The organism is Janthinobacterium sp. BJB446 (assembly GCF_002735655.1).
GTDB lineage: Bacteria > Pseudomonadota > Gammaproteobacteria > Burkholderiales > Burkholderiaceae_D > Janthinobacterium > Janthinobacterium lividum.
The window spans coordinates 1-55,802 of record NZ_PDZK01000007.1 but is presented as its reverse complement, the minus strand read 5'-3'; the positions used below and the strand labels follow the sequence as shown (position 1 = coordinate 55,802).

The 55,802-nt window shown below is 62.5% G+C and carries 55 protein-coding genes (1 of these 55 running past the window's edge); 43 read left to right on the top strand and 12 right to left on the bottom strand.

Annotated elements, in window-relative coordinates; genetic code table 11:
- Nucleotides 1-1,079: the 3' portion of an enoyl-CoA hydratase/isomerase family protein gene (locus CSQ92_RS26580; RefSeq protein WP_099395879.1), read on the top strand. 7 nt of this gene lie to the left of the window's left edge; 1,079 of the gene's 1,086 nt are visible here — the last part of the coding sequence; the start codon falls outside the window, past its left edge; its stop codon occupies nt 1,077-1,079.
- Here the strand turns inward: CSQ92_RS26580 and rapZ are convergent, their stop codons facing one another.
- From rapZ to ilvA, 5 genes are all read right to left on the bottom strand, one after another.
- Nucleotides 1,080-1,943: an RNase adapter RapZ gene (gene rapZ, locus CSQ92_RS26575; RefSeq protein WP_035824128.1), complete on the bottom strand. Its 864-nt coding sequence runs from the start codon at nt 1,941-1,943 to the stop codon at nt 1,080-1,082.
- A 321-nt stretch (nt 1,944-2,264) separates the two neighbouring features.
- The gene (gene hprK / locus CSQ92_RS26570; protein WP_034753337.1) at nt 2,265-3,200 is read right to left on the bottom strand and encodes an HPr(Ser) kinase/phosphatase; all 936 of its coding nucleotides are present in this window, start codon (nt 3,198-3,200) and stop codon (nt 2,265-2,267) included.
- Between the two features lie 39 nt (nt 3,201-3,239).
- On the bottom strand, nt 3,240-3,722 hold the full coding sequence (locus tag CSQ92_RS26565; RefSeq protein WP_034753339.1) for a PTS sugar transporter subunit IIA: 483 nt from the start codon (nt 3,720-3,722) through the stop codon (nt 3,240-3,242).
- A gap of 343 nt (nt 3,723-4,065) precedes the next feature.
- Nucleotides 4,066-4,908 carry an NADPH-dependent 7-cyano-7-deazaguanine reductase QueF gene (queF, locus tag CSQ92_RS26560; RefSeq protein WP_070278970.1) on the bottom strand — a complete coding sequence of 281 codons (843 nt, stop codon included), beginning with the start codon at nt 4,906-4,908 and terminating at the stop codon, nt 4,066-4,068.
- A gap of 82 nt (nt 4,909-4,990) precedes the next feature.
- Entirely contained in the window at nt 4,991-6,526 is a 1,536-nt protein-coding gene (ilvA, locus tag CSQ92_RS26555; RefSeq protein ID WP_034753344.1) for a threonine ammonia-lyase, biosynthetic, read from the bottom strand.
- 201 nt (nt 6,527-6,727) lie between these two features.
- On the opposite strand from ilvA, the gene CSQ92_RS26550 reads away from it, so the two are divergent.
- The 28 genes from CSQ92_RS26550 to CSQ92_RS26415 all read left to right on the top strand — a co-directional run bounded on the left by CSQ92_RS26550 (nt 6,728) and on the right by CSQ92_RS26415 (nt 35,576).
- Nucleotides 6,728-7,219 carry a YqaA family protein gene (locus CSQ92_RS26550; protein ID WP_034778395.1) on the top strand — a complete coding sequence of 164 codons (492 nt, stop codon included), beginning with the start codon at nt 6,728-6,730 and terminating at the stop codon, nt 7,217-7,219.
- Nucleotides 7,220-7,487: 268 nt separating this feature from the next.
- Nucleotides 7,488-11,528: a DUF3683 domain-containing protein gene (locus tag CSQ92_RS26545; protein WP_099395835.1), complete on the top strand. Its 4,041-nt coding sequence runs from the start codon at nt 7,488-7,490 to the stop codon at nt 11,526-11,528.
- A complete protein-coding gene (locus tag CSQ92_RS26540; RefSeq protein WP_070278972.1) occupies nt 11,525-11,968 on the top strand; it encodes an HIT family protein in 444 nt (147 codons plus the stop codon). The genes CSQ92_RS26545 and CSQ92_RS26540 overlap by 4 nt, the downstream gene beginning before the upstream one ends.
- A 9-nt stretch (nt 11,969-11,977) precedes the next feature.
- Complete coding sequence (locus CSQ92_RS26535) at nt 11,978-12,427, top strand: gamma-butyrobetaine hydroxylase-like domain-containing protein (RefSeq protein ID WP_034778401.1); 450 nt, start codon at nt 11,978-11,980, stop codon at nt 12,425-12,427.
- 98 nt (nt 12,428-12,525) lie between these two features.
- Nucleotides 12,526-12,870, top strand: a complete 345-nt coding sequence (locus CSQ92_RS26530; RefSeq protein WP_034778403.1) for a YciI family protein — start codon at nt 12,526-12,528, stop codon at nt 12,868-12,870.
- 2 nt (nt 12,871-12,872) lie between these two features.
- Nucleotides 12,873-14,114, top strand: a complete 1,242-nt coding sequence (locus CSQ92_RS26525) for an RNA polymerase sigma factor (RefSeq protein WP_099395834.1) — start codon at nt 12,873-12,875, stop codon at nt 14,112-14,114.
- 29 nt (nt 14,115-14,143) lie between these two features.
- Nucleotides 14,144-14,878, top strand: a complete 735-nt coding sequence (ubiE, locus tag CSQ92_RS26520; RefSeq protein WP_034778407.1) for a bifunctional demethylmenaquinone methyltransferase/2-methoxy-6-polyprenyl-1,4-benzoquinol methylase UbiE — start codon at nt 14,144-14,146, stop codon at nt 14,876-14,878.
- A 42-nt stretch (nt 14,879-14,920) separates the two neighbouring features.
- Nucleotides 14,921-15,883: a Tim44 domain-containing protein gene (locus CSQ92_RS26515; protein ID WP_099395833.1), complete on the top strand. Its 963-nt coding sequence runs from the start codon at nt 14,921-14,923 to the stop codon at nt 15,881-15,883.
- A gap of 152 nt (nt 15,884-16,035) precedes the next feature.
- Nucleotides 16,036-16,674: a ubiquinone biosynthesis accessory factor UbiJ gene (locus CSQ92_RS26510; protein ID WP_070257694.1), complete on the top strand. Its 639-nt coding sequence runs from the start codon at nt 16,036-16,038 to the stop codon at nt 16,672-16,674.
- On the top strand, nt 16,671-18,242 hold the full coding sequence (ubiB, locus tag CSQ92_RS26505; RefSeq protein ID WP_034778413.1) for a ubiquinone biosynthesis regulatory protein kinase UbiB: 1,572 nt from the start codon (nt 16,671-16,673) through the stop codon (nt 18,240-18,242). Before CSQ92_RS26510 ends, ubiB begins: the two co-directional genes overlap by 4 nt.
- A 19-nt stretch (nt 18,243-18,261) precedes the next feature.
- Nucleotides 18,262-18,864, top strand: a complete 603-nt coding sequence (locus CSQ92_RS26500) for a methyltransferase (protein ID WP_099395832.1) — start codon at nt 18,262-18,264, stop codon at nt 18,862-18,864.
- Nucleotides 18,865-18,943: 79 nt separating this feature from the next.
- On the top strand, nt 18,944-19,252 hold the full coding sequence (locus CSQ92_RS26495; protein WP_070278979.1) for an FmdB family zinc ribbon protein: 309 nt from the start codon (nt 18,944-18,946) through the stop codon (nt 19,250-19,252).
- A 40-nt stretch (nt 19,253-19,292) separates the two neighbouring features.
- Nucleotides 19,293-19,934, top strand: coding sequence for a DUF502 domain-containing protein (locus CSQ92_RS26490; RefSeq protein ID WP_034778417.1), 642 nt, complete (start codon nt 19,293-19,295; stop codon nt 19,932-19,934).
- A gap of 63 nt (nt 19,935-19,997) precedes the next feature.
- Complete coding sequence (gene aspS, locus CSQ92_RS26485; RefSeq protein ID WP_180277118.1) at nt 19,998-21,800, top strand: aspartate--tRNA ligase; 1,803 nt, start codon at nt 19,998-20,000, stop codon at nt 21,798-21,800.
- Between the two features lie 88 nt (nt 21,801-21,888).
- Entirely contained in the window at nt 21,889-22,353 is a 465-nt protein-coding gene (gene nudB / locus CSQ92_RS26480; protein WP_070257697.1) for a dihydroneopterin triphosphate diphosphatase, read from the top strand.
- Nucleotides 22,354-22,372: 19 nt separating this feature from the next.
- Nucleotides 22,373-22,666 carry a hypothetical protein gene (locus CSQ92_RS26475; protein WP_070257698.1) on the top strand — a complete coding sequence of 98 codons (294 nt, stop codon included), beginning with the start codon at nt 22,373-22,375 and terminating at the stop codon, nt 22,664-22,666.
- 72 nt (nt 22,667-22,738) lie between these two features.
- The gene (locus CSQ92_RS26470; RefSeq protein ID WP_034778424.1) at nt 22,739-23,560 is read left to right on the top strand and encodes an endonuclease/exonuclease/phosphatase family protein; all 822 of its coding nucleotides are present in this window, start codon (nt 22,739-22,741) and stop codon (nt 23,558-23,560) included.
- Nucleotides 23,561-23,569: 9 nt separating this feature from the next.
- Nucleotides 23,570-24,733 carry a cardiolipin synthase ClsB gene (gene clsB, locus CSQ92_RS26465; RefSeq protein ID WP_099395831.1) on the top strand — a complete coding sequence of 388 codons (1,164 nt, stop codon included), beginning with the start codon at nt 23,570-23,572 and terminating at the stop codon, nt 24,731-24,733.
- Nucleotides 24,730-25,119 carry an RNA-binding S4 domain-containing protein gene (locus CSQ92_RS26460; protein ID WP_099395830.1) on the top strand — a complete coding sequence of 130 codons (390 nt, stop codon included), beginning with the start codon at nt 24,730-24,732 and terminating at the stop codon, nt 25,117-25,119. The genes clsB and CSQ92_RS26460 overlap by 4 nt, the downstream gene beginning before the upstream one ends.
- A gap of 256 nt (nt 25,120-25,375) precedes the next feature.
- Nucleotides 25,376-25,978, top strand: a complete 603-nt coding sequence (locus tag CSQ92_RS26455; protein WP_034753385.1) for a TetR/AcrR family transcriptional regulator — start codon at nt 25,376-25,378, stop codon at nt 25,976-25,978.
- A gap of 77 nt (nt 25,979-26,055) precedes the next feature.
- Entirely contained in the window at nt 26,056-27,846 is a 1,791-nt protein-coding gene (locus CSQ92_RS26450) for an acyl-CoA dehydrogenase C-terminal domain-containing protein (protein WP_034753387.1), read from the top strand.
- A 14-nt stretch (nt 27,847-27,860) separates the two neighbouring features.
- Nucleotides 27,861-30,260: a 3-hydroxyacyl-CoA dehydrogenase/enoyl-CoA hydratase family protein gene (locus tag CSQ92_RS26445; RefSeq protein ID WP_099395829.1), complete on the top strand. Its 2,400-nt coding sequence runs from the start codon at nt 27,861-27,863 to the stop codon at nt 30,258-30,260.
- A gap of 62 nt (nt 30,261-30,322) precedes the next feature.
- Nucleotides 30,323-30,769, top strand: coding sequence for a PaaI family thioesterase (locus tag CSQ92_RS26440; RefSeq protein WP_035828560.1), 447 nt, complete (start codon nt 30,323-30,325; stop codon nt 30,767-30,769).
- A gap of 60 nt (nt 30,770-30,829) precedes the next feature.
- On the top strand, nt 30,830-32,026 hold the full coding sequence (locus CSQ92_RS26435; protein ID WP_034778434.1) for an acetyl-CoA C-acyltransferase: 1,197 nt from the start codon (nt 30,830-30,832) through the stop codon (nt 32,024-32,026).
- Between the two features lie 72 nt (nt 32,027-32,098).
- The gene (locus CSQ92_RS26430; protein WP_099395828.1) at nt 32,099-32,878 is read left to right on the top strand and encodes an enoyl-CoA hydratase; all 780 of its coding nucleotides are present in this window, start codon (nt 32,099-32,101) and stop codon (nt 32,876-32,878) included.
- 151 nt (nt 32,879-33,029) lie between these two features.
- The gene (locus tag CSQ92_RS26425) at nt 33,030-33,629 is read left to right on the top strand and encodes a TetR/AcrR family transcriptional regulator (protein ID WP_099395827.1); all 600 of its coding nucleotides are present in this window, start codon (nt 33,030-33,032) and stop codon (nt 33,627-33,629) included.
- An 89-nt stretch (nt 33,630-33,718) separates the two neighbouring features.
- Nucleotides 33,719-34,876: an iron-containing alcohol dehydrogenase gene (locus CSQ92_RS26420; protein WP_099395878.1), complete on the top strand. Its 1,158-nt coding sequence runs from the start codon at nt 33,719-33,721 to the stop codon at nt 34,874-34,876.
- Between the two features lie 22 nt (nt 34,877-34,898).
- Nucleotides 34,899-35,576, top strand: a complete 678-nt coding sequence (locus CSQ92_RS26415; protein WP_070257701.1) for a type 1 glutamine amidotransferase domain-containing protein — start codon at nt 34,899-34,901, stop codon at nt 35,574-35,576.
- Nucleotides 35,577-35,583: 7 nt separating this feature from the next.
- Here CSQ92_RS26415 and CSQ92_RS26410 read toward each other — a convergent pair whose 3' ends face one another.
- Nucleotides 35,584-36,171, bottom strand: coding sequence for a TetR/AcrR family transcriptional regulator (locus CSQ92_RS26410; RefSeq protein ID WP_180277117.1), 588 nt, complete (start codon nt 36,169-36,171; stop codon nt 35,584-35,586).
- Nucleotides 36,172-36,212: 41 nt separating this feature from the next.
- Here CSQ92_RS26410 and CSQ92_RS26405 point away from each other — a divergent pair, with 41 nt between their 5' ends.
- A complete protein-coding gene (locus CSQ92_RS26405) occupies nt 36,213-36,740 on the top strand; it encodes a dihydrofolate reductase family protein (RefSeq protein WP_099395825.1) in 528 nt (175 codons plus the stop codon).
- Here CSQ92_RS26405 and CSQ92_RS26400 read toward each other — a convergent pair.
- A complete protein-coding gene (locus CSQ92_RS26400) occupies nt 36,737-37,594 on the bottom strand; it encodes a metallophosphoesterase family protein (RefSeq protein WP_257219368.1) in 858 nt (285 codons plus the stop codon). The genes CSQ92_RS26405 and CSQ92_RS26400 overlap by 4 nt on opposite strands.
- 85 nt (nt 37,595-37,679) lie before the next feature.
- Between CSQ92_RS26400 and bla the strand changes: the two genes are divergently transcribed.
- Nucleotides 37,680-38,624 (top strand): subclass B3 metallo-beta-lactamase, encoded by a 945-nt coding sequence (gene bla, locus CSQ92_RS26395; RefSeq protein WP_099395823.1) that lies wholly within the window; start codon nt 37,680-37,682, stop codon nt 38,622-38,624.
- 301 nt (nt 38,625-38,925) lie between these two features.
- Nucleotides 38,926-39,099 carry a hypothetical protein gene (locus CSQ92_RS29140; protein WP_257219367.1) on the top strand — a complete coding sequence of 58 codons (174 nt, stop codon included), beginning with the start codon at nt 38,926-38,928 and terminating at the stop codon, nt 39,097-39,099.
- Here the strand turns inward: CSQ92_RS29140 and CSQ92_RS26390 are convergent.
- Together CSQ92_RS26390 and CSQ92_RS26385 are read right to left on the bottom strand one after the other, a co-directional pair.
- Nucleotides 39,096-39,899, bottom strand: a complete 804-nt coding sequence (locus CSQ92_RS26390) for a metallophosphoesterase family protein (protein WP_099395822.1) — start codon at nt 39,897-39,899, stop codon at nt 39,096-39,098. The two genes, CSQ92_RS29140 and CSQ92_RS26390, sit on opposite strands and share 4 nt — an antisense overlap.
- 46 nt (nt 39,900-39,945) lie before the next feature.
- Nucleotides 39,946-40,851, bottom strand: a complete 906-nt coding sequence (locus CSQ92_RS26385) for a LysR family transcriptional regulator (RefSeq protein ID WP_099395821.1) — start codon at nt 40,849-40,851, stop codon at nt 39,946-39,948.
- A 119-nt stretch (nt 40,852-40,970) separates the two neighbouring features.
- Here CSQ92_RS26385 and CSQ92_RS26380 point away from each other — a divergent pair, with 119 nt between their 5' ends.
- Nucleotides 40,971-41,837: a pirin family protein gene (locus CSQ92_RS26380; RefSeq protein WP_070257707.1), complete on the top strand. Its 867-nt coding sequence runs from the start codon at nt 40,971-40,973 to the stop codon at nt 41,835-41,837.
- Between the two features lie 65 nt (nt 41,838-41,902).
- Nucleotides 41,903-42,604, top strand: coding sequence for an isochorismatase family protein (locus tag CSQ92_RS26375; protein ID WP_208672447.1), 702 nt, complete (start codon nt 41,903-41,905; stop codon nt 42,602-42,604).
- 6 nt (nt 42,605-42,610) lie between these two features.
- Here the strand turns inward: CSQ92_RS26375 and CSQ92_RS26370 are convergent, their stop codons facing one another.
- A complete protein-coding gene (locus CSQ92_RS26370) occupies nt 42,611-43,366 on the bottom strand; it encodes a substrate-binding periplasmic protein (RefSeq protein ID WP_257219366.1) in 756 nt (251 codons plus the stop codon).
- Nucleotides 43,367-43,595: 229 nt separating this feature from the next.
- Between CSQ92_RS26370 and pnuC the strand changes: the two genes are divergently transcribed.
- Both pnuC and CSQ92_RS26360 read left to right on the top strand, forming a co-directional pair.
- Complete coding sequence (gene pnuC / locus CSQ92_RS26365) at nt 43,596-44,186, top strand: nicotinamide riboside transporter PnuC (RefSeq protein ID WP_099395819.1); 591 nt, start codon at nt 43,596-43,598, stop codon at nt 44,184-44,186.
- 331 nt (nt 44,187-44,517) lie between these two features.
- A complete protein-coding gene (locus CSQ92_RS26360; RefSeq protein ID WP_180277116.1) occupies nt 44,518-47,076 on the top strand; it encodes a TonB-dependent receptor in 2,559 nt (852 codons plus the stop codon).
- Here the strand turns inward: CSQ92_RS26360 and CSQ92_RS26355 are convergent.
- On the bottom strand, nt 47,073-47,876 hold the full coding sequence (locus CSQ92_RS26355; RefSeq protein WP_092608998.1) for a response regulator transcription factor: 804 nt from the start codon (nt 47,874-47,876) through the stop codon (nt 47,073-47,075). The two genes, CSQ92_RS26360 and CSQ92_RS26355, sit on opposite strands and share 4 nt — an antisense overlap.
- Before the next feature lie 349 nt (nt 47,877-48,225).
- Here CSQ92_RS26355 and CSQ92_RS26350 point away from each other — a divergent pair, with 349 nt between their 5' ends.
- The 4 genes from CSQ92_RS26350 to CSQ92_RS26335 are packed head-to-tail and all read left to right on the top strand — an operon-like array spanning nt 48,226 to nt 52,913.
- Nucleotides 48,226-48,756 (top strand): Csu type fimbrial protein, encoded by a 531-nt coding sequence (locus CSQ92_RS26350; protein ID WP_034778485.1) that lies wholly within the window; start codon nt 48,226-48,228, stop codon nt 48,754-48,756.
- 12 nt (nt 48,757-48,768) lie between these two features.
- Nucleotides 48,769-49,497: a fimbrial biogenesis chaperone gene (locus CSQ92_RS26345; protein ID WP_225317167.1), complete on the top strand. Its 729-nt coding sequence runs from the start codon at nt 48,769-48,771 to the stop codon at nt 49,495-49,497.
- Between the two features lie 57 nt (nt 49,498-49,554).
- Complete coding sequence (locus CSQ92_RS26340; RefSeq protein ID WP_099395876.1) at nt 49,555-51,906, top strand: fimbria/pilus outer membrane usher protein; 2,352 nt, start codon at nt 49,555-49,557, stop codon at nt 51,904-51,906.
- Complete coding sequence (locus CSQ92_RS26335) at nt 51,906-52,913, top strand: Csu type fimbrial protein (protein ID WP_034778489.1); 1,008 nt, start codon at nt 51,906-51,908, stop codon at nt 52,911-52,913. Before CSQ92_RS26340 ends, CSQ92_RS26335 begins: the two co-directional genes overlap by 1 nt.
- On the opposite strand, the gene CSQ92_RS26330 is transcribed toward CSQ92_RS26335, so the two are convergent.
- A complete protein-coding gene (locus CSQ92_RS26330) occupies nt 52,910-53,146 on the bottom strand; it encodes a hypothetical protein (RefSeq protein ID WP_099395818.1) in 237 nt (78 codons plus the stop codon). The two genes, CSQ92_RS26335 and CSQ92_RS26330, sit on opposite strands and share 4 nt — an antisense overlap.
- A gap of 254 nt (nt 53,147-53,400) precedes the next feature.
- On the opposite strand from CSQ92_RS26330, the gene CSQ92_RS26325 reads away from it, so the two are divergent.
- The 3 genes from CSQ92_RS26325 to CSQ92_RS26315 all read left to right on the top strand — a co-directional run bounded on the left by CSQ92_RS26325 (nt 53,401) and on the right by CSQ92_RS26315 (nt 55,616).
- A complete protein-coding gene (locus tag CSQ92_RS26325; RefSeq protein WP_034753667.1) occupies nt 53,401-53,958 on the top strand; it encodes a winged helix-turn-helix transcriptional regulator in 558 nt (185 codons plus the stop codon).
- Nucleotides 53,959-54,124: 166 nt separating this feature from the next.
- Nucleotides 54,125-54,562, top strand: a complete 438-nt coding sequence (locus CSQ92_RS26320) for a CHRD domain-containing protein (protein WP_099395817.1) — start codon at nt 54,125-54,127, stop codon at nt 54,560-54,562.
- 100 nt (nt 54,563-54,662) lie between these two features.
- Nucleotides 54,663-55,616 carry an AEC family transporter gene (locus CSQ92_RS26315; RefSeq protein ID WP_034778494.1) on the top strand — a complete coding sequence of 318 codons (954 nt, stop codon included), beginning with the start codon at nt 54,663-54,665 and terminating at the stop codon, nt 55,614-55,616.
- Nucleotides 55,617-55,802: the final 186 nt, after the last annotated feature.

Sequence of the window (55,802 nt, the reverse complement as noted above, 5' to 3'; positions counted from 1 at the left end):
ACTTCGTCCAGACTTCCATCCGCAACCGCACGGGCCATATCGTGCTCGACCGTCCGAAAGCCTTGAATTCCCTGTCGCTGGAGATGGTGCGCGCCCTGAGTGCGGCCCTGCTGGCCTGGCGCGACGATCCGCAGGTGGACGCCGTGGTGATCCGCTCCAGCAGTGAAAAGGCCCTGTGCGCCGGCGGCGACATCCGTTTCTTTTACGATGCGGGCCTGGCCACGCCGCAAGGCGGCAGTGCCTTGCTGGAGGATTTCTTTACGGAAGAATATGCTTTAAATCATTTAATTCATTTCTACCCAAAACCGTATATTGCCGTGATGGATGGCGTGGTGATGGGCGGCGGCATGGGCGTGGCGCAAGCCGGGCCGGGCAACCGCCTGCGCATCGTGACGGGCCGCACGCGCATGGCCATGCCGGAAGTCAATATCGGCTTGTTTCCGGACGTGGGCGGCAGTTATTTTCTATCCCGCCTGGCCGGCCAGCTGGGCCTGTACCTGGGCTTGACGGGCTTGACGATCAACGCGGCCGATGCCCTGTACACGGGGCTGGCCGATGTCTACGTGCCTGAGGCGCAGATGGGGGCGCTGCTGGACCTGTTCGAATCGACGCGGGGCGAGGCCTTGCCGGTGGCCATCAAGGCGCTGGCGGCGCCTTTCCAGGCCGAGGCGGGGGTGTCTCCCCTGGCCACGGCGCGCGCGGCGCTGGACCGCCATTTCGGCGCCCCTTCCGTGGCCGCCATCATGGCCTCGCTGGCGCAGGATGACAGCGCGTTCGCGGCCAAGGCGCTGGCGGCCATGCGCCAGCGTTCGCCCTTGATGATGTCGGTGACCCTGGAATTGCTGCAGCGGGGCGCCCACCTGGGCGTGGCCGATTGCCTGCGCATGGAGCGCACGGTGGTGCGCCACAATTTTGAACATGGCGAAGTGCTCGAGGGCGTGCGCGCGCTGGTGGTCGACAAGGACAATGCACCGCGCTGGAACCCTGCCAACCTGGACGACGTCGATGCGGCCATGGTGGCGCGCTTCTTTGCCCCCGTCTGGCCAGCCGCGGCGCATCCGCTGCGCCACCTCGACTAATTAGCTGCGTTCGCGGTGGCGCAGGACGACGCGTTCATTCGGGCCGAAATACTGCGCCAGCCGCTCCGCCATGTACACGGAGCGGTGCTGGCCGCCCGTGCAGCCCAGGGCCACCGTCAGGTAGCTGCGGTTGTCGGACTTGAATGACGGCAACCATTTCTCGATGAAGGCGCGGATGTCGGCCAGCAGTTCCAGCGCGCTCGGCTGCGCGTCGAGGAAGGCGATCACGGGCGCATCGCGGCCGTCGAGCGGGCGCAGCGCCAGGTCGTAATAGGGATTCGGCAAGGCCCGCACGTCGAAGACGAAATCGGCGTCCAGCGGCACGCCCAGCTTGAAGGCGAACGATTCGAAGAACAGGGTCAGCGGCGCGCGTTCGGAGGCGACGATATCCTTGATCCAGGCGCGCAGCTTGTTGGCGCTCAGTTCCGACGTGTCGATCACATGGCCCAGCTGTTCGATGGCTGACAGGCGTTCGCGTTCTTCCGAGATGCACTCGATCAGCGTGCGGCGACTGGCCGGATTCTGGTTCGGACGCAATTCGTGCGACAGCGGATGGCTGCGCCGCGTTTCCGAGAAGCGCGCCACCAGCGAATGCGTGGTGGCCGTCAAGAACATGACCTTGACGTCATGCCCCTGGTCGCGCAGCAGGGCCACATTGTGCGGCAGGCTGGTCAGCGACTCGGCGCTGCGCGCATCGACGGCGACGGCCAGTTGCGGTGTACCTTCGTCGAGCAGGGTCTGCACCAGGCTGGGCAGCAAGGCCGGCGGCAGGTTGTCGACACAATAGTAGCCGGTATCTTCCAGCACATTGAGCGCAACGGATTTACCGGAGCCGGATATTCCGGTGATAAGGACGATATGCATACGCCGATCATACAATAAAGATCGGCGCTCTGCTTCCAAGGCAATTATCTTTACAAATTATTGCAATTTGGAATGTGATATTGCCGGGATTGGCAGGGCGCTCTCGTCACGACCGTAGGTCGGCTTAGCGCGTCGCGCGTAAGCCGACACCGCGGCATGGGCCAACAATGTCGTCGGATTACGCACGGCGTTGCCGCGCTAATCCGACCTACTTGCTAATCGCCACTCATGGCGAGTCGTTGGTGCAGCAGGGAATTCACGCAGCACAGCTGCGTGCCTGCGTAACGGTTCGCCCTTGCAAGGGCGAACTCCTTGGCAACATTAATCGCCACTCATGGCGAGTCGTTGCCGCTCCATGAACTCCTGCAAGGTATCGATGCCGCGCAGTTGCAAAATCGTGTTGCGCACGGCCGCTTCCAGCAGTACGGCGATGTTGCGGCCGGCGGCGACGGGGATGACGACCTTGCGCACGGGCAAACCCAGCACGTCTTCCGTGGGGAACAGGAAAGGCAGGCGCTCGACTTCCTCTTCCAGCGCGTTGCGGCGCACCAGATGCACGATCAGTTTCAGGCGCATCTTGCGGCGCACGGCCGTTTCGCCAAAGATGGCCTTGATATCGAGCAAGCCCAGGCCCCGCACTTCCAGCAGGTTTTGCAGCAAAGGCGGGCAGCGGCCTTCGATCATGTTGGGCGCGATGCGCGAGAATTCGACGGCGTCATCGGCCACCAGGCCGTGGCTGCGCGAAATCAGTTCCAGCCCCAGCTCGCTCTTGCCCAGGCCCGAATCGCCCGTGATCAGCACGCCCACGCCCAGCACGTCCATGAACACGCCATGCATGATGATGCGTTGCGCCAGCTTTTTAGACAGGTAGACGCGCAGGAAGTCGATCACTTGCGCGGCCGGCAGCGGGGTGGAGAACAGGGGGATATTTTGCTCGTCGCAGATGGCGAGGATGTCGGGCGGCGTTTCCAGCCCTTGCGCGATGATCAGCGCGGGCGGACCGCCGGCGATCAGCTCGCCGATCACGTGGGTGCGCGTGTTGACCTTCAGGCGCTGGTAGTAATTGATTTCCTGGTGGCCGAAGACCTGGATGCGGCCCGGATGGATCAGGTTCAAGTGGCCCACCTGGTCGGCGGCCGACGAGACATCGCCCGAGATCAGGCGCTCGCCGCCGGGGAAGCCGGCGAACCAGCCCAGTTGCAGACTTTCACGATTGTCGTCGTACAGGCGTTGTATCGTCAGTGGCGTTTGCAACATGGCAGTCTTCTTCTTCAGGAGTGGAGGAATACCTGAAGTTTAACCCGCCGCTTGCAGACTAGGTTGCCAATTGACGATGCGCGAATGTACGGATTTCGGTTCCGGATCCGTGGCCAGTGCCGTGCGGAAGGCGTCATCGGAAAACATTTCAGCGATTTCCGACAGGATTTCCAGATGTTGCTGGGTGACATGATCGGGAATCAGCAGGAAAAACAGCAGATTGACAGGCTTGCCATCGGGCGACTCGAACGGAATCGGCTCGGCCAGGCGGACGAAGGCGCCCAGCGGCGATTTCAAGGTTTTGCTGCCCTTGACCCTGCCATGCGGCACGGCTACGCCATGGCCCAGACCAGTCGAGCCCAGGCGTTCGCGGGCAAACAGATTGTCCGAGACGGTAGAGCGGGCGATGCCGTAATTGTTTTCGAAGATCAGGCCGGCTTGCTCGAAGGCACGTTTTTTACTGGAGACTTCCAGGTCCAGCAGGACGTTTTCGAGGGATAGTATTTTGCTAAGATTAGTCATGACACTCAATGAAATGGTGCAATGCGCAGAGGGCTTGCGAGCCGAATTATAGGCCTGTTTCCGCGGCCTGTAACGCCAATTCTCAACAGTATACGCCCGCTGCGGGCGCAGTGGGCGCTACAGCCCATGTCACCATCATTTTAGCAAAAAAATAACATCGGCGTGTATCGGCTATTTCTTGATTAAAAACACGCGGCGCGCCGGTTTTTCCGCCGCCGAATGCCGATTTTCCGATTTTTCAGCGTCTTTGACATGCTCTGCGGCACTACTGCAACGTTGTTTTAAAACACAGCCAACATTCCTGTTGGCATGGTTTCATGGTGTTGCGCGGTGTTGCCTAATGTTACTGACGGGCGTTGCGCAGATTGCCCGGCATCGCTCCCGTGCTGAAGTTGCTGCGCCAAGGATTGATATCGAGGCCGCCGCGGCGCGTATAGCGTGCATACACGGACAGTTTTTGCGGCTTGCACTGACGCAGGATATCGACAAAGATGCGTTCCACGCATTGTTCGTGGAATTCATTGTGCTCGCGGAAACCGATCAGGTAACGCAACAGGCTTTCCTGGTCGATCTGCGGTCCCGCATACTCGATCTGCACGCTGCCCCAGTCGGGCTGGCCCGTCACCAGGCAATTCGATTTGAGCAAGTGCGAGACGAGTTTTTCTTCCACGGGCGCTTCGTCCAGCGCTGCCTTCAGCAGCAGCGGCGAGGGCGTGTATTGCGTGATTTCCAGGTCCAGGCGGTCCAGCAGTACGCCATCGAATTCGCCCATTTTCAGCTTGCCGAAATCTTCCTGTAAAGTCAGTTCCACTTGCACGGGCGCGCCGAAACCGTTCGATAAATCCTGCTTGAGCAAGGCCACCAGCGCATCCGGGCTGTCCAGTTTGGTCTGGTTGAAGGAGTTCAGGTACAGCTTGAACGATTTCGACTCGATGATGTTCGGCGAATCGGCCGGCGCGCTGACCTTGGCGATGGCCACCTGCGGCTTGCCGCGCTGGTTCAGCCACGACAGTTCATACGCATTCCAGATATCGAGGCCGAAAAACGGCAAGGTGCCGTGCAATTCCAGCTCGTCGCGCTTGCCCTGGCGCGGAATGGGAAACAGCAATTCCGGCGCGTAGTCGGTGCGGTAGGCGGAGCTTTTGCCCAGGGGGGATTGTTCGGCGAGGTCGTTGGTGGTGGTCATGGTCGTGTGGCGTGAATTCAGTCAAGGACGCATGGTAGCCTAATTCTCCCGACGACGAGTAGCCGCCGCCGGGAGGTGATGCTTAACCCAGGAACAGCTTATAGACGGGATTGCTGCTTTCATCCCAGTAACGGTACCCCAGAGTATCGAGGAAGCGGGCGAACTCTCCCATTTCATCGGGAGGTACTTGCAAGCCGATCAGGATGCGGCCCACGTCGCCGCCCTGGCTACGGTAATGGCAAAGTGAAATATTCCAGTTCGGCGCCATGCTGTCGAGGAAGCGCATCAGCGCGCCCGGGCGCTCGGGGAACTCGAAGCGGTACAGCAGCTCGTCCTGCGCCAGCCGGCTCTTGCCGCCCACCAGGTGGCGGATGTGCGACTTGGCCAGCTCGTCGTGGGTCAGGTCCAGCGTCTTGAATTCGTGTTCCTCGAAGGTCTTTGCCAGCACGCTCGATTCATGCCGGTCGGCAATTTGAATGCCGACGAACACGTGCGCGGCTTTTTCATCGCTGATGCGGTAATTAAATTCCGTCACGTTGCGCGCGCCGATGAGCGAGCAGAAACGTTTGAAACTGCCCCGCTGTTCGCGCATGGTGACGGCAAACACGGCTTCGCGGAATTCGCCCAGTTCGGCCCGTTCCGCGACGAAGCGCAAACGGTCGAAATTCATGTTCGCGCCGCTGGCGATGGTGACCAGCGTTTCATTGTTGACGGGATGCTTGGTCAGGCTGGCCCGTTCCACATAGGCCTTGGCACCGGCGATGGCCAGCGCGCCGGACGGTTCCAGAATGCTGCGCGTATCCGTAAACACATCCTTGATGGCGGCGCAGATGGCGTCCGTGTCGACGGTGATGATTTCATCGACATACGCCTGCACCAGGCGGAAAGTTTCCTCGCCGGCCAGGCGCACGGCCGTGCCGTCGGCAAACAGGCCCACATCGTTCAGGGTCACGCGCTCGCCCGCTTTCAGCGAGCGGGCCATGGCGTTCGAATCGACGCTTTGCACGCCGATGATCTTGATGTCGGGACGAATCTGTTTCACGTAGGCGGCAATGCCGGCGATCAAGCCGCCGCCACCGATGGGCGCGAAGATGGCGTGGATGGGGCCGGCGTGCTGGCGCAGGATTTCCATGCCGATCGTGCCCTGGCCGGCGATCACGTCCGGATCGTCGAACGGGTGCACGAAGGTCAGCTTCTGTTCCTTTTCCAGGGTCAGCGCGTGGTTGTAGGCATCCGTGTACGACTCGCCGTGCAGCACCACTTCCACGTTCACGCCGCCGCGGCCCTTGACTGCCTCGACCTTGACCAGCGGCGTGGTGGTCGGCATGACGATGACGGCACGGCAACCCATGCGCGCGGCCGACAGGGCCACGCCCTGGGCATGGTTGCCGGCCGAGGCGCAAATCACGCCGCGCTTGCGTTCCGCTTCGCTCAGCTTGGACATCTTGTTGTAGGCGCCACGAATCTTGAAGCTGAACACGCTTTGCATGTCTTCGCGCTTGAAGTAAATCTGGTTGTTCAGGCGCTGCGACAGGGCAGGGGCCAGTTCCAGTGGCGTTTCGGTAGCGACGTCATAGACGCGGGCGGTCAGGATTTTCTTGAGGTAGTCGATGTTCATAGTCTGCAAGCAAGTGATTCTGGGCCAGAAAGGGTCTGGAACGTGTCGGGCGATAGCGGCGGCGCGGCGGCGGATAGCCTGGCGACAATAATGCTCTATGGAACTGCGGGCGGGTAGGCCTTTGCCGGCCGGCGCGGATTGTGCGGCGCGCAAGCTGCTCTTCATTATAATGGAGAGCCTTACTGCATCGCGAAGTGTTCCATGATCGAATCCGCAATCGCCTGGCTGCTGCAACTGATCGCAGCGCCGGAAGTCGGGCTGACATCGGTCTTTCTGATCAGCTTTATTTCCGCCACCTTGTTGCCGCTCGGCTCGGAACCGGCCGTCTTTGCCGTCATCAAGGCCAATCCCGCGCTGTTCTGGGCCGCCATCGGCGTCGCCACCCTGGGCAATACTTTGGGCGGTATAGTCGACTACTGGATGGGCTACCGGGCCAAGCAGGCGTTTGCCAAGGAGCGCGACACGCGCTGGTTCCGCTGGCTGGCCCGCTATGGGGCCAAGACCATGCTGCTGGCCTGGCTGCCGCTCGTGGGCGACCCCCTGTGCACGCTGGCCGGCTGGCTCAAGCTGCCGTTCTGGCCCAGCGTTGCCTACATGGCCGTCGGCAAGTGTGCGCGCTACCTGACCATGACGGGCTTGCTGCTGTACGTGCCCGATGGCGTATGGCACAGGATTGGACAAATGCTGGCGTAAACGGCAGGCAAACGGGCGTAATGCAACGCCAGTTTGCCCCATTTTTGGGCAGTTCGATAGTTTGCAGTAGAGTCCGATTCTTGGCATTTTTGCGTCAAAAAATCACCAAGACTGATTTTTTATTCATGCAAAAGAAGGCTTTTCCGTATTTGCTATGGTGGCGGATGGGGTGTTTAAACCTTAGGCGGCCTAAGGCTGTTCCGGCATGGTGCGGCGCAATAAGATAAAATGGGCCTTTAGGGTCCAGTCCACATCGTCACCACACTCCATGAACGCTCCCGCACATATCCAAGCTTTACTGGCAGAAACGCCGAATGGTCCCGCAGCAAGCCGCCTGCGCGAAATCCCGTATAACTACACGTCGTTTTCCGATCGCGAGATCGTCATACGCCTGTTGGGGGAGGACTCCTGGCGCCTGCTCGACGAGCTGCGCGGCGCCCGTCAGACAGGCCGTTCGGCCCGCATGCTGTACGAGGTGCTGGGCGATATCTGGGTCGTGCGCCGCAATCCGTATCTGCAAGATGACTTGCTCGACAACCCGAAGCGCCGCCAGGGCTTGATCGATGCCTTGCATCACCGCCTGGCCGAAGTCGACAAGCGCCGCCTGTCCATCGATGCGGCCGGCGGCGACGTGGCCGCCAGTGGCGAATCGCCCGAAGTTGCCAAGGCGCGTAGCGCCAATGTGGAGTTGCTGCTGAAAGCGGCCAGCAAGGCCGTGGCCGACTTTGGCGACGAATTCCGCAAGACCTACGACTTGCGCAAGCGTACGGTCAAGGTGCTGGGCCGCTACACGGAAAAACACAATGTGCGCTTCGACGGCATGACGCGCGTGTCGCACGTGACGGACGCCACCGACTGGCGTGTGGAATACCCGTTCGTCGTCCTGACGCCCGACACGGAAGAGGAAATGGCCGGCCTGGTGAAGGGCTGTATCGAGCTGGGACTGACCATCATCCCGCGCGGCGGCGGCACCGGCTACACGGGCGGCGCGATTCCATTGACGCCGATGTCGGCCGTCATCAACACGGAAAAACTCATTACCCTGGGCGCTGTGGAAATGACGGTCTTGCCGGGCCTCACGCACGAATACGCGACGATCAATTCGGGCGCGGGCGTGATCACGAATAAAGTGTCGGAAGCGGCCGAGAAGGCCGGTTTCGTGTTTGCCGTCGACCCGACCTCGGCGCACGCCTCTTGCATCGGCGGCAACGTCGCCATGAATGCGGGCGGCAAGAAAGCCGTGCTGTGGGGCACGGCGCTGGACAACCTGGCTTCGTGGCGCATGGTCGACCCGAACGGCGACTGGCTCGACGTTACCCGTCTCGACCATAACCTGGGCAAGATCCACGATATCGCGCTGGCACGTTTCCAATTGGAATGGCGCCACCCGAGCACGCGCGACGCGACGAAGCCGAACGCACCGTTCAAGACGGAAATCCTGGAAATTCCTGGCCGCAAGTTCCGTAAAGAGGGCCTGGGCAAGGACGTGACGGACAAATTCCTCGCCGGCTTGCCGGGCATCCAGAAAGAAGGCTGCGACGGCCTGATCACGTCGGCGCGCTGGATTCTGCACAAGATGCCGAAGTTCGCCCGCACCGTCTGCCTGGAATTCTTTGGCCAGGCGCGCGACGCGATCCCGTCGATCGTGGAGATCAAGGATTACCTCGATGGCTTGCCGTCGAAAGGCGAGCAATACACGACCATCCGCCTGGCGGGCCTGGAGCACCTGGACGAGCGCTACCTGCGCGCCGTCGGCTACGCCACCAAGTCGAAGCGGGGCGTACTGCCGAAGATGGCCCTGTTTGGCGACATCGTCGGCGACGATGAAAACGCCGTCGCGCAAGCGGCGTCGGAAGTGGTGCGCATCGCCAACACCCGCGTGGGCGAAGGTTTTGTTGCCGTCAGCCCGGAAGCGCGCAAGAAATTCTGGCTCGACCGTGCCCGTACGGCGGCGATTGCCAAGCACACGAATGCGTTCAAGATCAATGAAGACGTGGTGATTCCGCTCAATCGCATGGGCGAATACACGGATGGCATCGAGCGCATCAATATCGAGCTGTCGATCAAGAACAAGCTGCAACTGGCGGACGCCCTGAGCGAATTCTTTGGCAAGGGTAATTTGCCAGTAGGCAAGAGCGACGATGCATCGGACGACCGGGTCGACGATGCGGAAATGCTGGGCGACCGCGCCGAGCAGGCCCAGCAGTTGCTGGCGCAAGTGACGAGCCGCTGGACCTATCTGCTGGCCCAGCTGGACCGTCCGCTGGCGGACGTGAAGGGTGAATTGGCCGAACTGGGCATGGAACGCTTGCTGCCCGTGTTCGATGCGCGCCTGGAAACGCAGCCTGACGCCACCCTGTTCGACGTGGTGCAGGACCGCACCGTGCGCATCACCTGGAAGCAGGAAATCCGCGCCCAGTTGCGCCAGATCTTCAACGGCGCCGCATTCAAGCTGATCCTCGACGAGGCCACCGCCATCCACGCGCGCATCCTGCGTTCGCGCGTCTTTGTCGCGCTGCACATGCATGCGGGCGATGGCAACGTGCACACGAACTTGCCCGTCAACTCGGACAATTACGAAATGCTGCAGGACGCCCATGAAGCCGTGGGCCGCATCATGATTTTGGCCCGCTCGCTCAATGGCGTCATTTCCGGCGAACACGGTATCGGCATTACCAAGCTGGAATTCTTGACGGAAGAAGAGATCGGCGAGTTCCGCAGCTACAAGCAGCGCATCGATCCGGAAGGCCGTTTCAACAAGGGAAAATTGCTGAACCTGCCGGGCATGGGCGCCGACTTGCGCAATGCCTACACGCCATCGTTCGGCCTGATGGGGCATGAGTCCTTGATCATGCAGCAAAGCGATATCGGCGCCATCGCCGACAGCGTCAAGGATTGCTTGCGTTGCGGCAAGTGCAAGCCCGTGTGCTCGACCCACGTGCCGCGCGCCAATTTGCTGTACTCGCCGCGCGACAAGATCTTGGCGACCTCGTCCCTGATCGAAGCGTTCCTGTACGAAGAGCAGACGCGCCGCGGTATCTCCATCAAGCATTGGGAAGAGTTCGAAGACGTGGCCGACCATTGCACGGTCTGCCATAAGTGCGTCACGCCTTGCCCCGTGAATATCGATTTCGGCGACGTGTCGATGAACATGCGCAACTTGCTGCGCAAGATGGACAAGAAGAGCTTTAATCCGGGCACCAAGGCAACGATGATGTTCCTCAACGCCACCGATCCCGTGACCATCAACGCCACGCGCAAGGTCATGATCGGCTGGGGTTACAAGGCGCAGCGCCTGGGCCATGACTTGCTGAAGAAGTTTGCCAAGAAGCAAACCAAGGCGCCGCCGCCATCGACGGGCAAGCCGCCCGTCAAGGCGCAGGTGATTCACTTCATCAATAAAAAGATGCCGGGCAACCTGCCGAAGAAATCGGCGCGCGCGCTGCTCGACATCGAAGACGACAAGGTCATCCCGATCATCCGCAATCCGAAGACGACGACGGCCGATACGGAAGCCGTGTTCTACTTCCCTGGTTGCGGTTCGGAACGTTTGTTCTCGCAAGTGGGCCTGGCCACGCAGGCGATGCTGTGGGAAGTGGGCGTGCAGACGGTCTTGCCGCCGGGCTACCTGTGCTGCGGTTATCCGCAGCGGGGCGCGGGCGAGTTCGACAAGGCCGAGAAGATGATGACGGATAACCGCGTCCTGTTCCACCGCATGGCCAACACGCTCAATTACCTGGACATCAAGACGGTGCTCGTCTCGTGCGGCACCTGTTACGACCAGCTGGCCACGTACCAGTTTGAAAAGATTTTCCCTGGCTGCCGCATCATGGATATCCATGAGTATCTGCTGGAGAAAAACGTCAAGCTGGAAGGCGTCAACGGCACCCGTTATATGTACCACGAGCCATGCCACAATCCGATGAAGCTGCAGGAATCGGGCAAGACCATCAATTCCCTGATCAGCACGGTGGATAACGTGAAGATCGAGAAGAATGACCGTTGCTGCGGCGAATCGGGTTCCCTGGCCGTCACGCGCCCCGACATTTCCACGCAAGTGCGTTTCCGCAAGGAAGAAGAGATGGTCAAGGGCGCCGACAAGCTGCGCGGCGACGGTTTCACGGGTGACGTGAAGATCCTCACCAGCTGCCCGTCGTGCCTGCAAGGCTTGTCGCGCTACAATGACGATTCGGGCACGACGGCCGACTACATCGTCGTCGAGATCGCCAAACATTTGCTGGGAGAGAACTGGATGCCGGATTACGTGAAACGCGCCAATGACGGCGGCATTGAACGGGTGTTGGTGTGACCTGCGATCTGTGCACACTGCTCGACGGCTTTGCCAACAAGCAGGGCTGTGAAGCCTTGCTATGGCGCAGCGAGCGCCTGTCCGTGGTGGCGGTTGATGACGCCGCCTATCCCGGCTTTTGCCGCGTGATCTGGAACAAGCACGTCAAGGAAATGACGGACCTGACGCCCGGTGAGCGCAACTATGTGATGGAAGTCGTGTGGCAAGTCGAACTGGCCGTGCGGGAAGTGATGCAGCCGGAAAAGGTCAACGTGGCCAGTTTTGGCAACATGACGCCGCACGTGCATTGGCATGTGATTCCCCGCTACCGCGACGACGCGCATTTTCCGAATCCCAGCTGGGCGGTGATCCAGCGCGAGACGGCGCCCGAGGTGCTGGCCGCGCGCCGCGCCCTGTTGCCGGCCTTGCGCGACGCCATCATTCAACGTTTATCCGCATAAAGTATTGTCATGACTGAAAAAGTAGCAACGCCCCAACCCACCGGCTTGACCGTGCATAACCAGTCGCGCGTGCTCGACGTGGCTTTCGATGATGGCAGCGAATTTGCGCTGCCGTTCGAATACCTGCGCGTGTACTCGCCATCGGCCGAAGTGCAAGGCCATGGCAAGGGCCAGGAAACCTTGCAATTAGGAAAACGCCTGGTCGGCATCACGGGCCTGGAGCCGGTCGGCAACTACGCCGTGCAGCCCACCTTCAGCGATGGCCACAATTCCGGCCTGTACACCTGGGCTTATCTGTACAAGCTGGGCGCGGAGCAGGCGACCCTGTGGCAGGATTATCTGGACCGCCTGACGGCAGCCGGCTATCCGGGCGACAGCGGCCGCGACGCCAAGGCCGACATGACGGTCAAGCAATCTTCCGGACACGTCCATGGACCCAGCTGCGGGCACAAACACTAAATCAAAAAAATAATGCGGTAAGCTTGTCGGATTGCCGCATATCCATTCGTCGTATGAATGCCCGCGCTTGCGGGCATTTTTCTTTTGGAGAAGAGACTATGGAATACATGATCCTGATCTACGCCGACGAGGCGCGCTATGAAGCCATGGAGGAGGGCCAGATGGCCAGCCTGATGGCCGACTTTGCCAGCTATACGCAAGACCTGGAGGCCGCCGGCGTGCTGCGGGGGGGCGCGGAACTGGCGCCCGTGCGCAGCGCCACCAGCGTGCGTGTGCAAAACGGCAAGCCTGTCATCACGGATGGGCCGTTCGCGGAAACCAAGGAGCAGCTGGGCGGCTATTATCTGCTGGATTGCGCCCACCTGGACGAGGCGCTGGCCTGGGCCGGGCGCTGTCCGGCCGCCTCCCTGGGCACCATCGAAGTGCGGCCTGTCACGGCATAAACATGGCCGGCGACGCCATTGCGGCCGTCGAGCACGTCTTTCGCCGGGAAAAGGGCCGGGTGCTGGCCGGCCTGATGCGGCGCTTCGGCGACCTGGGTCTGGCGGAAGATGTGTTGCAGGAAGCGTGCCGCAAGGCGCTGGAACTGTGGCCGCGGACGGGCATCCCCGATAATCCCGCCGCCTGGCTCAGTGCCGTGGCGCGCAATGCGGGCCTCGATCACGTGCGCCGGGCAGGCAAGAGCGTCAGCGAGGCCGAAGCCGTGCTGTCCTGCCTGCCGGCGGCCGTGATTGAAGAAGCGCACGCCATCGGGGACGACCGCCTGCGCCTGCTGTTCATCTGCTGCCATCCCGCGCTGGCACCCGAGGCGCAGGTGGCGCTGGCCCTGCGCACTCTGTGTGGCTTGTCCACGGCCGAGATCGGGCGCGCCTTCGGCGTGGCGGAAGCGGCCCTGTCGCAGCGCTTATTGCGCGCCAGGCGCAAGATCGCCGAAGCGCGCATTCCTTTCGAGTTGCCACCTGAGCAAGAATTGCAGCAACGGCTGGCGCAAGTGCTGCACGTGATTTATCTGGTGTTCAGCGAGGGTTATTGCGCCAGCGGCGGCGACACCCTGCTGCGCGCCGACCTGTGCGCGGAGGCGCTGCGCCTGGGGCGGCTGCTTGACAGCCTGCAGCCCGGCCAGCCGGAAGTGCAGGGGCTATTGGCCCTGATGCTGCTGCAGGCGTCGCGCGGTCCGGCCCGCCTGTCGCCCGAGGGGCATTTGCTGACCCTGGAAGAGCAGGACCGGCGTCTGTGGGATGACGCCCTGATTGCCGAGGGACTGGCGCTGCTGGAACTGGCTTTGCTTGCGCGCGCGCCAGGGGCATATCAGCTGCAGGCAGCCATTGCCGCTTTGCACGCCAAAGTTCCCACGGCCAGCCAGACGGACTGGCGCCAGATCAGCACCCTGTACGGCGCCTTGCTGCGGCACAAGCCGGAGCCATTGATCTTGCTCAATGCCGTGATCGCCTGCGCCATGGCGCACGGTGCCGCACACGGCCTGGCCTGGCTGGCGCGGCTGGAAACCGTGCCCAGCCTTGCCAATTCGCACTATCTGCACGCGGCCCGGGCCGACTTGCTGCGCCGCCAGGGCGACCGGCCGGGGGCGCTGGCGGCGTATGCCCGGGCGGCAATGCTGGCTTCGAATGCAGTGGAAAGGCAATACCTTCTCCGGCGTCAGGGGGAAATGCGCCTGCCGCTTGTATAATGCTCCCAAGTTCAAACAGACTGCCTACCATGACCAATACGACCCATTTCGGATACAAAACAGTTGCAGAAGACGACAAAGTGCGCGAAGTCGCCAAGGTGTTCCATTCCGTCGCTGCCAAATACGACGTGATGAACGACTTGATGTCGGGCGGGCTGCACCGTCTGTGGAAGACGTTTACCATTGCCAATGCGGGCGTGCGCCCCGGTTTCAAGGTGCTCGACATCGCCGGCGGCACGGGCGACCTGTCGAAGGCATTCGCCAAGCAGGCGGGCCCTACCGGCGAAGTCTGGTTGACCGATATCAATGAATCGATGTTGCGCGTGGGCCGCGACCGCCTCTTGAATCGCGGCTTGCTCACCCCCACCATGTTGTGTGACGCGGAAAAGCTGCCATTCCCCGATAATTATTTCGACCGTGTCAGTGTGGCCTTTGGCCTGCGCAACATGACGCACAAGGATGTGGCGCTGGCGGAAATGCGCCGCGTGCTGAAACCGGGCGGCAAGCTGCTGGTGCTGGAGTTTTCCAAGGTGGCAGCACCCCTGCAAAAGCCGTACGACCTGTATTCGTTCTCGGTCTTGCCGTGGTTTGGACAGAAAATCGCCGGCGACGCGGAAAGCTATCGCTACCTGGCAGAATCGATCCGCATGCATCCGGACCAGGAAACGCTGAAGACCATGATGGAAACGGCGGGCCTGGAGCGCGTGCAGTACTACAATTTGACGGCAGGCATTGCCGCTTTGCATACCGGCATCAAGATGTAATTCAAGCTGTAACTCACCAAGCCGGTGATTTTAGGAGATGGAATGAAATTGAAGAAATTTATGGTCGGCATGATGCTGGCCGCGACCACGGTATCCATGCTGGGCGAGGCGCTGGCCCGTCCCATGGGCGGTGGCCGTTCGTTTGGCCGCCAGTCGCAAAACGTGGGCCGCCAGGCGCCCGCACCGGCGCCAACGCCGGCACCGGCCGCCGCGCCACGCCAGGCGCAACCTGCGCCGGCCCCCGCGCCGGCCCCTGCCGCCAAGGCGCCGAGCCGCTGGAAAGGCTTGCTGGGCGGCGCCTTGCTGGGCTTGGGCCTGGGCGCGCTGCTGTCGCATTTTGGCCTGGGCGGCGCCCTGGCCAGCATGATCAGCACCCTGCTGATGGTGGCCTTGCTGGCCGGCGTGGCGTTCTTCATCTACCGCATGGTGCGTGGCAAGCGCGACAACAATGCTGGCGGCAATGCGCCGTTCGCGGGTTTTGGCGGCAACCAGCCTGCGCCAGCCGGCAACGTGCCTGACATCGGTTCGCGCATTCCACCGCTGCCGCCGCTGCAGCCTGTCTCGTCCGGCGTAGGCCTGGACAAGCCGGTCCCGGTCCCGGTCCCGGCACCGGCCGCCGCGCCATGGGGCGTGCCAGGCGACTTCGACAAGGATGCCTTCCTGCGCCACGCGAAAAGCAATTTCATTCGCTTGCAAGCGGCCTGGGACAAGGCCGATGTCAACGATATCCGCGAATTCACGTCGCCGGAAGTGTATGCCGAACTGCGCATGCAAATCCAGGAACGGGGCGCGCAGCCGGACTTTACGGATGTCGTCACCATCGATGCCGAACTGCTGGGGATCGAGACGAGCGTCAACGATTACCTGGCAAGCGTGAAGTTTACGGGCCTGATCCGTTCGGCGCCTGGCGCGGCAGCGGAACCGTTCGCGGAAGTATGGAATATGTCGAAACCCGTCAGCGGCAACAGCGGCTGGGTCTTGGCAGGCATCCAGCAATTGAATTAATTGTAAAAACTTGCTGAATAATGGCTTAAGTCCATGCGGAATGCATGATGCTTAACAGATATTTCCTGCTGAACTGGTAAGATCGAAACCGCCCACGTTGTTTTACGGGCGGTTTTTTCTTTTTAGGGGCGCGCCTGGCGCGCTGTATATAGATGGCACCACTTCCCGATCTCTCCCTGATGACGCCCGTCATCGCGACAATTAACCATTTGCTGGCGCAAGAGCCGTGGGCGCGCCAGCAGTTGGCCGTGCACGCTGGCAAGCTGGCCTGTATCGACACGGGCGCCGTGGCCTTGCGCCTGCGCGTCGACAGCGCAGGCATGCTGGAGGCGGCGCCGGCCGACATGCCGGCCAACGTCACCATCCGCGTGAAATTGTCCGATGTGCCGCTGATCCTGCAAAACCGCGAGCGGGCGTTTTCCTACGTCAAGATCGAAGGCGATGCCGAGTTTGCCAATGCGATTTCGCAATTGAGCAAGGGCTTGCGCTGGGAAGCGGAGCACGACCTGGAAAAGGTCGTGGGACCCATGCTGGCCACGCGCCTGGTTGCCGGTGCCAGGGATGCCGCCGCCTTTGTGCGCACGGGCCAGCAAAAACTGGCGGAAAACGTGGCCGAATATTTTCTCGACGAACAGCCCATGCTGATCCGTCCTTCTACCTTGCAAGAGTATTCCGCTGGCGTGACGCGCGTGCGCGATGACGTCGAACGCCTGGCCAAGCGCCTTGCCCGGCTGGAAAAGGCGGCCGCCGCCGTCCAGCCGCAGTCTTCCTCACCGGATTTGTCTACATGATATTGAAATTCCTGCGCCTGTTTAAAATCATCCGTGTTTCCATCAAGTACGGTCTGGATGAGATAGCGATTTCTGGTCTGCAAGTTCCCCGCACCGCCAAATTGATCGACACCCTGATTTTCTGGCGCGACCTGTCGTCGCCACGGGGCTTGCGCCTGCGCCTGGCGCTGGAAGAGCTGGGTCCGATTTTCGTCAAATTCGGCCAGGTGCTGTCGACCCGGCGCGACCTGATGCCGCTCGACATCGCCGAAGAACTGGCGCGCCTGCAAGACCGTGTGCCGCCGTTTGATTCCGACCTGGCCATCGCGCAGATCACCAAGTCCCTCGGCGCGCACCCGGATCAGCTGTTTGCCAGCTTCGAGCGCGAACCGGTGGCGTCCGCCTCGATTGCCCAGGTGCACTTCGCCACCTTGAAAGATGGCCGCGAAGTGGCCGTGAAGGTTTTGCGTCCAGGCATGAAAAAGCTGATCGACGAAGACGTGGCCCTGATGCACATCGCCGCCGACTGGACCAGCCGCCTGTGGGCCGACAGCAAGCGCCTGAAACCCAAGGAAGTGGTGGGCGAGTTCGACAAATACCTGCACGACGAGCTGGACCTGATGCGCGAGGCGGCCAACGCCAGCCAGCTGCGCCGCAATTTCGCCAACTCGGAATTGTTGCTGGTGCCGGAAATGCACTGGGATTACTGTTCCAGCAGTGTCATCGTCATGGAGCGCATGTATGGGATTCCCGTGTCGCAGACCGAGCGCCTGGTGGCGGCCGGCGTGGATTTGCGCAAGCTCTCCAGCGATGGCGTGGAAATTTTCTTTACGCAAGTGTTCCGTGACGGCTTTTTCCATGCGGACATGCACCCGGGGAATATTCTTGTGTCGATCGCGCCCGAATCGTTCGGCCGCTATATCGCGCTCGACTTCGGCATCGTGGGAACGTTGAACGACTACGACAAGGATTATCTGTCGCAAAACTTCCTCGCTTTCTTCCGCCGCGATTACAAGCGCGTGGCCGAGGCGCATATCGAATCGGGCTGGGCGCCGAAAGACACGCGCGTCGATGAGCTGGAAGCGGCCGTGCGCGCCTGCTGCGAGCCGATCTTCGACCGTCCGCTGAAGGATATTTCTTTCGGACAAGTCCTGCTGCGTCTGTTCCAGACCTCGCGCCGCTTCAACGTGGAAGTGCAGCCGCAACTGGTGCTGCTGCAAAAGACCCTGCTCAATATCGAAGGCCTGGGCCGCCAGTTGGACCCGGAACTGGACCTGTGGCAAACGGCCAAGCCGTATCTGGAAAGATGGATGAGCAACCAGGTGGGGCCGCAAGGCTTCATGGAGCGCCTGCGCGCAGAAGCGCCCCGTTATGCGCACATTTTCCCGCAACTGCCGCGCTTGCTGCACCAGGCCTTGACGGTGCACGGCGAGCCGCGCGAAAACGAGGTGGAACTGATGAAAACCTTGCTGGCTGAGCAACGCCAGACGAATCGATTGCTGAGCTTTATCGTGTACTTCGTGGGCGCCTTCGCCCTCGGCGCGCTGGGCTTGCAAGTGTTCATGCGCTGGCATCAACTGCCGTTTTAACGGTATGAGGACGTAAGTGATGGCTGACTTCACTACCCGCGATCCGCTGTCGCCCGCCTTCTGGGACGAGCGTTTCGAGAAGCAATTCACGCCGTGGGACCAGGGCGGCGTGCCGTCGCGCCTGCGCAGCTTTGTTGCAGGCAGCCCGGCGCCGCTGCGCTGCCTGATTCCTGGCTGCGGCTCGGCCTATGAACTGGTCTTCATGCTGGATCACGGCTGGGATGCCACGGCCATCGACTTTTCGCCGGCCGCCGTGGCCGCCGCGCGCGCTGTCGTCGGTGCGCGGGCAGGGCAGGTGGTGGAAGCGGATTTCTTTGCCTGGGAACCCGTTGCGCCGCTGGACCTGATCTATGAACGGGCCTTCCTGTGCGCCATGCCGCGTGCCATGTGGCCGCAAGTGGCGGCCCGCTGGGCGCAGCTGCTGGCGCCGGGCGCCATGCTGGCCGGTTACTTTTTCTTTGATGACAATGTCAAGGGACCGCCATTTGGTATGTCGCGCGAGACACTGCAGGAATTGCTGGCGCCGCATTTCGACTGCCTGGCCGACGAAGCCGTGGACGATTCCATTGCCGTCTTCGCCGGCAAGGAGCGCTGGATGAGCTTGCGCCGCCGGGCGGAGTGAGGCGGGCGGGGCATTTTCCGCTGGGGACAAAGGAAAAGCTTTATAATTCAGGGTTTTTGATGATTTTCTCGGAGTAGAGATGCCGATTTACGCTTACCGTTGTGACGAGTGTGGTTTTGCCAAGGACGTCTTGCAAAAGATCTCCGATCCAGTACTGACGGTGTGCCTGTCGTGCGGCAAGCCCAGTTTCAAGAAACAATTGACGGCCGCCGGTTTCCAATTGAAGGGCACTGGCTGGTACGCGACCGATTTCCGCGGCGGCACGGCGCCCACCACGGCCATTCCAACGGGCCCGGCCGATGGCGCCAAGCCCGCCCCGGCTGCCGAGAGCGCGCCTGCTGCCGCACCTGCGCCTGCCCCGGTTGCCACTGCACCGAAAGCGGACTGAAAAGCGCGCCGCGCCGATACGATCCATTACCGAGAAACTGATGCGTAAATACTTTATTACCGGATTGCTGATTTTGGTTCCCCTGGCCATTACCGCCTGGGTCCTGAATCTGGTGATCAGCACGATGGACCAGTCGCTGTTGCTGGTGCCCGGCAGTACGCAGCCCAGCGTATGGTTCGGCCACAAGATTCCCGCGCTGAGCACCATTCCCGGCCTGGGCACGGTATTGACGGTACTGATCGTCTTCTTCACGGGTTTGCTGACGAATAACCTGGTCGGCAATTACGTGGTGAAACTGTGGGAAAAATTGCTGCAACGCATACCCATCGTCAATTCCCTGTATTCGAGCGTCAAGCAAGTGTCGGATACCCTGTTTTCCCCGTCGGGCAATGCCTTCCGCAAGGCCGTGCTGGTGCCGTATCCGCACCAGAACTCCTGGACCATCGCTTTCCTGACCGGCGTGCCGGGCGGCGATGCGGCGAACCACCTGGTGGGCGACTTTGTCAGCGTGTATGTGCCGACGACGCCGAATCCGACATCGGGCTTTTTCCTGATGATGAAGCGCAGCGATGTCGTCGAACTCGACATGAGCGTCGATGCGGCGCTCAAATATATTGTCTCGATGGGCGTGGTGGCGCCTGCGGAAGTTGTTGCTGTACCGGCCCCGGCAGCCAAAGAATAAAGGCAGGCGTCCCATGCGGGACGTGGCCGGATTGAACACTCACTAACCTGAACTGAGAATTTTATGTCTATGCGTACTGAATACTGCGGCCTCGTTACCGAAGCCATGCTGGGACAAACCGTCAGCCTGTGCGGCTGGGTACATCGCCGCCGCGACCACGGCAGCCTGATCTTCATCGACTTGCGCGACCGTGAAGGCCTGGTGCAAATCGTCTGCAACCCGGAACAAGCGGAGATGTTCAAGGTCGCCGAAGCCGTGCGCAACGAATTCTGCCTGCGCGTGACGGGCGTCGTGACCAACCGTATCGAAGGCACCATCAACAACAACCTGAAATCCGGCAAGATCGAAGTGGTCTGCTCGGAACTGGAAGTGCTGAACCCTTCCGTGCCCGTGCCGTTCCAGCTGGACGACGACAACCTGTCGGAAACGACGCGTCTGACGCACCGCGTGCTGGACCTGCGCCGTCCGCAAATGCAGAACAACCTGCGCCTGCGCTACAAGGTGACGATGGAAGTGCGCAAGTACCTCGACGCGCTGGGCTTCATCGACATCGAAACGCCGATGCTGACCAAGTCGACGCCAGAAGGCGCGCGCGATTACCTGGTGCCGTCGCGTGTCAACGCGGGCAGCTTCTTCGCCTTGCCGCAATCGCCACAGTTGTTCAAGCAACTGTTGATGGTCGCCAACTTCGACCGTTACTACCAGATCACCAAGTGCTTCCGCGACGAAGATTTGCGCGCTGACCGCCAGCCTGAATTCACGCAGATCGATTGCGAAACCTCGTTCCTGACGGAACAGGAAATCCGCGACCTGTTCGAAGACATGATCCGCGTCGTCTTCAAGAACACGCTGAACATCGACTTGCCGAACCCGTTCCCGGTGATGGATTTCGCCGAAGCGATGGGTCTGTACGGCTCCGACAAGCCGGACATGCGCGTCAAGCTGGCCTTCACGGACTTGACCGAAGTCATGAAGTCGGTCGAATTCAAGGTCTTCAACGGCGCCGCCAACATGAAGGGCGGCCGCGTGGTGGCCCTGCGCGTACCGCAAGGCGGCAGCATGCCCCGTTCGGAAATCGACGCCTACACCCAGTTCGTCGCCATCTACGGCGCCAAGGGCCTCGCTTACATCAAGGTCAACGAGAAAGCCAAGGGTCCTGAAGGCTTGCAGTCGCCGATCGTCAAGTTCCTGCCTGCCGATGTGCTGGCCACGATCCTCGAGCAGACGGGCGCGCAAGACGGCGACCTGATCTTCTTCGGCGCGGACAAGGCCAAGGTCGTCAACGACGCCATCGGCGCGCTGCGCGTGAAGATCGGCCACAGCGAGTTCGGCAAGAAAGCCGGCCTGTTCGAAGACGTATGGAAGCCATTGTGGGTGGTCGACTTCCCGATGTTCGAGCATGACGAAGAAGCGGATCGCTGGACGGCGACCCACCATCCATTCACGGCGCCGAAAGACGGCCATGAAGACATGCTGGAAAGCGATCCGGGCGCCTGCATCGCCAAGGCTTACGACATGGTCTTGAACGGCTGGGAACTGGGTGGCGGTTCGATCCGTATCCACCGCGAAGAAGTGCAAAGCAAGGTCTTCCGTGCACTGAAGATCGATGCCGAAGAAGCACAGCTGAAATTCGGCTTCCTGCTCGATGCCCTGCAATACGGCGCGCCACCGCATGGCGGCCTGGCATTCGGCCTGGACCGTATCGTGACCATGATGACGGGTTCCGAATCGATCCGCGACGTGATCGCCTTCCCGAAAACCCAACGCGCGCAAGACTTGCTGACCCATGCGCCGTCGGAAGTGGACGAGAAGCAATTGCGTGAACTGCACATCCGCTTGCGCAGCACCGAGCCAAAAGTAGCGTAATGGCCAAGGCGGCCGTTCATGCGGCCGCTACCATTTTTACTTGCTGAGGCAAAAAAAGGCGCTGCGAGGCGCCTTTTTCATTCTTGATATGAGCCATAAAATTCCCGTTTCCGTGCTGGTCGTCATCCATACGGCTGACCTTGATGTCTTGCTGATCGAGCGCGCGGGCCAACCCGGTTTCTGGCAATCGGTGACGGGTTCCGTCGATGCCGTCGACGAACCGCTGCTGCAGACGGCCGCGCGCGAATTGTGCGAGGAAACCGGCATCGTTGCCGATGGGCGCGACATCGTGCTGCGCGACTGGAACTTGTCGAATGTGTACGAGATCTATCCGATCTGGCGCCACCGCTATGCGCCTGGCGTGACGCGCAACACGGAACACGTGTTCAGCGTGCAAGTGCCGCGCGACATCGCCATCACCTTGAGTCCCCGCGAACACTTGCAATACGCGTGGCTGCCCTACCTGGCGGCGGCCGACCGCTGTTTCTCGTCGTCCAACGCGGAAGCGATTTTGCAATTGCCGGCCATGACGGGCCTGGCGCGCCCCACCTGATTTTCCTAGAAAGCATTCCATGTTGAACTGGTTACATTTGACGACGCAGCAAAAACTGCTGGGCACCCTGGGCATCGTTTTTTGCCTGTGCTTTATCTTTCTGCTGTTTGGCTCCACCGTGCCCGGCCGCACGCCACCGATCGGCATGCCGCTGATGGCGATCGGCTGGCTGCTGCACCCGGGTGCGTTTGCCAAGGGCAAGCGCACCGTGGCCTGGCGCGGCGCGCCCTTGCTGGTGAAGATTGTCTGGGCGGCCGGCATTACCGCGCTGATCGTCAGCGTGACGGCGGGCGTGGGACGCATGCTGGCCTGATTGTGGGTTTTAGGTGCGCACGCGCACCTACGCCGGCGCCGCGCGGGGCCTGTCAGGGAGTAGAATCAAGGCATGAAAATCCGCGTAGCAACTTATAATATTCACAAGGGCGTCTCCTCCGTGCGGGGCTTGCCCCGCGTGCATGCCTTGAAGCAGGCGATTGCCCTGTTCCATGCCGATGTCGTGTTTTTGCAGGAAGTGCAAGGCAAGCACGACCGCAATGCGGCCCGCTTTGGCGCCGAGAAAAACGGCCACAAGCATTGGCCGGAAGCGTCGCAGCACGAGTTCTTTGCCGGCGCCGAGCACCATTCCGCCTACGGCATGAATGCCGTGTATGACCATGGCCACCATGGCAACGCCTTGCTGAGCAAGTTTCCCATCGCCTCGCAAACCAACCACGACGTGTCCGACCACGCTTATGAACAGCGCGGCATCCTGCATTGCGTGCTCAAGACGCCGCAGGCGGACGTGCACTGCTACGTCGTTCACCTGGGCCTGTTTGAATCGGGACGGGGCCGCCAGACGCAGGCGCTGATCGACGCCGTCATGGAATCGGCGCCGAATGGCGAACCCGTCATCATTGCCGGCGATTTCAACGACTGGCGCAACACGCTCAGCGACAAGCTGCGCAATGCGCTCGGCGTGGTGGAAGTATTCGACCAGCGCGCGTCGAACTCGGCCCTGGGCGACCTGGTGCGCACCCTGGCGCGGCGCCAGACGAAGACGCCGATCCCCGTGCCGGCGCGCACCTTTCCCGCCGCCTTGCCGTGGTTCCGCCTGGACCGCATCTATGTGCGCGGTTTCCACGTGGAAGGCGCGCAAGTGATGCATGGCACCCTGTGGGCAAAACTGTCGGACCACGCGCCGATCGTTGCCGCTTTGAAACTCGCGTAGACTGCCAGCATGCGCACAGTCAATTTCATCGCCCACAATGACATCAAGCTGCTGTATTGCGGCACCGATTACTTCCCCGCGCTGATTGCCGCCATCGATGGCGCGCGCTCGGAAGTCTATTTCGAAACGTATATTTTTGCCGACGACGCCACGGGCACCCTGGTGCTCGATGCGCTCAAACGTGCCGCCGCGCGCGGCGTGCTGGTGTGCATGATCACGGACTGGTTCGGCACGGGCAACCGCCGGGTCAAGGCCATGCATGCGCAACTGGAAGCGGCTGGCGTGCACCACCGCATCTTCAATCCGTGGTTCCGGCGCGGCATCACGCGCACGCACCGCAAGATTTGCGTGGCCGATGGCGAGATCGCCCTGGTGGGCGGCATCAATATCAACGACGACATGTTTTGCGACTACGACCACAACATCAGCCTGGCAGCGCCGCGCTGGGATTTCGCCGTCCAAGTGAAGGGCCCGCTGGTCGACGCCATCCACGAGGAGGTGCAGGCACAGTGGGCAAGATTGGGCAAGATGAACTTGGTGCGGCGTATCAAGCTGTATCGCAAGATGCGCGTCGCCAGCAAGGAGCTGGCGAAGAACCCCGTCGTGGCCGGTTTTGTCGTGCGCGACAACCTGCGCAACCGCCGCACCATCCAGCGCGCCTACCTGCAGGCGCTGGGCCAGGCGCGCAAGAGCGTGATGCTGGCCAACCCGTATTTCGCGCCCGGGCACAAGCTGCGCCACGCCCTGGCCCAGGCGGCCCTGCGGGGCGTGGACGTGGTCCTGTTGATCGGCGTGGGCGAATTCCGCATGCAAGATGCCGTGGCGCATTCGTTTTACCCGAAACTGCTGGCCGCCGGCGTCAAGATCGTCGAATACCGCAAGACGCAGCTGCACGCCAAGGTGGCCGTCGTCGACGATGACTGGGCGACGGTGGGCTCCAGCAATATTGACGCGCTGAGCCTGTTCCTGAACCAGGAAGCGAACGTGGTGATCAAGGACGTGGCGTTCGCGCAAAGCCTGCGCCAGCACATCGAGCAGGGCGTGGCCGACGGCATCGTCATTCACCAGGATGATTTCAAGCACATCGGGCGTTTCCAGCGCATCGGCTATGAAGCCGCATTTCTCGTGTACCGGCTGGTGATGCGCATTTTTTCAGTAGGCAAGTACGCATGAACGAGATGACAACGGTAAGGCTGGATAAATGGCTGTGGGCGGCGCGCTTCTTCAAGACGCGTTCGCTGGCCAGCGAAGCCGTCGACACGGGCAAGGTCAAAGTGGGCGGCGAGCGCGTCAAACCGGCGCGCAGCGTGCGCGTGGGCGACGAGCTGGCCATCGACAATGGCGCGGAGACGTGGGAAGTGGCCGTGCTGGGCCTGTCCGACAAGCGCGGCTCGGCCCCCGTGGCACGCTTGCTGTATGGCGAAACGCCGGCCAGCATCGCCCGCCGCGAGCAACTGGCCGAGGAACGCAAGCTGTTCCGCGAGCCGGGCACCACCATCAAGGGGCGGCCGACCAAGCGCGACCGCCGTCAACTGAGCAAGGCAGGCGACCTTTCCTGAGGTTCGTCTGTTGTGGGCAGGCACGGGCGCGACGCTTTTGCCTGCCTGAAATCAATAGAAACACGCGGCTTAAAAATGCTGCGCTGCACCAATAGAATACCGGCTCTAAAGTTCCCGTTTGACTTTTACGTGGTAGTGGATAATAGTACGAGCGTTCGGATTTTTTCGGAGCGTGCTTTTTTTTACTCTCGCTTCAGTCCGCCAAATCGGCAACATCACTTTTAGAACGGTACTCTTGAATACTTCAGTCAAATTCATGCGCAAGGGCGAACTGACCCGTGCAGCCATCCTCGACGTGGCGCTGGACCTGTCCAGCCGCGACGGCCTGGAAGGCCTGACCATCGGGCTGCTTGCGGACAAAATGAACATGAGCAAGTCGGGCGTGTTTGCCCACTTTGGCTCGCGCGAAGACTTGCAGATGGAAGTGCTGAAGCTCTATCACTATCGTTTCGAGCAAGAAGTCTTTTTCCCCAGCATGAAAGAACCACGCGGCATCCAGCGCCTGCAATCGATGTTTGCGCGCTGGGTCAAGCGGGTCAGCGTGGAAATCGCTTCCGGCTGCATCTATATCAGCGGCGCCGTCGAGTATGACGACCGTCCGGGCCCCATCCGCGAAGCCCTCGTGGCCATGGTGCGGGCCTGGCAGGGTGCGCTGCTGCGCTGTGTCGAGCAATCGATCGCCACGGGCGACCTGAAAGCGGACACGGACGCCCAGCAGCTGGTGTACGAGATGTATGGCCTGATCCTGGCCCTGCATCACGACGCGCGTTTCCTGCGCGTGCCGGGCAGCATCGAACGGGCGCAAGCGGGCTTTATCCGCCTGCTGGCGTCGTACCAGAATTCCGTCACAAGCAAATAAGCCGTCAGACAGTATCCGCAATAACGCACACGCACTACAAGTACAACACTTTAGCTAATCGCCTTCAGGAGAAAATTATGGGTCAATACGTCGCGCCAATCCGGGATATGCAATTCGTCCTGCATGAGTTCCTGCAAGTGGAAGAAGAACTGAAGCAAATGCCGTCGTACGCCGACGTCGACGCCGACATCATCAACCAGGTGCTGGAAGAGGGCGGCAAATTCACCTCCGAAGTATTGTTCCCGCTGAACCACTCCGGCGACCGCGAGGGCTGCCACCACGACCCCGTCACGAAAAGCGTGACCACGCCGAAAGGTTTCAAGGAAGCCTACAAGCAGTACGTCGAAGGCGGCTGGGCGGCCTTGGCGTGCGATCCGGAATACGGCGGCCAGGGCTTGCCTGTCGTGCTGAACAACTCGTTCTATGAAATGCTGAACTCGTCGAACCAGGCCTGGTCCATGTACCCTGGCCTGTCGCACGGCGCCTACGAGTGCCTGAAGGAGCACGGCACCGACCACCAGAAGGAAGTGTATCTGCCGAAGCTGGTGTCGGGCGAATGGACGGGCACCATGTGCCTGACCGAACCGCACTGCGGCACCGACCTGGGCCTGCTGCGCTCGAAAGCGCTGCCTGAGGCGGACGGTTCCTGGACCATCACCGGCAACAAGATCTTCATCTCGGCCGGCGAGCACGACATGGCGGAAAACATCCTGCACCTGGTGCTGGCCCGCGTACCGGACGCACCGGAAGGCTCGAAAGGCATCTCGCTGTTCCTGGTGCCGAAATTCCTGCCGAACGCGGACGGCACGGTCGGTGAACGCAACCCGATCACCTGCGGCGCCATCGAAGAAAAAATGGGTATCCACGGCAATTCGACTTGCCAGATGAACCTGGACGGCGCGAAAGGCTGGATCATCGGCCAGCCGAACAAGGGCCTCAACGCCATGTTCGTCTTCATGAACGCGGCCCGCCTGGGCGTGGGCATGCAGTCGCTGGGCCTGACGGAAATCGCTTACCAGAACGCGCTGATCTACGCCAAGGACCGCACGCAAATGCGTTCGCTGTCCGGCATCAAGAACCCGGAACTGCCGGCCGACCGCATCATCGTGCACCCTGACGTGCGCCGCATGCTGTTGACGGGCAAAGCCTACGCCGAAGGCGCGCGCGCTTTCACTTCCTACGTGGCGCTGCAGATCGACCGCGAACTGCACCACCCTGACGCCGACGTGCGCAAGGAAGCCGCCGACGAAGTAGCGCTGCTGACGCCCGTCATCAAGGCCTTCATCACCGATAACGCCTGGATCGCCACCTCGGACGCGATGCAAGTGTTCGGCGGCCACGGCTACATCTCGGAATGGGGCATGGAGCAGTATGTGCGCGACGCGCGCATCAACATGATCTATGAAGGCACGAACACGATCCAGTCGCTGGACCTGTTGGGCCGCAAGATCCTGGGCGACAACGGCGCCAAGCTGCGCAAGTTCGGCGAAAAGATCAAGGCTTTCGTCGAAGACAACGGTACCGATGAAGCGATGAGCGAATTCGTTACGCCACTGGGCGACCTGGGCGACAAAGTCACCAAGCTGACCATGGAAATCGGCATGAAGGCATTCCAGAATCCGGACGAAGTGGGCGCGGCATGCGTGCCTTACCTGCGCGTCGTCGGCCACATGATCTACAGCTATCTGTTCGCGCAGATGGCCAAGATCGCCCTCGAAAAAGAATCCAGCGGCGACAAGTTCTACACCGCCAAACTGGCTACCGCACGTTTCTACTTCGCCCGCTTGCAGCCTGAGACGGCAACCCTGATCCGTCAGGCGCGTTCCGGTTCGGCCAACTTGATGGCACTCGACGCAGACCTGTTCTAAGACTTGAGGAAAATATGACCAATTTCATCGTTAAAAAAGTAGCCGTCCTCGGCGCCGGCGTGATGGGCGCGCAGATCGCCGCCCACTGCATCAACGCGAAAGTGCCGGTCGTGCTGTTCGACCTGCCGGCCAAGGAAGGTCCGAAGAATGGCATCGTGCTGCGCGCCATCGAGAACCTGAAAAAACTGTCGCCTGCTCCGCTGGGCAACAAGGATGACGCCGCGCTGATCCAGGTGGCCAACTACGAAGACAACCTGGACCTGCTGGCCGGTTGCGACCTGATCATCGAAGCCATCGCCGAGCGCATGGATTGGAAACACGACCTGTATCAAAAGGTCGCACCGCACATCGGTCCGAACGCGATCTTCGCCTCGAATACCTCGGGCCTGTCGATCACCAAGCTGGCCGAAGGCTTCGACGCCGACCTGAAATCGCGCTATTGCGGCGTGCACTTCTTCAACCCGCCGCGCTATATGCACCTGGTCGAGATCATCCCGACCGAGTTCACCAAGCCCGAGATCAGCGATCAGCTGGAAGGTTTCCTGACTACCACCCTGGGCAAGGGCGTGGTCCGTGCCAAGGATACGCCGAACTTCATCGCCAACCGCGTTGGCGTGTTCGGCATCCTGGCCATCGTGCACGAAGCCGAAAAATTCGGCCTGTCCGTGGACGTTGTCGATGACTTGACGGGCGCCAAGCTGGGCCGCGCCAAGTCGGGCACCTTCCGCACGGCGGACGTGGTTGGCCTGGACACCATGGGCCATGTGATCAAGACCATGCAGGATTACCTGCCGAACGACCCGTTCGCCGCCGTCTACAAGACGCCGGCCGTGCTGGCGCAGCTGGTGGAAAAAGGCGCGCTGGGCCAGAAGAGCGGCGCGGGCTTCTACAAGAAAGTCGGCAAGGAGATCCAGCGTCTGGACTTCGCCACCGGTGAATACGTGGCCGGCGGCGCCAAGGCGGCCGACATCATCGCCCGCATCCTGAAGGAAAAGGATCCGGTCAAGAAGATGAAGGCGCTGCGCGAATCGACGAATCCGCAAGGCCAGTTCCTGTGGGCGATCTTCCGCGACGCTTTCCACTACATCGCCATCCACCTGGACACCGTGGCCGACAATGCGCGCGACATCGACTTCGCCATGCGCTGGGGCTTCGGCTGGAACGTTGGCCCGTTTGAAACGTGGCAGGCATCGAACTGGCTGCAGGTGGCCAACTGGGTCAAGGAAGATATCGACGCCGGCCACGCGCTGTGCAATGCGCCGCTGCCAGCCTGGGTCTTCGAAGGTCCGGTCGCTGAAAAAGGCGGCGTGCACACGCCGGAAGGTTCGTACTCCGCCGTGTCGAACAGCTTCGTGCCGCGTTCGACCCTGGCCGTGTATGACCGCCAGCCATTCCGCGCGCCCGTCCTGGGCAGCGGTGCCATCGACGGCAAGACGGCCGGCACCACCGTCTTCGAAGACGAATCCGTGCGCGTCTGGCATACGGGCGACGATGTGCTGATCATCTCGTTCAAGACGAAGATGCATGTGATCGGCGAAGGCGTGATCAATGGCCTGAAACTGGCATTGGCCGAAGCCGAGAAGAACTTCAAGGGCCTGGTGATCTGGCACGCCGACGCAGCCGAAGGCGGTGCCTTCTCGGCCGGCGCCGACCTGCAATCGGCCCTGCCGGCATTCATGCAAGGCGGCGTGAAAGCCGTCGATCCGATCATCGCCGAACTGCAGAACACCTTCATGTCGCTGAAATACGCGAACGTGCCGGTGATCGCCGCGGTCGCCGGCCTGGCACTGGGCGGCGGTTGCGAGCTGGCGCTGCATGCGTCGAAGCGCGTGGCCTCGATCGAATCGTACATCGGCCTGGTGGAAGTGGGCGTGGGCCTGATTCCAGCCGGCGGCGGCTTGAAGGAAGCGGCGCAGCGCGCCTACAAGGAAGCCAAGGGCAACGACATCCTGCAATTCCTGAAAACGGGCTTCACCAATGCGGCCACCGCCAACGTGTCGAAATCGGCACTGGAAGCCAAGAAAATGGGCTACCTGAAGGAAGACGACGTGATCGTGTTCAACGCCTACGAGCTGCTGCACGTGGCCAAGGTCGAAGCGCGCGCCACGTTCGACGCGGGCTTCCGTCCAGCGTTGCCATCGCTGATCCAGGTGACGGGCCGTTACGGTTGGGGCACCATCAAGGCGCAGCTGGTCAACATGCGCGACGGCGGCTTCATTTCGGCGCACGATTTCAAGCTGGGCGAGATGATCGCCGAGATCGTATCGGGCGGCGACGTGGACCAGGGCAGTTTCGTCAGCGAACAGTGGCTGCTGGATATGGAACGCAAGGCATTCCTGGAGCTGTTGAACCATCCGAAAACCCAGGAACGGATCATGGGCATGATGCAGACCGGTAAGCCGGTACGCAACTAAGCCTGGCGTCGATGAAGATCCTGCCGTTGGTATTTAAAGTATTACTGCGCGTGAGGCCAAGCATGGTGTATGACCGTATCAAACAACAGATGATGGACACCTTGCCCTTCGTGCGGCTGCTGGGGATCAGCATCGACGACATCGGCGCCGGCACCTCGAAGGTGTCGATGCCGGAAGATCCAAAACTGAATAATCACCTGGGCACGCAGCATGCGGGTGCCTTGTTCACCCTGGCCGAAACGGCTTCCGGCGCGGCCATGGCTGGCGGCTTCGCCGAGCTGATACTGGGCTTGCGCCCGGTGGCCAAGGAGTCGCGCATCCAGTACCAGAAGGTGGCCCGGGGCGCGACGCGCGCCGAAGGCCGGGTACCGGGCGACCTGGCTGCCTTGAAGGCGCAGCTGGCGCAGGATGGCAAGGTGGCGTTTCCCGTGGAAGTCGATATTTTCGACTCCGAAGGCACGCTGGCGGCACAGGTGACGGTGGACTGGTATTTGTCGCAGAAGCGATAAGCCTCTACCCCGGACATTCGACAGAACACGAACCTCGTTCAACATCTTTGAAAGCATAAAATGAGCAAACAACTTCAAGACGCCTACATCGTCTCTGCAACCCGCACCCCGATCGGCAAGGCGCCGCGCGGCATGTTCAAGAACACCCGCCCGGACGACCTGCTGGTGCGCGTGCTGCAATCGGCCCTGGCGCAAGCGCCTGGCCTCGACCCTGCGCTGATCACCGACGCCATCATCGGCTGCTCGTTCCCGGAAGCGGAGCAGGGCTTCAATATCGCGCGTAACTCGGTGCTGCTGGCCGGCTTGCCGAAAACCGTGGGCGGCGTCACCGTCAACCGCTACTGCGCTTCGGGCATCACGGCCATTGCCATGGCGGCCGACCGCATCCGCGTGGGCGAAGCCGACGTCATGATCGCCGGCGGCATCGAATCGATGTCGATGGTGCCGATGATGGGCCACCACCCGTCGATGAACCTGGATATGTTCAGCGACGAGAATATCGGCATGGCTTACGGCATGGGCCTGACGGCCGAGAAAGTGGCGCAGCAATGGAAAGTGTCGCGCGAACAGCAGGACGCGTTCTCCGTTGAATCGCACCGCCGCGCCATCGCCGCGCAGCAAGCCGGTTTCTTCAAGGCGGAAACGACGCCCGTGGAAATCATCACGCGCACGCCGAACCTGGCCACCGGCCAGGTCGACGTGAGCCGCCGCACCGTCGACACGGACGAAGGCGCGCGCGCCGATTCGTCGATGGAGTCGCTGGCCAAGCTGAAGCCCGTCTTCGCCGCCAAGGGCAGCGTGACCGCCGCCAACAGCTCGCAGATGTCCGACGGCGCCGGCGCGCTGCTGATCGTCAGCGAAAAAATCCTGCGCGAGCATAACCTGACCCCGCTGGCGAAATTCTCCTCGTTCGCCGTGCGCGGCGTGCCGCCGGAAATCATGGGCATCGGTCCGAAATTCGCCATTCCCGCAGCGTGCGCCGCCGCCGGCATCACGCAAGACCAGCTGGACTGGATCGAGCTGAACGAAGCGTTTGCGGCACAGGCACTGGCCGTCATCGGCGACCTGGGCCTGGACCCGGCAAAGGTCAACCCGATGGGCGGCGCGATCGCCCTGGGCCACCCGCTGGGCGCCACCGGTGCCATCCGCGCCGCCACCGTGATCCACGCGCTGCAGCGCACCAAGCAGAAGTACGGCATGGTCACGATGTGCGTGGGCGCCGGCATGGGCGCGGCCGGAATTTTTGAACGCGTATAAGTCTGGCTGAGTAAAGCAATAAAACAGGGCGCTGTGGGATGACTCCGGCGCCCTTTATCTTTTGGAGACGACATGGATATTTTGTGCAGCAAGAGCGAGGGCATCCTGACCCTGGAATTCAACCGCCTGGAACGCAAGAATGCGATCACGGGCGCCATGTACCAGACCCTGGCCGATGCGCTGGTGGCGGCCGAGACGGATGATGAAGTACGCGCCATCCTGATCTGCGGCAAGCGCGATATTTTCACGGCCGGTAACGACCTTGATGACTTCATGAAGACGGCGCGCCCGAAGGATGGTTCGCTCGACCATGACCGTCCCGTGTTCCAGTTCATGCGCGCCCTGTATGGCAGCAGCAAGCCCGTGGTGGCGGCCGTGTCCGGCCCGGCCATCGGCATCGGCACCACCTTGCTGATGCACTGCGACCTGGTCTACGCGGCAGACAATGCCAGCTTCTCGATGCCGTTCACGCAGCTGGGCCTGTGCCCGGAATTCGGCTCCAGTCTGCTGCTCACGCAATTGGCCGGCTACCCGCGCGCGGCGGAAAAGCTGATGCTGGGCGAAGCGTTCCCGGCCAGCGAAGCGCTGGAAATGGGCCTGGTGTCGAAGGTCGTGCCCCTGTATGACTTGATGACCTTCGCGCAAGGCCAGGCCGCCAAGCTGGTAGCCCTGCCGGCCGCTTCGATCCGCGCCACCAAGCGCCTGATGAAGCAAAGCCGCATGGAACCGATGAAGGCGGCCATCGCCGACGAAAACAAATTGTTCAGCGCCATGCTGGGCGGCGCCGAAGCGAAGGAAGCGTTTACGGCCTTCTTTGAAAAGAGGAAGCCGGATTTCAAGAAGTTTGCCTAAGCTGGCTGGCCGACTGCGGCTGCGGGGGTCAGACCCCCGCGCCCTCTGGCGCAAGCCTCTGCGTTAGCGGCCTTGAGGGTCTGACCCCAGAATTTGTTTCTGGATTTAATTTATACTAGACGACTGGTCTAATTGTGCTACAATGCCTCGCATGAAAGCTGAATACACCGACGTGCGCCAGCACATTATCGACCAGGGCAAGGCCATCATCACGCGCAAGGGCTTTGCCGGCGTGGGGCTGAACGAGATCTTGTCGGCCGCCGACGTGCCCAAGGGCTCGTTCTACCATTACTTCAAGTCCAAGGAATTGTTTGGCGAAGCGATGCTGGAAGATTACGTCACCGGCTACCTGGATGAAATGGAGCGCGTGCTGGGCCAGCCCGGCCAGAACGCGGCGCAGTCGCTGATGGCGTATTGGGCCAGCTGGACGAGCGAAAGCCTCGATGGCAGCGGCTGCGACTGCCGCTGCCTGGTGGTCAAGCTCAGCAGCGAAGTGGCGGACATGTCGGAACCGATGCGCGTGGCGCTGCTCGATGGCACCCACCGCATCATCGCCAGGCTGGCGCTGGCCATCGCGCGGGGCAGGGTGGACGACTCGCTGCCATCGGTGGCTGATCCGGCGCAGATGGCTGCCACCTTGTATCAGCTGTGGCTGGGCGCGGCGATGCTGACCAAGCTGCGGCGCGACGCCAGCGCCCTGCAAACTGCCTGGCGGGCGACCCTGGCGATGTTGCAGCTGCCGCCGGACTAATGGGCGGGCGCCAGGTACGCGGATGAGATTCGTCCGCGTTTTTTTGAACTGCATTCTAGACGACCAGTCTAATAATAAGGAGCGACATGATGAAAAATTTCGAATTCCATAACCCGACCCGTATCGTCTTCGGTCTTGATACCGTCGCCAAATTGTCCACGCTGGTGCCGCCCGATGCGCGCGTGCTGATCCTGTACGGCGGCGCCAGCGCGGAAAAGACCGGCACTCTGGCCGAGGTACGCGCCGCGCTGGGCCAGCGCAGCGTGCAGGAGTTTGGCGGCATCGAACCCAATCCCAGCTATGAAACCCTGATGCGCGCCGTGGCCCAGGTGCGCAACGAAAAGCTGGACTTCCTGCTGGCCGTCGGTGGCGGCTCGGTGATCGATGGCACCAAGTTCGTCGCCGCCGCCGCCCTGTACGACGGCGAGCCGTGGGAAATCGCCGAGCGCGGCGGCGCCAATGTGCAGCGCGCCCTGCCGTTTGGCACGGTACTGACCTTGCCGGCCACGGGGTCGGAAATGAACAGCGGCGGCGTGGTGACGAAAAAAGCCACGCATGACAAGCTGAGTTTTCGCAACCCGCTGCTGTATCCGCAATTTTCCGTACTCGACCCCAGCAAAACGTTTACCTTGCCGGCCACGCAGGTGGCCAACGGCCTGGTCGACGCCTTTGTGCACACCACGGAGCAGTATCTGACCTATCCGGTGCAGGCGAAGGTGCAGGACCGCTTTGCCGAAGGCTTGCTGCAGACCCTGGTCGAGATCGCGCCGCAGGCCGTCGCATCGCCCGACGATTACGCCACCCGCGCCAACCTGATGTGGACCGCCACCCTGGCGCTGAATGGCCTGATCGGCGCCGGCGTGCCGCAGGACTGGGCCACCCACATGATCGGCCACGAACTGACGGCCCTGTACGACATCGACCATGCGCGCACCCTGGCCCTGGTGCTGCCCGCGCTGCTGGACGTGCAGCGCGAGCAGAAACGCGGCAAATTGTTACAGTATGGCGAGCGTGTCTGGAACATCACGCAGGGCAGCGACGACGAGCGCATAGCCGCGGCCATCGCCCGCACCCGCGCCTTCTTTGAAGGGCTGGGCATCCCGACCCGTTTATCGGCCTATCAGCTGGGCCAGGAAGCGGTGGAAGCGGTACTGAAACAATTGGAAGCACATGGCATGACCTCCCTCGGCGAACACCGCGATATCGACCTCGCGCGCAGCCGCCGTATCCTCGAAGCAGCACTGTAACCCTGACATAAAAGGAAGCAACATGAATATCCTGATGGTACTCACCTCGCATGACAAACTCGGTAACACCGGCAAGAAAACCGGTTTCTGGCTGGAAGAATTCGCCGCGCCCTACTATGCGCTGCAAGAAGCGGGCGCGAAGCTGACGGTCGTTTCGCCGCTGGGCGGCCAGCCGCCGCTGGACCCGAAAAGCGACGAGCCGGATTCGCAAACGGATGCCACGCGCCGCTTCAAGCAGGACGCCGATGCGCAAGCCGTGCTGGCCAACACGGGCAAGCTGGCCGACGTGAAAGCAGCTGACTTTGACGCCGTGTTCTATCCGGGCGGCCATGGCCCGCTGTGGGACCTGGCCGAAGATCCGCACTCGATCGCGCTGATCGAACAGATGATCGCCGCCGGCAAGCCGGTTGCCGCCGTCTGCCACGCGCCCGGCGTGCTGCGTCACGTGAAGGCAACCGACGGTACGCCGCTGGTGCGCGGCAAGCAGGTGACGGGCTTTACGAATACCGAGGAAGACGCCGTTGGCTTGAGCGCGATCGTGCCTTTCCTGGTCGAGGACATGCTGAAGGCAAACGGCGGCGTCTACTCGAAGCTGGGCGACTGGCAGCCGTATGCCGTCACCGATGGCTTGCTGGTCACGGGCCAGAATCCCGCGTCGTCGGAAGCGGCCGCGCAGGCGCTGCTCAAGCTGCTGGCCTGATGCCAGGCTAGTTCCGGGCGGCCATGCCCGCCAGGATCAGGCCAACCGAAGCATGCCAGGCTGTGTCGCTGGCGGGCCTGCCCGCCAGCGCATAGCCGTGCAGGAAATCGACAAGCGCATCGCGCCCGCGCAGACGGGTTTTCTTGTCCAGGTCGAGGCCCTCCACAGCCAGCTCGAACAGTGCCGCAAACCGCTCGGCCACATCGGCTTGCGTCACCAGTCCGCGCGCCATCAGGCGCACGAAATACGGCGTGGCGCTGACCAGTTCCAGGTATAGCGCGCACAGCGCGAGCACACGCCGTGGCGCCGCCTGGCGCCGCGTAAACGGCGGCTGGCACGGATCGAGCGCGGCAAAACGCTGCACCATCAACGCTTGCAATAATTCCTCTTTTCCCGCGTAGTAGTGATACAGGGCCATGGCGTCGACGCCCAGGCTTTGCGCCAGCGCACGCATGGAAAACGCTTCGCCCTTTTCTTCCAGCAAGGCCAGGGCCGCTTGCAGGATGCTGGCGTTGTCCAGTGCGGGGAGGGCGCGGCGCGGACGCCCGGCGCGGCGTACGGGAGATCCGATGACTTGAAGTTTTGGGGTTTTCATGGGCATAATTCTACACTGTAGAATTAAATGAAAGCACACCCATGAAAAAAACTTCTGTCAGCGTTTTTCTCGGCATCAGCATCGACGGCTGCATCGCCGGAGAAAATGGAGACTTGTCCTGGCTGGCCGAACTGGCCCCCGACTCGCCCGACGCCACCGGCTACACGGCATTGATGGATCAAGTCGATACCCTGGTGATCGGCCGCACCACGTATGACGCTGTGCTGGGCTTCGAACCGTGGCCATATGCGGGCAAGCGCGTGGTGGTACTCAGCCACCGCGACTTCGCGCCGCGCCATGGCGAGCAGCGCCGCGAAGGCAGCGTGCGGGCAGTGCTGGAGGGGCTGGCAGAGGAGGGCTGCCGCCACGTGTATCTCGATGGCGGCGCCGTCATCCGTGCCGGCTTGCGCGAAGGCGTCATCGACAGCCTGACCTTGTCCGTGCTGCCCGTGGTGCTGGGCAGGGGCGTGCGCCTGTTCGAGGATGGCTTGCCGCGCAGCGACTGGCGCCTGGACGGCACGCGCCAGCTGCCCAGCGGCGTGGTGCAGCTGCGCTATCGGAAAAATTAAACCGCGCTGGAGAGGTCGATGATGAAGCCGGGATCGTAGCGTTCGTTTTCCGGCATGCCATCGGGCCGCTTGTAGCCGCAGGGGTTGCAGACCACGCGGCAGTCCTGGACGCGGTAGTCGAGCGAAGCGTGCATGTGGCCATGCACCCACAGGTCCGCCTGCGCCACCAGCGCGTCCAGCTGCGAGGCGAAGGCGGGCGAGCCCAGGTTCGTCGCGTACTGCTCTTCCACCGACAGCATCGAGGGCGCCATGTGCGTGATGACGACCGTCTTGCCATCGAAGGGTTGCGCCAGTTGCTGCTCCAGCCAGGCGCGGTGCTGCGCGTGCAGCTGCGCCGTGTCGGTCGCGCACAAGAGACGCGGCGTGTCGCCGCCCGTGCTGATGCGCTTGTAGTCGGGCATGTAGCTTTGCGCCGCGTTCAAGGCTTCGTCCTGGCGCTCCGCGCCGAACAGCAGAAAATCCGTCCACAGCGTGACGCCGAGGAAGCGCACGCCGTTCAGTACCACGGCATCGCCGTCGAGCAGGCGGATGCTGGCGCCCTGCGCATTGGCGCTGGCGCAGGCGTCGCGCACGGCATCCTGCATGTGTTCCAGCTGATGCCCATAGCCCTCGTGATTGCCGTGCACGTACAGCACGGGCAGGGAGCCGAAGGTGCGCGCGGCCCAGGCGATGGCATTGCTGCCCGTATCGATGTCGCCGGCCAGGATCACCACGTCGGGTCGGCAGGCGGCAAGATCGATGGCGGGCGTGTCTTCGCCCCAGACTTCCAGGTGCAGGTCGGACAGGATCAGCAAACGCATGGCAGGAGGCGCGGTGAGGCGCACGGCAGTCAATGGGCCTCTATCGTAGCGCATGTCGCTGCGTCCGTCTGCTTGACCGCGCGAGGGTAGCGACGTTACCCTGTGGCATCGAATACCGCACACTCATTACTGGAGCCGCATGCCGCCTTTCTTCTTTCCCAAGACCTTGCTCAGTATCGCGCTGGCCGCCATATCGCTGCCGTTTGCCGCGCATGCCGCCACGCCCGCCGTCGATCCCTTGACGCAGCCGATCGCCTCGCCGTATGCGGCGCAGTGGAACCGTCCGCAGCAACCGGCGCGCATCCATGGCGACACGTATTACGTGGGCGTGGGCGGCTTGAGCGTGGTGCTGATCGACACGCGCGAAGGCTTGATCCTGATCGATGGCGCGTTGCCGCAATCGGTGGCCGCCATCAAGGAACATATCCTCGAACTGGGCTTTCGCCTGGAAGACATCAAGTTCATCCTGAATACGGAAGCGCATTTCGACCATTCGGGCGGCATCGCCGCCCTGGCCCGCGACAGCGGCGCGCAAGTGATCGCCAGCCCGCTCGGCGCGCAGGCGCTGCGCGCGGGATCGGTGCTCGCCATGGACCCGCAAGCGGGCGAAATCGATCCCATGCCGGCCGTGGAGAATGTGCGCGAGATCGCCGATGGCGAAACCCTGCAGCTGGGCGACGTGACCATCACGGCGCGCTACACGCCCGGCCATACGCCGGGCAGCACCAGCTGGACCTGGGTGTCGTGCGAGGATGCGGAGCGCAAGGAATGCGTGAGCGTGGTGTTCGGCGCGAGCCTCACGCCGGTGGCGGCCGACGATTTTCACTACCTGGGCGATGACCGCCATGCGGACCTGACGCCGGCCTTCCGCCGCGTCATGCAGGACTTTGCCCGGCTGCCGTGCGATATCTTGATCTCGGCCCACCCCGACCACTCCGGCGGCGACCAGAAGCTGACGCAATTGCTGGAAGGCGTCACGCCGAATCCCTTCATCGATACTCAGGCGTGTAGCAATTACGCGGCCAAAAATGAAGCCAAGCTCGATGCCCGCATCGCGAAAGAAAAAGCGGCTGCGACAAAATAACAACGTTGGCGTCTTCGCCATGAAAAGCGGTTGACGCACTGCAGCATAAGGTGCAGAATCGTCGTCCGCAGTTCAGATTAACCAGATAAAAGAAAGGAAACCCATGTTCGAGCAGGCTGGCAGCAAGTACGACCACTAGCCCCGTGCATGACGCTCGGGGCCATCGGCACATTGCCGATCCCGAGCCGGTGTCCTTCAAACCCCGGTGAGGAAACTCGCCGGGGTTTTTTGTTTTGCACGACCCCATATAAGGACAGGAAATACCGTGATGCCCATGCATCAAGGATTGAAAGGAAGCACCATGAAGATCAAAGTGAAAGCCACGCCCAAGCCGCGCAATCCGCTGGTGGCAGCCGCCAGGCTGCGCGGCGGCGCCGGCGCGCACCAGTCGGTAGCGTCGCCGCGCGCGACACGCCGGGCCGGCAAGCACCGCCTGCAGCAACTGCTGGCGGGGCGCCTGAAGGCCGAGGACTAGGGCGTGCCCAGTTCGACGATGAAGTTCGGGTTGAACTGGGGATTTTGCGGCGTGCCGCTGCGCGTCTTGTAGCCGCAGGGGTTGGATACGACGCGGCACTGGCCGATGCGGTAGTCGCGCGAGGCGTGGATGTGGCCATGCACCCACAGGTCCGCCTGCGCGGCCAGCTCGTCCAGGCGAGAGGCATAGGCGGGCGAACACCCTTCGTTGCCGTAGGCATCATCGACAGAAAGCAGCGACGGTGCCATGTGGCTGATGACGACGGTAGCGCCATGGAATGGCTGTGCCAGTTCGCGCGCCAGCCAGGCTTTTTGCTGCGCGTGGAACATGGCCGTGTCGGCCGCGCGCAGCTTGCGAAAGCCCATGCTGGCCAGGCGGATGCGCTTGTAGTCGTTCATGACGGCTTCCGCATCGCGCATGGCCGACTGGCGCGTATCGTCGCCCAGCAGGCGGAAATCCGTCCACAGGGTGGCGCCCAGGAAGCGCACGGCGTTGCCAGCCTTGTCGGTGATGACGTGGGTATCAGCGTCGAGAAAATGCACGTTGTCAGTGGCTGCACAGAGCGCGCGCAGCTCCTGGCGCACCTTGTCGAGGTGGTGGCCATAGCCTTCGTGGTTGCCATGCACGTACAGCACGGGCAGGCCCGCGAATGTGCTGGCGGCCCAGGCGACGGCGCGGGCGCCCGTGTCGATGTCGCCGGCCAGGATCACGGCGTCGGGGCAACTGAGCGCGAGGTCGCCCTGCGGCGCTTCGTCGCGCCATAACTCGTGGTGCAGGTCCGACAAAATCAATAAACGCATGCGGTATCCAGGCGATTGGAGGGTATGCCATCGTACCTGAAAACCCTCACTCTTCCTCCAGCGCGGCGAAGCTGTGCGCCAGGTAGTCGATCAGCGTACGCACGGCCGGCAGCAGGCCGCGCCGCGACGGGAAAACGGCGTGGATGATTTCGCGCTGCGGCCGCCACTGCTCCATCAGCGGCAGCAGGCGGCCATCGGCCACCTGTTCGGTGATCATCATGGTCGGCAGCTGCACCACGCCCACGCCGGCCACGGCCGCGTCGCGCAGGGTCAGCATGTCGCCCGTGACGAAGCGCGGCACGTGGCGCAACTGGGCGCGCGCGCCATCGGGGCCGTACAAATCCCACTGGTAGTGCTGTTGCGGCGTGCCCAGGGCCAGGCTGGGCCAGTCGGCCAGGTCGGCCGGCGCCTTCGGCACGGGCGCGCCGGCGAACAGCAGCGGGCTGCCCACCATGCACTGGCTGCGTTCGGCCAGCACGCGCAGCACCAGGTCGCTGTCGGGCAGCGGCGGCGGGCGCACGCGGATGGCCACGTCGATGCCTTCGGCTACCAGGTCGACGCGGCGGTTGCTCGCTTCCAGCAGCAAGGTCACTTGCGGATGTTCGCGCATGAAGCCGGCCAGCATGGGCGCGACCAGGGAGTGCAGCAGGGCGATGGGGCAGGACAGGCGCACCGTGCCCCGTGGCGCGGCCCGCGTCAGTTCGATCGCTTCCTGCGCCGCCTCCGCTTCCACCAGCATGGCCTTGCAATGCTCGTAAAACGTCTGGCCCACGTCGGTGACGGAAAAATGCCGCGTCGTGCGTTGCAGCAGGCGCGCGCCGAGGCGCTCTTCCAGCAGGGCGATGCGCCGGCTCAGTTTTGATTTCGGCATGCCCAGCGCGCGCCCGGCCGGCGCGAAGCCGCCATGGTCGACCACCTGCACAAAGTAATACAAATCATTCAAGTCCTGCATGCCACCTCCTTGATCGTTCTATTTTTGGAACGCTGATGGCGGATTTTACCGTCTACCGGCTTCATCGTTGCAAGCGTATTCTGTCTTCATCGTAATGCAAACCCCAACAGGAGATCGAGATGAACACAGTCACAGGTATCTACAGCGCACCCCGCCAGCACTGGGTCGGCGACGGTTTCCCCGTGCGCTCGATGTTTTCGTATAACGGCCATGGCAAGCAGCTGAGCCCCTTCCTGCTGCTCGACTATGCCGGCCCTGCCGAATTTGCCCCCGGCACCCGTCCGCCCGGCGTCGGTTCGCACCCGCACCGCGGCTTTGAAACGGTGACCATCGTCTACAAGGGCGAAGTGGCGCACCGCGATTCGACGGGCCAGGGCGGCGTGATCGGCCCCGGCGACGTGCAATGGATGACGGCTGGCGCCGGCATCCTGCATGAAGAGTTTCACTCGCCTGCCTTCACGCAGTCGGGCGGCACCCTCGAAATGGTGCAGCTGTGGGTGAACCTGCCGGCCCAAAACAAGATGACGGCGCCCGGCTATCAGGCCATCACCAGCGACACGATTCCCACGGTGGCGCTGCCGGACGATGCCGGTTCGTTGCGCGTGATCGCCGGCGACTTCGACGGCCAGCATGGCCCGGCCCGCACGTTTTCGCCGATGCAGGTGTGGGACATGCGCCTGGCTCAGGGCAAGCTGACGGAGCTGCCCGTGACGAGAGGTTGGAGCACGGCGCTGATCGTCCTGCACGGCACGGTGCTGGTCAATGGCGAGAGCGTGGTGCGCGAAGCGCAGATGGCGCTGTTCGAGCGCGATGGCGACAGCATCACCATCGAAGCGAACAACGACGCCGTGGTTCTGCTGCTGAGCGGCGAGCCGATCGACGAACCCATCGTCGGCCACGGTCCGTTCGTCATGAACAGCGAAGCGGAAATCGTGCAGGCATTCGAGGATTTCAACAGCGGCCGCTTCGCCCGTATCGCGCCGTAATGTGCGTCATTAATTTGTGCAGTACCCATGCCGCATCCCGCGGCATGGTTTTTGAGGAGACCACCATGAGCACCCCCGCCAACTTCCAAGGTTTGCCACCGATGATCGATCCCGACGACGCCGTCATGCTGCTGATCGACCACCAGAGCGGTTTGTTCCAGCTGGTGCGCGACATCGAGCAGCACGTGCTGCGCGGCCACGTCACGGCGCTGGCCAAGCTGTCGCGCCTGGCCAACATGCCGACGTTTACCACCGCCTCCGTGCCGGACGGCCCGAACGGCCCCTTGATCCCGGAAATCCATCATTTCAACCCGGACGCCGTCTACATCCCGCGCACGGGCCAGATCAACGCCTGGGACAATCCGGCCTGGGTCGACGCCATCGAAAAGACGGGCCGCAAGACCCTGCTGATCGCCGGCACGCTCACCAGCGTGTGCATGGCTTTTCCCACCATCAGCGCGCTGGCGGCCGGCTACAAGGTGTTTGCCATCATCGACGCCTCGGGCAACTGGTCGAAGATGGCCACCGATATCACCATGGCGCGCGTGACGCAGGCCGGCGCCGTGCCGATCGACACGTATGCCGTGCTGGCTGAAGTGATGAGCACCTGGAACCGCGCCGACGCGATGGAATTCGCCGCCATCATGACCGACCATATCGTGCCGCCGTACCGCGCCCTGATCGAAAGCTACGACAAGGCGCAGGGCGTGCAAAAGAATGGCCGCGAAACGAAACTGGAAATCCTCGAGGCGGCATCGAAGGGCTGACCTCCGCTACGGTGCTTCGTAACTGTTGCGTATCGCCGCCAGCACGCCGCGCTGTTCCAGGTGCGTGATGGCGGCGTTCAGGCGCGCCAGGTCGGCGGCGCTGGTCGTGCGCGCATTGAGCATCAGGTGCACGGGGGCGCGCAGGGCCAGGAAGGGCAGGGCGTTCAAGGCGACGCCCTGCAGGCGCGCTTCGTGGCGCACGGCCAGCACATCGCCCAGCAGCAGGTCGGCGCGGCCCGCATCGAGCATGCGCACGCCTTGCTGGAAGCTGCCGAACGCATTCAGGCGGCCGGCCTTTTCCAGCACCGGCCGGGCCGCCGCGTACTGCGCGCCATACCAGCCCACTTTGGGCGCCAGCAAGGTCGAGTTGCCGCGCGCGAGCTGCGCGAAGCTGGCGATCTGGCGCTGGCTGGCGGGCGCGCCGGATTTGCTGAAGAGTCCGACGGCTTCGTCGCGATACGGGATGGAAAAGCGCGCATAGGACTGGCGTTCCGGCGTCTCCGATGCGGCCAGCATCAGGTCCAGTCCCCCTTTCTGGAACAGCAGCTGGCGCCGCGCCGTGGGCAGTTCCGGCAAGGTGACCAGGGTGCAGCGGGCTTGCTTGAAAATGGCTTTCAGCAAATCCAGGTCCAGGCCCGTATAGCGGTCCTGGGCATCGCGGTAGACATACGGCGGCCACTGCTCCAGCGCCATCGTCATGCGGCAAGCCACGGCGGGCAGGGCAGATACGCCGAGCACTGCCGCAAACAGGAGATGGCGCATGCGCATATGGGAGCTTCCCTGGAGTTTCAACTTGATAGTCAATTTGCCAGAATGGCCAGGGAAGTCAAGGGCTGCGGCCGCTGAAGGCCGGCCTGGTTCGCATTTCCTCGATGTTTGCGCGTTTTTTGCCGCTTTCCCCCATGGGTGCCGCCTCCGGCGCGGCGAACACCGTGCAGTGTAATCGGCTATAGTGGCGCGGTGCCACCACTGCCCCGCAAAGGAAGACCGCTTGATTGCCCCGCTCGAGATCGCCGCCAATGTGCTGATGACTGCCTCCATCATCCTGGCTGGACGCAATAATATTCATTCCTGGTGGATCGGCATGGTCGGCTGCGTGCTGTTTGCCGTGCTGTTTTTCCAGGTCAACCTGTACGCCGACGTGATGCTGCAGCTGTTTTTCATCGTCACCTGCGTCATCGGCTGGCTGCAATGGCGGCGCGGCGCCAACGGCAAGCCCTTGCCGATCACGCGCACGGGCTGGCGCAGCCTGGCCTGGGTGGTACCGGCCGGCATCGCCTCCGTGGCGATCTACGGCATGCTGCTGCACCGCTTTACGAATGCCTACGCGCCCTTCATCGATTCGGCAGTGTTGGTATTTAGCATCATCGCGCAATTCCTGCTGATGAGCCGGCGCATCGAAACCTGGGCTTTCTGGCTGCTGGTCAATACTGTGGCCGTGCCGCTCTACTACAGCCGCGGCCTGCACCTGACGGCCGTGCTGTATGCGGCCTACTGGATCAATGCCCTGATTTCCTGGTACTGGTGGGGCGTGCAGGCACGCCGCGCAGCGCAGGCGCCTGCGGTGATTGCCGACGCTTGATATTGCCATATACCAAGTCCTTAGATTCAAATCATATATACAATCAATTTTTAATTCGTTCACGCGCTAAAGACACCGGGATATAGTGGCCTTTCCCCGCTTACCGGTGTTTTTTATGTTGCATTTTGCCATTTCTGCCTGTTTTTCCGCCACCCCGCACCAGCTGACCATGCAATGCATGGCGCAGTGGATGCCGGTGCGTGCCCGTCCACGCATCCCCTAAGTCAATCCATCCATTTCGTTGTCGTTTGCCCGCTGGCCCACCCGGTCCGCGTGCCCCTGCTCGGCCTTTTTTATCGGAAAAAGGCTGCAATCCCAATAAGAGGAAACCATGTTCAAACCACTCGCCATCAGTCTTGCCATCGCCGCCGCCTTTCCTGCCTTCGCCCATGCCGAGGACGACATGCTGCGTGTTAACGTCACCGGATCGAATATCCGCGTCAGCGAAAAGGAGGGCGGCAGCGCCGTGCAGGTCATCACGGCCAAGGAATTGAAAGCCGGCGGCAAGACCAGCGTGTCGGACGTGCTGCGCGCCATCTCCGCCAATAGCGGCAACAGCTACAACGAACAATATACGGGCAGTTTCTCGGCAGGCACCTCGGGCTTGTCGCTGCGCGGCATCGGCCAGCAAAATACCCTGATCCTGGTGAATGGCCGCCGCGTGGCCAGCTATGCCACGGCGCAGGATTTGCAGCAGACCTTCGTTGACCTGAACAGCCTGCCGATGGCGGCCGTGCAGCGCATCGAGGTGCTCAAGGATGGCGCCTCGTCCGTGTATGGCTCCGACGCCGTGGCCGGCGTGGTCAACATCATCCTGTACAAGGAATTCACGGGCACGGATATCACGGCGCAATGGGGCGGCTCGACGCAAGGCACGGGCCAGCACGAAAAGAGCGCCGCGCTGCAAACGGGTTTCGGCAAGCTCGAGGAAGATGGCTATAGCGTGGTCTTCTCGGTCGATGCCCAGCAGCGCGACAAGCTGCAGCAAAGCGACGTGGCATGGCTGCGCGATGCCGACTACCGCCAGCAGCAGCGCGGCAGCCTGGGCTGGACCGCCACGAATTACGCCGGCAACGATCCCACGAAGACCCTCGGCGGCGTGCGCGGCCCGCTGCAGCTGGTACCGTACAAGGACATCAATCCCACTGGCAGCGGCCAGGTGCTGGCCTACAATCCGGCACCGTATAAAACGCTGATCCCGGGCATCCAGCGCATCCACTCGTCGCTGCGCGGCACCCTCAAGCTGAACGCGGACACGGAAGCCTATGTCGACTTGCTGCACAGTTATTCGCGCGCCGACCAGACCTTCAGCGCGCCGCTGACGGTGAACAACGCCACGCGCGTGTGGAACAACAGCACCAAGCTGCTCGATACCATTCCCGTGGTGCTGCCCGTGGGCCATCCGAACAATCCGGGCACGACGCCCTTGCCATTTACTGCCACCCTGTTCGACCTCGGACCGCGCCTGAAGCAGGACCGCGTCACCTTCTACCGCGCGCTGGCTGGCGCCAAGGGCACCTGGGCGGGCTGGGACTGGGATACGGCCGTGGCCCATTCCAGCAGCAAGCTGGAGGAAACGGTGCAGAACTTCGTCAACCGCTACGAATTCCAGAAAGTGCTGGCCGACGGCAGCTACAATTTCTTTGACCAGTCGCAAAACAGCGAAGCGGTGCGCAACCGCCTGCGCCTGTCGACCCTGCGCCCGGCCGAATCGACGCTCGACACGCTCGACTTCTCGGCGGCCAAGGATATCTGGGACCTGCCGGCTGGCCCGCTGGGATTTGCCGCCGGCGCCCAGTGGCGCCGCGAAAAGATGGATTCGCAAACCTCGACGGCCGTGCTGTCGGGCACGGAGCTGCGCCCGGCCATCAACATCATCAACGGCTCGCGCAATGTGTCGGCCCTGTTTGCCGAATTCAACGTCCCGGTGGTGAAGGACCTGTCCGTCAACCTGGCGGGACGCGCCGATCATTACAGCGATTTCGGCAATGCGTTTTCGCCCAAGGCCAGCGCGCGCTACCAGGCGGCGCCGTGGCTGCTGGTGCGCGGCACCGTGTCGCGCGGTTTCCGCGCGCCATCGCTGCCGGAAATCACGCAAAGCACGGCCGTCAGCTATACCGGCGTGATCGATGCCCGCGATCCCCTGACGCCGACGCAGTCGCGCGGCGTGACGGTCATGACCATCGCCAATCCGAACCTGCGCCCCGAGCGGTCGAAAAACCTGAACCTGGGCGTGGTGGTGTCGCCCACCAGCAGTTCGAGCATCGGCCTCGATTACTACCGTATCAAGCAGGATGGCGTGATCGGCACGGCCAGCGCCACCACCATCCTCGAGAATGAAAGCACGGCGCCGCAACAGATCACGCGCGGCGCCGATGGGCGCATCACGACCCTGTACCGCCAGTTCCGCAACCAGGGCCAGCGCGAAGTGTCGGGCATCGACCTGGACCTGCGCCAGCGCTTCGTCGACAAGGACTGGGGCAAGCTGACCCTGGCCGGCCAGCTGAGCCGCGTGCTGCGCTTTGCCGAACCGCTGTCCGATGGCGCACCGCTGACCGATGGCGCCGGCACCAACTACTTCGGCTCCATCCCGAAATGGCGCGGCGTCACGTCGGCCACCTGGGAGCAGGGCAAGTGGTCGTCCACGCTCACATGGAACTACGTGGGCAGCTATGCGCAGCAGCAGCACCTCGATGAATCGGTGGCTGCCTTCAGCACGTTCGACGTGACCAGCAGCTGGCAAGTCACGCCGGCGGCAAACGTCACCTTCATCGTGCAAAACCTGGCCAACAAGCGCGCGCCCTGGGACTATGCTTCCACCGGCTTTGACTTTACCCAGGCCGATCCGCGTGGACGCGTTGCGGCGCTCAAGCTGAACTACAAGTTCTAACCGCTCGCCGCCTGCCGCTGCCCCGTCTGCTCCTGCAGGCGCTGGCGGTAGGCGCTGGGGGGAACGCCCATGCGTTCGCGAAAGGCGGTGGCGAAGTTGCCCGCGTTGTGAAAGCCGATCAGCAGGGCGATATCCTGCACGTCGATGTCCGTCTGCTGCAGCAATTCCACGCCGCGGGCAATGCGCGCTTCGCGGATGAAGGCGAAGACCGTCATGCCCGTTTGCTCGCGGAACATCAGCGTCAGCTTTTCGCGGTAGGTGCCCACGCTGCGGGCGATTTCGGACAGGTTCGGCAGGCTGCCCAGGTTGTCGAGGATCAGCTGTTTGACCGCATTGACGAACACCAGGTCGGGATGCTGCAGCTTGTCGCTGATCGGCGCCGTTGCTGGCAAGGTACTGTTGCTTTTACGCATCAAACCCAGGTGGATATGGATGCGCGCGGCCAGTTCTTCCGGCGTGAACGGCTTCGAAATGTAGTCGACGCCTCCCACCTGCAAGCCCATGATGCGCTCCTTGGCGGCATCGGCGCCGCTGAGAAAGATCACGGGAATCTCTTCCGTTTCGGGATTGGCCTTGAGCAGACGGCATGCCGTGTAGCCATCCATCTCGGGCATGCGCACATCGAGCAGGATCAGGTCGGGATGCGTGGCCAATGCCAGCTGGTAGCCCTGGTAGCCGTTGAAGGCAATGCTGAAACGGTAGGGCTGCTCGCTGAGCAGCTCCATCAGCATGCGCTGCTCGAACGCGGAATCATCCACGATCAAGATGTTTTTTTTGATGGTTTCGCTGGTCAATGGCATGGCATGGATGACTTAACCAAAAAGCAAGTTGTGGCTTATTATGCCTCGCTTTTTCTTTTTTTTCTGCTTTTCTCGTATTTCAAAAGATGTTTCTCCGCGAGAAGAAGCGCGGATTTCCCAGATCGCCAATAATTCACTCATGCATTGATTTTAAGCAATGTCGATTGCCAAAAAATCTGTTTTGCCAATGCTGCAAATAATGCCGGAGTCCCTTGATTCCTGACTCCCGGCGCAAGTATTTTGTCGTCCTGGTTTGCGTGCCCAAGAAAACGCCGGCAATACCGTGACTATCCTCGACGCCCTCCATATTGGCGGGCTCATTAATGATGTTTCATCATCAGGAGGTATCATGTTGCGAGTTATTTTTCCCCGCCTTATCGTTGCTGCCAGCGTGGCCATTGCCGCCACGGCGCTTCTGCCTCGTGGCGCCGACGCAGCCGTGTATCTGAATGGCAGCGCCAGCACCACCTTTGACGTCACCCTGAAAATCATCGCCAATTGCACCATCGCGGCGGCCAATCTCGACTTTGGCCAAAGTCAGGGCGTACTGGCTACTGCCGTGAACGTCAATACGACAGTGAACGTCACCTGCACCAATACCACGCTGTATAACGTGGGCTTAACGGCCGGCTCGGGTACCGGCTCGACCGGCACGACGCGCTATATGAGCGGCACGGGCGGCAACCTGGGGACGGTGCAATTCAATCTGTACCAGACGGCCGGCAGCACCTTGTGGGGCGATACCCAGGGCACGAATACCGTCGGCGGCACCGGCAACGGCTCATCGCAGCCGATCACGGTGTACGGCAATATTCCGCCGCAAGCGACACCGGCCCCCGATACCTACAAGTCGACGATCACGGCTACCGTTTACTTTTAAGCCAGGCGCTGCGTGAAGGCCTGTGCTGCTTCCCTGATGAAAGGCGTGCTGGCGCTGCTGGCTTGCTGCGCGGCGGGCGCGCACGGCGCCAGCCTGCAGATTTCGCCGGTGACGCTCAATTTGCGCGCCGCACAGAGTGCGGCCGGCATCAGCCTGCAAAACCTCGGCGACCAGCCCATCTACGGGCAGGTGCGCGTGTTCGTCTGGGATCAGCGCGATGGCGAGGAAACGCTGGCGCCGACGCAGGAACTGGTGGCCAGTCCGCCGATCGTCGAAATCGCCGCCAACAGCCGGCAGACGATCCGCCTGGTGCGTGCCCAGGCTGGCCCTGTCGCGCAGGAAAAGACGTATCGCGTGCTCATCGATGAAGTCAGCCGCGAAGATGAGGCGGGCCGCAGCGGCGTCGACATCCGCCTGCGCTACTCGGTGCCCGTGTTCGTGCTGCCGGCCGGTGCGCCGGGCAAGGAAGTGCTCGACTGGCAAGTGTTCCGCGAACAGGGCGAGTGGATGTTGCGTGTCAAGAACAGCGGCAATTTCCATGCGCAGATCGGTGCGATGACGTTGACGAACCAGGCGGGCAAGGAGTTTGTCATCAGCAAGGGGCTGTTTGGTTATGTCCTGGCGGCACGCATGCGCGTATGGCGCCTGCCCGTTGCCAGGGAGGCTGAACTGGATGGGCCGTTGAGTATTGCGGTAAATGTGAATGCCAAGGCACTCATTGCCAAGAATTCGACACCTTGAACATGGCTGCCATGACGGGCCGGCTTGCTGCGCGCCTTGGGCGAAAGCGGCGAAACCATGAAATGCGTCCTGGCATCCTTGCTGCTGCTGGCCATGGTACCGCTGGCCAGGGCCGATGCGGCGGCCGTGACGGGCGCCGATCCGGGTCCCGCCAGCTTGCCCAGCGATCCGGCGGCGCCGAATGAACTGTATCTGGAGGTCACTGTGAATGCTGAATCAACCGGGCTGATCTTGCGCTTTATCCAGGTGGGCAAAGGCTTGCGCAGCAGTGTGGCGAACCTGCAGCAGCTGGGGCTGGACCCGGCGCGCCTGGGCGCATCCGGTCAGGCCGAGGTCGCGCTCGATGCGATTCCCGGACTTCGCTATGACTATGATGCGGCGCGCCAGAGCGTGTCGCTGCAGGTGGCGGACGACTTGCGCTCGCCTTACCGCATCAGCGCGCGCACGGCGGCGCAGACGCCGCCATCGCGCGTCACGCCCGGCGCCGTGCTCAATTACGAAGCGTATGCGGAGCTGGGCCAGACGCGGCGCGCCGCCATCTTCAACGATTTGCGTTATTTCAATGACAGCGGCGTCTTCAGCAATACCGGCACCTTGAACCTGGGGTCGGACCAGCGCAAATACATGCGCTTTGACACCTTCTGGAGCCACGCGGACCCCGAGACCTTGCAAACGTGGCAGGTGGGCGACCTGATTTCCTCGTCGCTCAGCTGGAGCCGCGCCGTGCGCGTCGGCGGCGTGCAGTGGCGCAAGAATTTCCAGCTGCGCCCTGACCTGCTGACCTTTCCTGTCGCCTCCGTCGATGGCACGGCGCTCGTGCCTTCGTCGCTGAGCCTGTATGTCAACGGCGTGCAGCAATATGCTGCCAGTGTACCCAGCGGTCCATTTGTGCTGAACCAGGTGGCCGGCATCAATGGCGCCGGGCAAGCCACCATCATCACGCGCGATGCGCTGGGGCGCAGCGTGACGACCGTGCTGCCCCTGTATGTCGATACGCGCATGCTGGCCGGCGGCTTGAGCGATTACTCGGTCGAGGCGGGCGCCGTGCGGCGCGACTATGGCCGCCGCCTGTTCGGCTATGAACGGCAACTGGTCGCCAGCGCTTCCGGTCGCCACGGCGTCAGCGACAATTTGACGATTGAAGGCCATGCGGAATTGGCCGCCGGCCTGTATCAGGCGGGGGCGGGCGCACTGGTGCGGCTGGGCCAGGCGGGCGTGCTCAACGGTTCGCTGTCGGCCAGCGCCGGCCGCAGCCGTGGCGTGCAGCTGGGCGCCGGCTACCAGTACATGGGGCCGCGCTTCAGCGTGGATGCGCAAAGCGTGCGCGCCAGCGCCGGGTTTGGCGACCTGGCCTCGCGCGACGGCAGCCCCGTGGTGCGCGCGGCGGACCGGCTCACCGTCAGCCTGCCATTGCCGGCAGGAAGCAGCATCAGCAGCAGCTACATCAGCTACCGCACGCCTGGCGCGCCGCCATCGAAGCTGGCCACCTTGGGCTATTCGGCCACTCTGTTTCACGGCCTGTTCTTCAACGCCAGCCTGTTCCAGGACTTGCGGCAACGCGAGAAACGGGGCTTCTACTTTGGCCTGAGCATGGCCTTCGACAACAATCTGGCCATCAGCGTGAACAGCAGCCGGCAGAACGGCGAGAGCGGCCGCAGCATCAGCGCACAGCGCGCGGCGGACTTTGGCGGCGGCTTCGGCTGGAACTTGCAGGCCGGTACGGCGGGCAGCAATGCCTATCGCCAGGCGCAGGTGGAATACCTGGGCAATGACGGCCGCGTGAGCGCGCGCACGCAAAGCAGCAGCATGGGCAATGCCTCCTCGCTGGGCGCGGCTGGCGCGCTGGTGCTGATGGATGGCCATATCGAGACGGCGCGCCAGGTGGGCAACGGTTTTGCGCTGGTTTCCACGGGTGGCGTGGGCAATATTCCGGTGCTGCATGAAAACCGCCAGATCGGCGTGACGGGCAGGAGCGGCTATCTGCTGGTGCCGAATTTGAATCCCTATGGGAATAACCAGATCAGCATCGCCACGGATGAACTCGATGTTGACGCGCGGGTACCCGTGAGCAATATCAATGTCGTGCCGCAGCACCTGGCGGGCGTGCTGGCGGCCTTTCCCATCGAGCGCTACAGCGCGGCGACCGTCATCGTCCAGGATGCGCAGGGCAGGCCGCTGGCCACGGGCTTGCCCGTGTTGCACGTGCAAAGCGGCAAGCAGACGGTGGTGGGATTTGACGGCATCGTTTTCGTCGATGATCTGCTTGAGCAGAATCAGCTGCAAGTTGGCGAGGGCGACAGCGCATGCACGGTGCGTTTTGCCTATGCGCGTCCGGCGGCGGGCGGCTTGCCCGTGATCGGGCCGCTGCACTGCGTTAGCGCTGCTGCCGGCGCCGGGGCAGGCCGCTGATGCGCCGCCTGCTGTTATCGCTGACTCTGCTGCTGGGCTGCGCCTGGGGCAGCGTGGCGCAGGCGGCAGACACCTGCACGGTCAGCATGACGAATATCGATTTCGGCTCCGTCAGCCCGATTTCCGGCACCGATTACGTGGCGCAGGCAACGGGCACCTTCAGCTGCCTGTTTTCGTCGCTGAACCTGGGGCAGTTGCTCACGCCCAATGCGCAAGTGTGCATCTCACTGGGGCTGGGCACGAATTCCACGTCGGCCCTGCCGCGCAAGCTGGGCAACGGTAGCAATCGCATGGAGTACAACGTGTACGTGGACAATTCGTATGCGACGGCGAAGATCTGGGGCGGCGCCGGCGTGGCGGGCGCGCCGTCGACCTTCGGCATGATACTGTCGGCCGGCTTGCTGGCGCCGCCCGGCACGTATTCCACCACCTTTACCGTGTACGCAAAGATCCCCGCCGGCACCGCCCTGGCCGCTGTGCCCACGGTCGCCAATGCCAATACCGCCTATACGTCGAGCTTTGCCGGCGTGGGCACCTATACCTACACCACGTATGGCCTTATCAACCTGCAGGGGTGCACGGCCAGCAGCGGCAGCTTCGGTTTCACGGTGAATGCCACGGCCATCAACGATTGCACCATCACGGCCACGCCGATGGCGTTTGCGAACGCTTCCATCCTGACGGGCAACCTGCGCAGCACCAGCACCTTGTCCGTGCGTTGCGTGAACAACAATGCCTACCAGATTGCCCTCAACGGCGGCAGCGTGGCGCTCAATGTGGCCAACCGGCAAATGAAGAACACCGTCACCACGGACAAGGTCAGTTACCTGCTGTCAGCCACCCTCGACGGTGCGCCATGGGGCGATGGCACGGCTGGCACCAGCATGGTGACAGGCACGGGCACGGGCGCCAGCGTGCCGCTGACGATTTACGGCCGCGTGCCGGCGCAGGTGTCGCCGCGCCCCGGCGACTACAAGGACACGGTGACGGCAACGATTTATTTTTAGAACGTGACGGTGACGAGGCCGGCGCCCGATGGCGTTGCCTGCTGGAGCAGCAGATAGGGCGTGTTGTGCTGGCAGCGTACTTGGGCGCCGCCGCGCTGCGACACGATGGTGCACGCATCGTGGACGACGAAGGTGGCCTGGAACGATGCGGAAGAGACGGTACCGGCGGTGGTGGTCTGGCAAACGGCAAGGGCAAACAGGGCTGGCAGTACGGCAAGCTTCAAAGGAGTCATCTTGGATGCATCTGGCGAAAAACGGGCGTGGTCAGCGACGCCGCATGGCAAGGCTGACACCATTTTTCGTACCGGGTTGAGGGGGACAGAACGAGCCATGATTGTACTGGAACAAGAAAAGTGTGAGTTTGTGCGTATTTTCAGGCCGCCATCATGGGGTGAGAGTAGCTTTCAAGATGATAGTAACTAAGTTTCCGTATTGCAACTGAAATACTTTTTCGATTGTTGTGTTGAATCAACGTGAGGAGATGGCCATGAAACATACCAACTTTAATAATTTGCCTTGCCCGATTGCTCGCAGCCTGGGCAAGGTGGGTGAATGGTGGAGCATCCTCATCCTGCGCGAAGCGTTTTATGGCAAGACGCGCTTCGACGAATTTGAAAAAAGCCTCAAGATCGCGCCCACCATCCTGACGCGCCGCCTGGCCGACCTGGTGGAAGGGGGCTTGATGACGCGCCGCCTGTATTGCGCCAAGCCGCCCCGCTACGACTATGTGCTGACCAAGTCCGGGCGCGCCTTCAAGCCCGTCTTGCTGGCGTTTATTGCTTGGGGTAATGAAAACTTCGCGCCGGAAGGCGCCAGCCTCGTCATCGCCAGCCGCGACACGGGCCTGGCAGCCGATCCGGTACTGGTCGACGCCACGACGGGCTTGCCCATCAATGACGAGTACTACGCATTCGCGCCCGGACCTGCCGCCAGCGACAGCATGCGCAGCATCATCCTCGACGCGGAAAAAAGCAGCGGCATCGCACCCAAGCCGAAGGCGCCGGCCGCCAACCGCGGCTGGGTGGCGGAAGGCCACCTGGCCTGAGGACGCGCTGGCAGGCGAGCAGCAAGTTTGGCGTACAGCAAAGCGGACACGGCGGCATGGCGTTACTGTCGCACTATGCAACTCAAGTGCGGCGCAAGCCCGGCCCGGCTGTGTGGGCGGGGCAGGGCGCCAGCCGTGAGCCGATGTCCGTGAAAGGAGTACTGCGATGAGCACACTGCAACAACACGCTTGCCGCGCCGCCAGCGTGCTGGCGCTGGCCGTCCTGCTGGGCGCCTGTTCCCATGGCCCGCATCAGCCGGGCGGCCATGACGTCACCTTGACGGGGGCGCAGGAAGTGCCTGCCAATACCAGCACGGCCAGCGGCAGCAGCAATCTCCGCGTCGCCCGCGACCGCAGCGTCAGCGGCGGCGTGCGCTACACGGGCATGCTGGCGACCGTCGCGCATATCCATGAAGCGCCCGCCGGCGCCAATGGCCCCGTCATCGTGCCGCTGGTGAAAACCGCCGAAGGCATGTTTGCCGTGCCGGCCGGCGCCATGCTTACGCCGCCCCAGTATGCGAGCTATCAGGCCGGCAACCTGTACGTGAACGTGCACAGCGCCGCCTATCCGGCAGGCGAGATCCGCGCCCAGCTCAAGCCCTAGCCGGCCAGCGGCGTTATCCCCGAAACCTCCTTGGGCCGCGCGAGCGGCCTTTTTTTGCGCCAGGCGGCCGGTTGCACGGTGCGCGCTACAATGGCGCTCCATGCTGACCATCCTCGCCATCACCTTTCCCTTCTTCGCCCTGGTGCTGTGCGGCTACCTGGCCGTGCGGCGCAAGCTGCTGCCGCTGGCCGCCATCGGCGGCTTGAACAGTTTTGTCCTGTACTTCGCGCTGCCCTGCATGCTGTACCGCTTCGGCGCCGCCACGCCCATCGCGCAGCTGCTCGACGCCAGCGTGTTCGGCGTCTACCTGCTGTGCGCGCTGATCATGGTGGGCGTCACCATGGCCATGACCCTGAGCCACCGCATCGACTGGAACAACGCCGCCTTCGGTGCGCTGGTGGCGGCCTTCCCGAATACGGGCTTCATGGGCGTGCCCCTGCTATTGACCTTGCTCGGCCCCCGTTCGTCTGGTCCCGTCATCGTCACCATCGTCGTCGACATGTTGATTACCAGCTCGCTGTGCATCGCCCTGTCGCGCATCGGCAGCGGCGGCGCGCACGGCAGCCGCGCCGCCGTCGTCAATGCCATGAAAGGCATGGCCGGCAATCCGATGCCGTGGGCGATCGTGCTCGGTGCCTTGTCGTCGTGGCTGGAACTGGCCTTGCCCAAGCCGTTGATGCAGACGGTGGGCCTGCTGGCCGACGCCGCCTCGCCTGTCGCCTTGTTTACCATCGGCGCCGTGCTGGCCCGTTCGCAAATGAGCACGAGCGACCCCGCGCCGCTGGGGGAATATGTGCCCGTGGCGCTGAAAAAACTGCTGCTGCATCCGCTGCTGGTGTGGGGCATCGGTCACGCGGCCATCGCGCTGGGCGCGCCGCTCGATCCGTTCGCGCTGACCTGCATGGTGCTGGTGGCTTGCCTGCCCAGCGCCAGCAACGTCTCGCTGCTGTCGGAGCGCTTCGGCGCGAACACGGCGCGCATCGCCCGCATCATTCTGGTCTCGACGGCGCTGTCGTTTCTGACGTTTTCAGCGGCCGTCAGCTGGCTGGCGTGAGGGAGGACTCGTTGGTCCGGGCCACGCCGCGCGCCTTGCGCATCATCGTGAGCACTGCGCGGCGCGCATCGCCCGCATCATTCTGGTCTCGACGGCGCTGTCGTTTCTGACGTTTTCAGCGGCCGTCAGCTGGCTGGCGTGAGGGAGGACTCGTTGGTCCGGGCCACGCCGCGCGCCTTGCGCATC

Excerpts from the sequence above, each read along its gene's own strand:
- CSQ92_RS26410 (WP_180277117.1), bottom strand. The coding sequence starts at position 36,171 with ATGAAAACCCCAAAACTTCAAGTCATCGGATCTCCCGTACGCCGCGCC.
- ubiE (WP_034778407.1), top strand. The coding sequence starts at position 14,144 with ATGACCAATACGACCCATTTCGGATACAAAACAGTTGCAGAAGACGAC.
- bla (WP_099395823.1), top strand. The coding sequence starts at position 37,680 with ATGCCGCCTTTCTTCTTTCCCAAGACCTTGCTCAGTATCGCGCTGGCC.
- CSQ92_RS26355 (WP_092608998.1), bottom strand. The coding sequence starts at position 47,876 with ATGCCATTGACCAGCGAAACCATCAAAAAAAACATCTTGATCGTGGAT.
- CSQ92_RS26315 (WP_034778494.1), top strand. The coding sequence starts at position 54,663 with ATGCTGACCATCCTCGCCATCACCTTTCCCTTCTTCGCCCTGGTGCTG.
- CSQ92_RS26350 (WP_034778485.1), top strand. The coding sequence starts at position 48,226 with ATGTTGCGAGTTATTTTTCCCCGCCTTATCGTTGCTGCCAGCGTGGCC.
- CSQ92_RS26495 (WP_070278979.1), top strand. The coding sequence starts at position 18,944 with ATGCCGATTTACGCTTACCGTTGTGACGAGTGTGGTTTTGCCAAGGAC.
- CSQ92_RS26470 (WP_034778424.1), top strand. The coding sequence starts at position 22,739 with ATGAAAATCCGCGTAGCAACTTATAATATTCACAAGGGCGTCTCCTCC.
- CSQ92_RS26510 (WP_070257694.1), top strand. The coding sequence starts at position 16,036 with ATGGCACCACTTCCCGATCTCTCCCTGATGACGCCCGTCATCGCGACA.
- CSQ92_RS26515 (WP_099395833.1), top strand. The coding sequence starts at position 14,921 with ATGAAATTGAAGAAATTTATGGTCGGCATGATGCTGGCCGCGACCACG.
- CSQ92_RS26400 (WP_257219368.1), bottom strand. The coding sequence starts at position 37,594 with ATGCGCTACGATAGAGGCCCATTGACTGCCGTGCGCCTCACCGCGCCT.
- CSQ92_RS26450 (WP_034753387.1), top strand. The coding sequence starts at position 26,056 with ATGGGTCAATACGTCGCGCCAATCCGGGATATGCAATTCGTCCTGCAT.
- CSQ92_RS26530 (WP_034778403.1), top strand. The coding sequence starts at position 12,526 with ATGGAATACATGATCCTGATCTACGCCGACGAGGCGCGCTATGAAGCC.
- CSQ92_RS26525 (WP_099395834.1), top strand. The coding sequence starts at position 12,873 with ATGGCCGGCGACGCCATTGCGGCCGTCGAGCACGTCTTTCGCCGGGAA.
- CSQ92_RS26445 (WP_099395829.1), top strand. The coding sequence starts at position 27,861 with ATGACCAATTTCATCGTTAAAAAAGTAGCCGTCCTCGGCGCCGGCGTG.
- CSQ92_RS26435 (WP_034778434.1), top strand. The coding sequence starts at position 30,830 with ATGAGCAAACAACTTCAAGACGCCTACATCGTCTCTGCAACCCGCACC.
- CSQ92_RS26420 (WP_099395878.1), top strand. The coding sequence starts at position 33,719 with ATGAAAAATTTCGAATTCCATAACCCGACCCGTATCGTCTTCGGTCTT.
- CSQ92_RS29140 (WP_257219367.1), top strand. The coding sequence starts at position 38,926 with ATGAAGATCAAAGTGAAAGCCACGCCCAAGCCGCGCAATCCGCTGGTG.
- CSQ92_RS26565 (WP_034753339.1), bottom strand. The coding sequence starts at position 3,722 with ATGACTAATCTTAGCAAAATACTATCCCTCGAAAACGTCCTGCTGGAC.
- CSQ92_RS26330 (WP_099395818.1), bottom strand. The coding sequence starts at position 53,146 with ATGACTCCTTTGAAGCTTGCCGTACTGCCAGCCCTGTTTGCCCTTGCC.
- CSQ92_RS26335 (WP_034778489.1), top strand. The coding sequence starts at position 51,906 with ATGCGCCGCCTGCTGTTATCGCTGACTCTGCTGCTGGGCTGCGCCTGG.
- CSQ92_RS26440 (WP_035828560.1), top strand. The coding sequence starts at position 30,323 with ATGGTGTATGACCGTATCAAACAACAGATGATGGACACCTTGCCCTTC.
- CSQ92_RS26535 (WP_034778401.1), top strand. The coding sequence starts at position 11,978 with ATGACTGAAAAAGTAGCAACGCCCCAACCCACCGGCTTGACCGTGCAT.
- hprK (WP_034753337.1), bottom strand. The coding sequence starts at position 3,200 with ATGTTGCAAACGCCACTGACGATACAACGCCTGTACGACGACAATCGT.
- CSQ92_RS26385 (WP_099395821.1), bottom strand. The coding sequence starts at position 40,851 with ATGCAGGACTTGAATGATTTGTATTACTTTGTGCAGGTGGTCGACCAT.
- CSQ92_RS26325 (WP_034753667.1), top strand. The coding sequence starts at position 53,401 with ATGAAACATACCAACTTTAATAATTTGCCTTGCCCGATTGCTCGCAGC.
- aspS (WP_180277118.1), top strand. The coding sequence starts at position 19,998 with ATGTCTATGCGTACTGAATACTGCGGCCTCGTTACCGAAGCCATGCTG.
- CSQ92_RS26460 (WP_099395830.1), top strand. The coding sequence starts at position 24,730 with ATGAACGAGATGACAACGGTAAGGCTGGATAAATGGCTGTGGGCGGCG.
- CSQ92_RS26390 (WP_099395822.1), bottom strand. The coding sequence starts at position 39,899 with ATGCGTTTATTGATTTTGTCGGACCTGCACCACGAGTTATGGCGCGAC.
- CSQ92_RS26415 (WP_070257701.1), top strand. The coding sequence starts at position 34,899 with ATGAATATCCTGATGGTACTCACCTCGCATGACAAACTCGGTAACACC.
- CSQ92_RS26500 (WP_099395832.1), top strand. The coding sequence starts at position 18,262 with ATGGCTGACTTCACTACCCGCGATCCGCTGTCGCCCGCCTTCTGGGAC.
- CSQ92_RS26370 (WP_257219366.1), bottom strand. The coding sequence starts at position 43,366 with ATGCGCCATCTCCTGTTTGCGGCAGTGCTCGGCGTATCTGCCCTGCCC.
- CSQ92_RS26405 (WP_099395825.1), top strand. The coding sequence starts at position 36,213 with ATGAAAAAAACTTCTGTCAGCGTTTTTCTCGGCATCAGCATCGACGGC.
- CSQ92_RS26425 (WP_099395827.1), top strand. The coding sequence starts at position 33,030 with ATGAAAGCTGAATACACCGACGTGCGCCAGCACATTATCGACCAGGGC.
- CSQ92_RS26320 (WP_099395817.1), top strand. The coding sequence starts at position 54,125 with ATGAGCACACTGCAACAACACGCTTGCCGCGCCGCCAGCGTGCTGGCG.
- CSQ92_RS26375 (WP_208672447.1), top strand. The coding sequence starts at position 41,903 with ATGAGCACCCCCGCCAACTTCCAAGGTTTGCCACCGATGATCGATCCC.
- CSQ92_RS26550 (WP_034778395.1), top strand. The coding sequence starts at position 6,728 with ATGATCGAATCCGCAATCGCCTGGCTGCTGCAACTGATCGCAGCGCCG.
- rapZ (WP_035824128.1), bottom strand. The coding sequence starts at position 1,943 with ATGCATATCGTCCTTATCACCGGAATATCCGGCTCCGGTAAATCCGTT.
- CSQ92_RS26475 (WP_070257698.1), top strand. The coding sequence starts at position 22,373 with ATGTTGAACTGGTTACATTTGACGACGCAGCAAAAACTGCTGGGCACC.
- CSQ92_RS26455 (WP_034753385.1), top strand. The coding sequence starts at position 25,376 with ATGCGCAAGGGCGAACTGACCCGTGCAGCCATCCTCGACGTGGCGCTG.
- CSQ92_RS26360 (WP_180277116.1), top strand. The coding sequence starts at position 44,518 with ATGTTCAAACCACTCGCCATCAGTCTTGCCATCGCCGCCGCCTTTCCT.
- ubiB (WP_034778413.1), top strand. The coding sequence starts at position 16,671 with ATGATATTGAAATTCCTGCGCCTGTTTAAAATCATCCGTGTTTCCATC.
- queF (WP_070278970.1), bottom strand. The coding sequence starts at position 4,908 with ATGACCACCACCAACGACCTCGCCGAACAATCCCCCCTGGGCAAAAGC.
- CSQ92_RS26545 (WP_099395835.1), top strand. The coding sequence starts at position 7,488 with ATGAACGCTCCCGCACATATCCAAGCTTTACTGGCAGAAACGCCGAAT.
- CSQ92_RS26430 (WP_099395828.1), top strand. The coding sequence starts at position 32,099 with ATGGATATTTTGTGCAGCAAGAGCGAGGGCATCCTGACCCTGGAATTC.
- CSQ92_RS26380 (WP_070257707.1), top strand. The coding sequence starts at position 40,971 with ATGAACACAGTCACAGGTATCTACAGCGCACCCCGCCAGCACTGGGTC.
- CSQ92_RS26490 (WP_034778417.1), top strand. The coding sequence starts at position 19,293 with ATGCGTAAATACTTTATTACCGGATTGCTGATTTTGGTTCCCCTGGCC.
- clsB (WP_099395831.1), top strand. The coding sequence starts at position 23,570 with ATGCGCACAGTCAATTTCATCGCCCACAATGACATCAAGCTGCTGTAT.
- nudB (WP_070257697.1), top strand. The coding sequence starts at position 21,889 with ATGAGCCATAAAATTCCCGTTTCCGTGCTGGTCGTCATCCATACGGCT.
- ilvA (WP_034753344.1), bottom strand. The coding sequence starts at position 6,526 with ATGAACATCGACTACCTCAAGAAAATCCTGACCGCCCGCGTCTATGAC.
- CSQ92_RS26340 (WP_099395876.1), top strand. The coding sequence starts at position 49,555 with ATGAAATGCGTCCTGGCATCCTTGCTGCTGCTGGCCATGGTACCGCTG.